Annotated in this window: 62 protein-coding genes and 2 pseudogenes (2 of these 64 running past the window's edge); 50 read left to right on the top strand and 14 right to left on the bottom strand. The window is 69.8% G+C overall.

Annotated elements, in window-relative coordinates; all coding sequences use genetic code 11:
- From DEU38_RS03125 to DEU38_RS03135, 3 genes are all read right to left on the bottom strand, one after another.
- Positions 1–1,142: the 5' portion of a lipase family protein gene (locus DEU38_RS03125; protein WP_114718682.1), read on the bottom strand. It extends 172 nt beyond the left edge of the window; only the first 1,142 of its 1,314 coding nucleotides appear in the window; the start codon lies at positions 1,140–1,142; its stop codon lies beyond the left edge, outside the window.
- Positions 1,143–1,174: 32 nt separating this feature from the next.
- Positions 1,175–2,182 (bottom strand): tocopherol cyclase family protein, encoded by a 1,008-nt coding sequence (locus tag DEU38_RS03130; RefSeq protein WP_114718683.1) that lies wholly within the window; start codon positions 2,180–2,182, stop codon positions 1,175–1,177.
- 67 nt (positions 2,183–2,249) lie between these two features.
- Positions 2,250–3,023 carry a PIG-L family deacetylase gene (locus DEU38_RS03135; protein ID WP_114718684.1) on the bottom strand — a complete coding sequence of 258 codons (774 nt, stop codon included), beginning with the start codon at positions 3,021–3,023 and terminating at the stop codon, positions 2,250–2,252.
- Positions 3,024–3,117: 94 nt separating this feature from the next.
- On the opposite strand from DEU38_RS03135, the gene DEU38_RS03140 reads away from it, so the two are divergent.
- The 9 genes and pseudogenes from DEU38_RS03140 to DEU38_RS03175 all read left to right on the top strand — a co-directional run bounded on the left by DEU38_RS03140 (position 3,118) and on the right by DEU38_RS03175 (position 11,762).
- Positions 3,118–4,296 (top strand): MFS transporter, encoded by a 1,179-nt coding sequence (locus tag DEU38_RS03140; protein ID WP_114718685.1) that lies wholly within the window; start codon positions 3,118–3,120, stop codon positions 4,294–4,296.
- A gap of 22 nt (positions 4,297–4,318) precedes the next feature.
- Positions 4,319–5,227, top strand: a complete 909-nt coding sequence (locus tag DEU38_RS03145; RefSeq protein ID WP_114718686.1) for an alpha/beta fold hydrolase — start codon at positions 4,319–4,321, stop codon at positions 5,225–5,227.
- A gap of 25 nt (positions 5,228–5,252) precedes the next feature.
- Complete coding sequence (mshA, locus tag DEU38_RS03150) at positions 5,253–6,590, top strand: D-inositol-3-phosphate glycosyltransferase (RefSeq protein WP_114718687.1); 1,338 nt, start codon at positions 5,253–5,255, stop codon at positions 6,588–6,590.
- Complete coding sequence (locus tag DEU38_RS03155; RefSeq protein ID WP_114718688.1) at positions 6,587–7,129, top strand: YbjN domain-containing protein; 543 nt, start codon at positions 6,587–6,589, stop codon at positions 7,127–7,129. The genes mshA and DEU38_RS03155 overlap by 4 nt, the downstream gene beginning before the upstream one ends.
- 424 nt (positions 7,130–7,553) lie before the next feature.
- Positions 7,554–7,883, top strand: a complete 330-nt coding sequence (locus DEU38_RS03160) for a transglycosylase family protein (protein WP_114718689.1) — start codon at positions 7,554–7,556, stop codon at positions 7,881–7,883.
- Between the two features lie 39 nt (positions 7,884–7,922).
- Positions 7,923–8,711 (top strand): annotated as a pseudogene (locus tag DEU38_RS28815) (AMP-binding protein); the annotation flags it as partial.
- Positions 8,712–8,906: 195 nt separating this feature from the next.
- Entirely contained in the window at positions 8,907–9,662 is a 756-nt protein-coding gene (locus DEU38_RS28820) for a phosphoglyceromutase (protein ID WP_174914940.1), read from the top strand.
- Positions 9,663–9,835: 173 nt separating this feature from the next.
- Positions 9,836–11,041, top strand: coding sequence for a cell wall metabolism sensor histidine kinase WalK (locus DEU38_RS03170; protein WP_114718691.1), 1,206 nt, complete (start codon positions 9,836–9,838; stop codon positions 11,039–11,041).
- A 31-nt stretch (positions 11,042–11,072) separates the two neighbouring features.
- Positions 11,073–11,762, top strand: coding sequence for a response regulator transcription factor (locus DEU38_RS03175; RefSeq protein WP_174912641.1), 690 nt, complete (start codon positions 11,073–11,075; stop codon positions 11,760–11,762).
- An 85-nt stretch (positions 11,763–11,847) separates the two neighbouring features.
- Here the strand turns inward: DEU38_RS03175 and DEU38_RS03180 are convergent, their stop codons facing one another.
- Positions 11,848–12,630, bottom strand: a complete 783-nt coding sequence (locus DEU38_RS03180) for a hypothetical protein (protein ID WP_114718963.1) — start codon at positions 12,628–12,630, stop codon at positions 11,848–11,850.
- Positions 12,631–12,696: 66 nt separating this feature from the next.
- Here DEU38_RS03180 and DEU38_RS03185 point away from each other — a divergent pair, with 66 nt between their 5' ends.
- From DEU38_RS03185 to DEU38_RS03195, 3 genes are read left to right on the top strand one after another with little or no spacing between them, the layout of a single operon-like run.
- Positions 12,697–13,650: a Ppx/GppA phosphatase family protein gene (locus DEU38_RS03185; RefSeq protein ID WP_114718693.1), complete on the top strand. Its 954-nt coding sequence runs from the start codon at positions 12,697–12,699 to the stop codon at positions 13,648–13,650.
- A complete protein-coding gene (locus tag DEU38_RS03190; RefSeq protein ID WP_114718694.1) occupies positions 13,647–14,780 on the top strand; it encodes a hypothetical protein in 1,134 nt (377 codons plus the stop codon). The genes DEU38_RS03185 and DEU38_RS03190 overlap by 4 nt, the downstream gene beginning before the upstream one ends.
- A 39-nt stretch (positions 14,781–14,819) precedes the next feature.
- Entirely contained in the window at positions 14,820–15,665 is an 846-nt protein-coding gene (locus tag DEU38_RS03195) for a sugar phosphate isomerase/epimerase (protein ID WP_114718695.1), read from the top strand.
- 13 nt (positions 15,666–15,678) lie between these two features.
- Here DEU38_RS03195 and DEU38_RS03200 read toward each other — a convergent pair whose 3' ends face one another.
- On the bottom strand, positions 15,679–16,095 hold the full coding sequence (locus tag DEU38_RS03200) for a hypothetical protein (protein ID WP_114718696.1): 417 nt from the start codon (positions 16,093–16,095) through the stop codon (positions 15,679–15,681).
- A gap of 122 nt (positions 16,096–16,217) precedes the next feature.
- Between DEU38_RS03200 and DEU38_RS03205 the strand changes: the two genes are divergently transcribed.
- From DEU38_RS03205 to DEU38_RS03235, 7 genes are all read left to right on the top strand, one after another.
- A complete protein-coding gene (locus DEU38_RS03205; protein ID WP_114718697.1) occupies positions 16,218–16,877 on the top strand; it encodes a MerR family transcriptional regulator in 660 nt (219 codons plus the stop codon).
- A 14-nt stretch (positions 16,878–16,891) separates the two neighbouring features.
- Positions 16,892–17,758, top strand: a complete 867-nt coding sequence (locus DEU38_RS03210; protein WP_114718964.1) for a thioesterase family protein — start codon at positions 16,892–16,894, stop codon at positions 17,756–17,758.
- An 81-nt stretch (positions 17,759–17,839) separates the two neighbouring features.
- On the top strand, positions 17,840–18,655 hold the full coding sequence (gene proC, locus DEU38_RS03215; protein ID WP_114718698.1) for a pyrroline-5-carboxylate reductase: 816 nt from the start codon (positions 17,840–17,842) through the stop codon (positions 18,653–18,655).
- Positions 18,656–18,792: 137 nt separating this feature from the next.
- Positions 18,793–19,053, top strand: a complete 261-nt coding sequence (locus DEU38_RS03220) for a helix-turn-helix domain-containing protein (RefSeq protein WP_114718699.1) — start codon at positions 18,793–18,795, stop codon at positions 19,051–19,053.
- A 210-nt stretch (positions 19,054–19,263) separates the two neighbouring features.
- Positions 19,264–19,365, top strand: a complete 102-nt coding sequence (locus DEU38_RS03225; protein ID WP_003402602.1) for a 30S ribosomal protein bS22 — start codon at positions 19,264–19,266, stop codon at positions 19,363–19,365.
- Between the two features lie 193 nt (positions 19,366–19,558).
- On the top strand, positions 19,559–20,620 hold the full coding sequence (locus DEU38_RS03230; protein ID WP_397484246.1) for an NAD-dependent epimerase/dehydratase family protein: 1,062 nt from the start codon (positions 19,559–19,561) through the stop codon (positions 20,618–20,620).
- A gap of 29 nt (positions 20,621–20,649) precedes the next feature.
- Complete coding sequence (locus DEU38_RS03235; protein WP_114718701.1) at positions 20,650–21,699, top strand: lysophospholipid acyltransferase family protein; 1,050 nt, start codon at positions 20,650–20,652, stop codon at positions 21,697–21,699.
- Here DEU38_RS03235 and DEU38_RS03240 read toward each other — a convergent pair.
- Positions 21,657–22,802 (bottom strand): HAD family phosphatase, encoded by a 1,146-nt coding sequence (locus DEU38_RS03240; RefSeq protein WP_114718965.1) that lies wholly within the window; start codon positions 22,800–22,802, stop codon positions 21,657–21,659. The genes DEU38_RS03235 and DEU38_RS03240 overlap by 43 nt on opposite strands.
- Before the next feature lie 180 nt (positions 22,803–22,982).
- On the opposite strand from DEU38_RS03240, the gene DEU38_RS03245 reads away from it, so the two are divergent.
- From DEU38_RS03245 to DEU38_RS03315, 15 genes are all read left to right on the top strand, one after another.
- The gene (locus tag DEU38_RS03245; protein ID WP_114718702.1) at positions 22,983–23,246 is read left to right on the top strand and encodes a glutaredoxin family protein; all 264 of its coding nucleotides are present in this window, start codon (positions 22,983–22,985) and stop codon (positions 23,244–23,246) included.
- 208 nt (positions 23,247–23,454) lie between these two features.
- Complete coding sequence (locus DEU38_RS03250) at positions 23,455–24,252, top strand: redox-sensing transcriptional repressor Rex (protein ID WP_114718703.1); 798 nt, start codon at positions 23,455–23,457, stop codon at positions 24,250–24,252.
- The gene (locus DEU38_RS03255) at positions 24,249–25,622 is read left to right on the top strand and encodes a glutamyl-tRNA reductase (protein ID WP_114718704.1); all 1,374 of its coding nucleotides are present in this window, start codon (positions 24,249–24,251) and stop codon (positions 25,620–25,622) included. Before DEU38_RS03250 ends, DEU38_RS03255 begins: the two co-directional genes overlap by 4 nt.
- On the top strand, positions 25,619–26,635 hold the full coding sequence (gene hemC, locus DEU38_RS03260; protein ID WP_254622626.1) for a hydroxymethylbilane synthase: 1,017 nt from the start codon (positions 25,619–25,621) through the stop codon (positions 26,633–26,635). Before DEU38_RS03255 ends, hemC begins: the two co-directional genes overlap by 4 nt.
- An 84-nt stretch (positions 26,636–26,719) precedes the next feature.
- Entirely contained in the window at positions 26,720–28,285 is a 1,566-nt protein-coding gene (locus DEU38_RS03265; RefSeq protein ID WP_114718705.1) for a bifunctional uroporphyrinogen-III C-methyltransferase/uroporphyrinogen-III synthase, read from the top strand.
- A 29-nt stretch (positions 28,286–28,314) separates the two neighbouring features.
- Positions 28,315–29,340, top strand: a complete 1,026-nt coding sequence (hemB, locus tag DEU38_RS03270; RefSeq protein WP_114718706.1) for a porphobilinogen synthase — start codon at positions 28,315–28,317, stop codon at positions 29,338–29,340.
- Positions 29,337–29,921, top strand: coding sequence for a hypothetical protein (locus DEU38_RS03275; protein ID WP_254622625.1), 585 nt, complete (start codon positions 29,337–29,339; stop codon positions 29,919–29,921). Before hemB ends, DEU38_RS03275 begins: the two co-directional genes overlap by 4 nt.
- Before the next feature lie 49 nt (positions 29,922–29,970).
- The gene (locus DEU38_RS03280; RefSeq protein WP_114718967.1) at positions 29,971–30,387 is read left to right on the top strand and encodes a hypothetical protein; all 417 of its coding nucleotides are present in this window, start codon (positions 29,971–29,973) and stop codon (positions 30,385–30,387) included.
- 4 nt (positions 30,388–30,391) lie between these two features.
- Positions 30,392–30,910: a hypothetical protein gene (locus DEU38_RS03285; protein ID WP_397484293.1), complete on the top strand. Its 519-nt coding sequence runs from the start codon at positions 30,392–30,394 to the stop codon at positions 30,908–30,910.
- Positions 30,907–31,164, top strand: coding sequence for a hypothetical protein (locus DEU38_RS03290; protein WP_181818658.1), 258 nt, complete (start codon positions 30,907–30,909; stop codon positions 31,162–31,164). The genes DEU38_RS03285 and DEU38_RS03290 overlap by 4 nt, the downstream gene beginning before the upstream one ends.
- A gap of 5 nt (positions 31,165–31,169) precedes the next feature.
- Positions 31,170–31,451, top strand: a complete 282-nt coding sequence (locus tag DEU38_RS03295) for a metal-sensitive transcriptional regulator (protein ID WP_031940195.1) — start codon at positions 31,170–31,172, stop codon at positions 31,449–31,451.
- Between the two features lie 37 nt (positions 31,452–31,488).
- Positions 31,489–31,692: a heavy-metal-associated domain-containing protein gene (locus tag DEU38_RS03300; protein ID WP_114718708.1), complete on the top strand. Its 204-nt coding sequence runs from the start codon at positions 31,489–31,491 to the stop codon at positions 31,690–31,692.
- Positions 31,689–33,851 (top strand): cation-translocating P-type ATPase, encoded by a 2,163-nt coding sequence (locus DEU38_RS03305; RefSeq protein WP_114718709.1) that lies wholly within the window; start codon positions 31,689–31,691, stop codon positions 33,849–33,851. The genes DEU38_RS03300 and DEU38_RS03305 overlap by 4 nt, the downstream gene beginning before the upstream one ends.
- A 133-nt stretch (positions 33,852–33,984) precedes the next feature.
- Positions 33,985–34,383 (top strand): nitroreductase family deazaflavin-dependent oxidoreductase, encoded by a 399-nt coding sequence (locus tag DEU38_RS03310; protein ID WP_114718710.1) that lies wholly within the window; start codon positions 33,985–33,987, stop codon positions 34,381–34,383.
- 9 nt (positions 34,384–34,392) lie between these two features.
- The gene (locus DEU38_RS03315; protein ID WP_114718711.1) at positions 34,393–35,541 is read left to right on the top strand and encodes a PQQ-dependent sugar dehydrogenase; all 1,149 of its coding nucleotides are present in this window, start codon (positions 34,393–34,395) and stop codon (positions 35,539–35,541) included.
- Positions 35,542–35,575: 34 nt separating this feature from the next.
- Here the strand turns inward: DEU38_RS03315 and DEU38_RS03320 are convergent, their stop codons facing one another.
- Complete coding sequence (locus tag DEU38_RS03320; protein WP_114718712.1) at positions 35,576–36,088, bottom strand: SRPBCC family protein; 513 nt, start codon at positions 36,086–36,088, stop codon at positions 35,576–35,578.
- A 189-nt stretch (positions 36,089–36,277) separates the two neighbouring features.
- On the opposite strand from DEU38_RS03320, the gene DEU38_RS03325 reads away from it, so the two are divergent.
- Entirely contained in the window at positions 36,278–37,084 is an 807-nt protein-coding gene (locus DEU38_RS03325; protein WP_114718713.1) for a putative protein N(5)-glutamine methyltransferase, read from the top strand.
- Here the strand turns inward: DEU38_RS03325 and DEU38_RS03330 are convergent.
- Positions 37,078–39,006: an acyl-CoA dehydrogenase gene (locus tag DEU38_RS03330; RefSeq protein ID WP_114718714.1), complete on the bottom strand. Its 1,929-nt coding sequence runs from the start codon at positions 39,004–39,006 to the stop codon at positions 37,078–37,080. The genes DEU38_RS03325 and DEU38_RS03330 overlap by 7 nt on opposite strands.
- Positions 39,007–39,165: 159 nt before the next feature.
- Here DEU38_RS03330 and hemL point away from each other — a divergent pair, with 159 nt between their 5' ends.
- The 6 genes from hemL to ccsB are packed head-to-tail and all read left to right on the top strand — an operon-like array spanning position 39,166 to position 45,367.
- Complete coding sequence (hemL, locus tag DEU38_RS03335) at positions 39,166–40,488, top strand: glutamate-1-semialdehyde 2,1-aminomutase (RefSeq protein WP_114718715.1); 1,323 nt, start codon at positions 39,166–39,168, stop codon at positions 40,486–40,488.
- Between the two features lie 56 nt (positions 40,489–40,544).
- Positions 40,545–41,225 carry a histidine phosphatase family protein gene (locus tag DEU38_RS03340; RefSeq protein ID WP_254622624.1) on the top strand — a complete coding sequence of 227 codons (681 nt, stop codon included), beginning with the start codon at positions 40,545–40,547 and terminating at the stop codon, positions 41,223–41,225.
- Positions 41,222–41,836 carry a TlpA disulfide reductase family protein gene (locus DEU38_RS03345; protein ID WP_114718716.1) on the top strand — a complete coding sequence of 205 codons (615 nt, stop codon included), beginning with the start codon at positions 41,222–41,224 and terminating at the stop codon, positions 41,834–41,836. Before DEU38_RS03340 ends, DEU38_RS03345 begins: the two co-directional genes overlap by 4 nt.
- Positions 41,833–42,660, top strand: coding sequence for a cytochrome c biogenesis CcdA family protein (locus DEU38_RS03350; RefSeq protein ID WP_114718717.1), 828 nt, complete (start codon positions 41,833–41,835; stop codon positions 42,658–42,660). Before DEU38_RS03345 ends, DEU38_RS03350 begins: the two co-directional genes overlap by 4 nt.
- Positions 42,657–44,402 (top strand): cytochrome c biogenesis protein ResB, encoded by a 1,746-nt coding sequence (locus tag DEU38_RS03355; RefSeq protein WP_114718718.1) that lies wholly within the window; start codon positions 42,657–42,659, stop codon positions 44,400–44,402. The genes DEU38_RS03350 and DEU38_RS03355 overlap by 4 nt, the downstream gene beginning before the upstream one ends.
- Positions 44,399–45,367 carry a c-type cytochrome biogenesis protein CcsB gene (gene ccsB / locus DEU38_RS03360; protein ID WP_114718719.1) on the top strand — a complete coding sequence of 323 codons (969 nt, stop codon included), beginning with the start codon at positions 44,399–44,401 and terminating at the stop codon, positions 45,365–45,367. The genes DEU38_RS03355 and ccsB overlap by 4 nt, the downstream gene beginning before the upstream one ends.
- Positions 45,368–45,575: 208 nt before the next feature.
- On the opposite strand, the gene DEU38_RS03365 is transcribed toward ccsB, so the two are convergent.
- Together DEU38_RS03365 and DEU38_RS03370 are read right to left on the bottom strand one after the other, a co-directional pair.
- A complete protein-coding gene (locus DEU38_RS03365) occupies positions 45,576–45,812 on the bottom strand; it encodes a hypothetical protein (protein ID WP_114718720.1) in 237 nt (78 codons plus the stop codon).
- Between the two features lie 69 nt (positions 45,813–45,881).
- Positions 45,882–46,094 (bottom strand): BldC family transcriptional regulator, encoded by a 213-nt coding sequence (locus DEU38_RS03370; protein WP_114718721.1) that lies wholly within the window; start codon positions 46,092–46,094, stop codon positions 45,882–45,884.
- A 556-nt stretch (positions 46,095–46,650) separates the two neighbouring features.
- Here DEU38_RS03370 and DEU38_RS03375 point away from each other — a divergent pair.
- The gene (locus DEU38_RS03375) at positions 46,651–47,007 is read left to right on the top strand and encodes a DUF4229 domain-containing protein (RefSeq protein WP_114718722.1); all 357 of its coding nucleotides are present in this window, start codon (positions 46,651–46,653) and stop codon (positions 47,005–47,007) included.
- Entirely contained in the window at positions 47,004–48,095 is a 1,092-nt protein-coding gene (locus DEU38_RS03380) for a PLP-dependent cysteine synthase family protein (RefSeq protein WP_114718723.1), read from the top strand. The genes DEU38_RS03375 and DEU38_RS03380 overlap by 4 nt, the downstream gene beginning before the upstream one ends.
- Here the strand turns inward: DEU38_RS03380 and DEU38_RS03385 are convergent.
- Entirely contained in the window at positions 48,064–48,612 is a 549-nt protein-coding gene (locus tag DEU38_RS03385; protein WP_114718724.1) for a GNAT family N-acetyltransferase, read from the bottom strand. The genes DEU38_RS03380 and DEU38_RS03385 overlap by 32 nt on opposite strands.
- Positions 48,613–48,615: 3 nt before the next feature.
- A complete protein-coding gene (locus tag DEU38_RS03390; protein WP_114718725.1) occupies positions 48,616–48,915 on the bottom strand; it encodes a hypothetical protein in 300 nt (99 codons plus the stop codon).
- A gap of 226 nt (positions 48,916–49,141) precedes the next feature.
- Here DEU38_RS03390 and DEU38_RS03395 point away from each other — a divergent pair, with 226 nt between their 5' ends.
- The 3 genes and pseudogenes from DEU38_RS03395 to DEU38_RS03405 all read left to right on the top strand — a co-directional run bounded on the left by DEU38_RS03395 (position 49,142) and on the right by DEU38_RS03405 (position 51,197).
- Positions 49,142–49,981 carry an SDR family NAD(P)-dependent oxidoreductase gene (locus DEU38_RS03395; protein ID WP_114718726.1) on the top strand — a complete coding sequence of 280 codons (840 nt, stop codon included), beginning with the start codon at positions 49,142–49,144 and terminating at the stop codon, positions 49,979–49,981.
- 106 nt (positions 49,982–50,087) lie between these two features.
- Positions 50,088–50,315, top strand: a pseudogene (locus DEU38_RS28260) (LLM class flavin-dependent oxidoreductase); the annotation flags it as partial.
- Between the two features lie 132 nt (positions 50,316–50,447).
- The gene (locus DEU38_RS03405; protein ID WP_114718970.1) at positions 50,448–51,197 is read left to right on the top strand and encodes a 1-acyl-sn-glycerol-3-phosphate acyltransferase; all 750 of its coding nucleotides are present in this window, start codon (positions 50,448–50,450) and stop codon (positions 51,195–51,197) included.
- Here DEU38_RS03405 and DEU38_RS03410 read toward each other — a convergent pair.
- Positions 51,176–51,505, bottom strand: coding sequence for a succinate dehydrogenase (locus tag DEU38_RS03410; protein WP_114718727.1), 330 nt, complete (start codon positions 51,503–51,505; stop codon positions 51,176–51,178). The two genes, DEU38_RS03405 and DEU38_RS03410, sit on opposite strands and share 22 nt — an antisense overlap.
- A 70-nt stretch (positions 51,506–51,575) precedes the next feature.
- Between DEU38_RS03410 and DEU38_RS03415 the strand changes: the two genes are divergently transcribed.
- Genes DEU38_RS03415 through DEU38_RS03425 form a run of 3 tightly spaced genes read left to right on the top strand, consistent with a single transcriptional unit; the run spans position 51,576 to position 52,723 of the window.
- Positions 51,576–51,929 (top strand): inorganic pyrophosphatase, encoded by a 354-nt coding sequence (locus tag DEU38_RS03415; RefSeq protein ID WP_114718728.1) that lies wholly within the window; start codon positions 51,576–51,578, stop codon positions 51,927–51,929.
- Between the two features lie 52 nt (positions 51,930–51,981).
- Positions 51,982–52,362, top strand: a complete 381-nt coding sequence (locus tag DEU38_RS03420; protein ID WP_114718971.1) for a phage holin family protein — start codon at positions 51,982–51,984, stop codon at positions 52,360–52,362.
- A gap of 1 nt (position 52,363) precedes the next feature.
- Entirely contained in the window at positions 52,364–52,723 is a 360-nt protein-coding gene (locus DEU38_RS03425) for a VOC family protein (protein WP_114718729.1), read from the top strand.
- A gap of 11 nt (positions 52,724–52,734) precedes the next feature.
- Here the strand turns inward: DEU38_RS03425 and DEU38_RS03430 are convergent, their stop codons facing one another.
- Entirely contained in the window at positions 52,735–53,604 is an 870-nt protein-coding gene (locus DEU38_RS03430; RefSeq protein ID WP_114718730.1) for a 1,4-dihydroxy-2-naphthoate polyprenyltransferase, read from the bottom strand.
- Positions 53,605–53,673: 69 nt separating this feature from the next.
- Here DEU38_RS03430 and DEU38_RS03435 point away from each other — a divergent pair, with 69 nt between their 5' ends.
- Positions 53,674–55,668, top strand: the 5' portion of a protein-coding gene (locus DEU38_RS03435) for an AfsR/SARP family transcriptional regulator (protein WP_397484253.1). The gene runs 1,356 nt beyond the window's last position; only the first 1,995 of its 3,351 coding nucleotides appear in the window; it begins with the start codon at positions 53,674–53,676; its stop codon lies off the right edge, out of view.

Consider the following 55,668-nt stretch of genomic DNA (forward strand, 5'->3'; position numbering starts at 1 on the left):
TCCGAATAGGGCACCAGGAAGTCGTCGCGGCACGACGTCATCAGCACCGGCGCCTTCGGGGCCTGAAGACCCAACCGGTTCTCGGCGTACGCCCGGGCGAACACCGGATTGTCGGCGGGCCGGCCGTGCGTGTACAGCGCGGACAGCGGCACGAACGGCATGAGCAGGTACGTCTGCTGGCACGTGCGGTTGAAGACGTCGGCGATCTGCCGGCCGAGCGGTGTCAGCTCCTGGTCGAGATCGATCTCGGGGTAGCGGGCCGCGTAGCCCAGCGAGTTCGCGAACACGAAGCCCGCGCCGATGCCGCCGTCGGCCTTGCGTTCGAACGTCGCGCTGTCGACCACCATCGCCTGCAGCACGGTGCCGACGACATTGAGTTCGGGTGCGTACGTCGCCTGCTTCTCGGCCGCGAACCCGGCCGCGACACCACCACCGGCGATGCCGTAGATGCCGACCGGGGTGTCGGGGGAGAAGCCGGCCGCGGGTAGCGCGAGTGCTGCCCGCAGTCCGTCGAGCGTGGCGGCGCCGGAGAACTGTCCGATCGAGAAGCCGTTGGGGGTGGGGTCGCCGTCGTTGGCGGTGTCGCTCATCATCACGGCCCAGCCGTTGCCGAACATCTGCGCGACGGGCCCGAGCGCGGAGAACAACGAGGGGTCGTCCTGGTCACCGCCGGTCCACTGGGTGCTGGGCATGCAGCCGGGGCCGAGGCTGTCGTTGGCCTCGGAGTAGCCGATGAGCTTGCGGTCCTGCGGAGCGGTGCCGTCCTCGGGGATCATCAGCATGCCCGTGCTCACGGCCGCCGACCCATCGAAATCTGTTGTGACGTACATCAGCTGGTAGCCGCGCACGTGTCCCGGCTGCACCCCGTACACCTGGACCGTCGCGGGACGCGCCTTCAGCAACGTGCCCGCGGGTGCGTCGCCGACCGGTGGCGCCTGGTACCAGGGATCGGATACGGGATGGCGGGCCTGCCACTTCTCGAACGGGGCGATCCGGCCGTCGGTGAACGTGCTGACCACGAACGGGCTGAAGACCTCGTCGAGGCCGACCGGGTTCGGTGCGGCCGCCACCGCCGGCGCACCGGCGAGCAGGGCCGCCGCGGCCACTGCAGTCGCGAGCAGCGATGTTCGAAGCTTCTTCAAGATCCCCCCAGGAGGTAATTCGGTTCGGTTTGCTACTGCTGCGTCGACCCCCGACGCCGCGATTCCGCCTGTGCCCGAGCGATCCCACCGTGCTCGAGGCCTGCCAGGCGTGACTCACCCGACCAGGCACATCGATTGTTGTGACGGACCGTTACGGATAGATTGCCGGCGAGGTGCTCCAACGCGCCCGGGATGTTCCGGCGTTGCGCCGGTAGCGGCACCGGCAGGACGTGCGCGGCGCCCAGCGGTGCGTGCCCCTCGATCTCGACGGACCAGCGACGGTTTCCGCCGCTCAGCCGCCAGGTTTCGTCACCCATCTGCGCCCGGATCGGGGAAGTGAGCGGATTGCCGAGCCACACGAGGGTCCCGTCCGGCAGCAACACGACGACGGCCGTGATCGCGGTGCCCAGCGGTCCCGCATCGACCTGGCCGCCGGCGAACGCGACGCACGCCCGCGGATCGTCGAACGCCTGGGCCTGCCCCCACCACCAGGCCGCCGGGAAACCGCCACGGCCCCAGTTCTTCTCGCAATAGACCTGGGCGCCGTCGAGGTCCCACCGCTCGTCGCCGACCACCGCCCAGCCCTCGGCGCGGCCGCCGAGCAGCCACGGATGCCAGTACTGGTTGAGCGCGGGCACGGTGTGGAACACGCTCGATCCACCCAGACGACGGCGCGGCCACGGGACGGGAGCGGTGATGCGCACGTCGAGTTGCGCGTCGGGTCCGAGGTCGACGCGGAGCCGGTCCGCGGTGCCACGGAACACGTCACCCGCGACGGCACCGAGTCGGTCGGGGTCGGCACGGCCTTCGGGATGGGCCGCGGTGCGCAGGAACCCGCCGGGGTGCGCACCGAATCCGAGCGTGGCCCAGTGCCCGTCGTCGGCGCGGTTGATCCCGGCGAGCGCAATCAGCACCCGTCCCGTCTCGCGTTGCGTGAACCGCCAGAAGTAGCCCTCCATCGCGACGTCGTGCGCGGCCAGAGGGTTTCCGAACGGCAGGTCGGCGCCGGTGCTGCGGTACCGCGCGAGGAGACCGGGCATCCCGCGATGCTAGGTCCGTGTGACCCGTCGGCGCAGGAAGTTGTCGGTATTCGACTGCAGCATCCGACTACAGCGGAAGAGCGGTCTCCGTCAGTCCGGCCGGCGCACCCCGCCTCCGGAACCACTCCTGCCCGAACGCGGCCTGTAGTTGCTCTGCCGGCATCTGCAGGAACGGGCCGAAGTCGCCGATCTGCGTCTGGTGGGCATGCATCGCGGCACGCTTGGCGTCCAGCGCCGCGGTGACGTCGACGACCGTGGTGATCTCGTCGTCGGACAGGCCGAAGGTGTCGAAGTCGGGCGGGGTCGCTTCCTCGCTCCACTCCGGGTTCGCCGCCATCATGCGCCGGATGTGATCGCGGCTGACCGCGGCCTCATAGACGTGCGGGACGTGCGCGAGCTCGGCCGCGCGCACCCCGACATGGTGGACCTGAACGTGATCGGGGTGCCCGTACCCGCCGTTGGGGTCGTAGATCGTCAACACGTCCGCGGACTCCTCAGCGAGGATCTCCGCGAGCCGCGCCGCTGCGGTGTCGACGTCGACGTTGCAGAAGGCGTCCGGATTCGCGTTCTCCGGCGTGCCCGCCATCCCCGAATCGGCGTAGTGCAGCATCACCACCCGGTGCGCGCCCAGCACACTCGTCGAGGCCTCGAGCTCCCGGCGGCGGCGCTGCGCGAGCGTCTCCCCGTCCGCGAGTAGCCCGTCGGGCACCTCGCCGAGCGCGCCGTCGGTGGCGGTGACCACGACGACTCGGTGGCCGGCGTCCGCCGCCTGCCGCATCACCCCGCCCGTCACGAACACCTCGTCGTCGGGGTGGGCATGGAAACAGACCAGAACGCTCATGCGGAGAATGCTTACACGCTGGTCGCGCTGCGGGGCAAGGGTGCGAAACTCTCCTCGGACAACTGCTTACCGGCCGTCAGGAGACACACCGGCAATGATCGGCACCTACCGGGAGATCTTCTCCGCCCGCGGTTCCGCCGCGTTCTCCGCCGCCGGGTTCGTCGCCCGCCTGCCGATCGCGATGGTGGGCATCGGCATCGTGACGATGCTGTCGCAGCTGCGCGGCGACTACGGGCTCGCCGGCGCGCTGTCCGCGGTGTTCGCGCTCGCGTACGCCGCGATCACCCCGCTCGTGTCCCGTGCCGTCGACCGCTACGGGCAGCGTCGCGTGCTGCCGGCCGCCTCGGCGATCAGCGCGTGCGCCCTGGGCGTGATGCTGCTGTGCGTGCGATTCGAGGCACCCGATTTCGTGCTGTTCCTGCTCGCGATCCCCGCCGGGTGCATGCCGACGATCGGTGCGATGGTCCGCGCCCGCTGGACCGCGCTGTACCGCGGACAGCCGCAGCTGCGCACGGCGTTCGCGTTCGAATCCGTCCTCGACGAGGTGTGTTTCGTCGCCGGCCCGGTGATCTCGGTCGGTCTGTCGGTGGCGCTGTTCCCCGAGGCCGGACCACTGCTGGCGCTGATCCTGCTGGTGATCGGCACCTTCGCCCTGGTCGCGCAGCGCGGCACCGAACCGGCGGTGCGTGACCGCAGCGAGCATGTCGACGGCTCGGTGGTCCGCAACCCGGCGATGTGGGCGCTCGTGGCGGTGATGCTCGGGATGGGCACCATCTTCGGCACCGTCGACGTCGTGAGCATCGCGTTCGCGACCGAGCGCGGCACCCCCGCCGCCGCGACCGTCGCCCTGGCGCTGTTCGCGGGCGCATCCGCAGTCGCCGGCGTGGTGTTCGGGGCGCTGCGTCCGGGTGCGGCGCTGCGCCGCCAACTGGTGTTCGCGACCGCCGCCGTCGCGGTCCTGCTGTGGCCGCTGTTGCTGGTCGATTCGATCCTCACCCTCACCGGGGCGCTCGCGCTCGCCGGCATCAGCGTCGCTCCCACCATGATCGTGGCGACGACACTCGTCGAATCGGTGGTCCCGCACGACAAGCTCACCGAGGGCATCACCTGGACCGTGACCGGACTGGGTGTCGGCGTGGCCGTCGGATCCGCGCTCGCCGGGCAGATGATCGACCATTTCGGCACCCGCGCGGGCTTCGCGGTGGCCGTCGCGTCGGGCGCCGTCGCGTTCGTCGTCGCGCTCGGTGCGTACCTCCTGCGCCGCGCGAAGTGAGCGGTCCCCTTAGGGTGACCGCATGGCCATTCGTGAAACCGTCGGCGTCGACGGCACCACCCTCGTCTATCGAACGCTCGGTAATCCGGATGCGCGCCCGCTGGTGCTGCTGCACGGCTGGGCGCAGTCGTCGCGCTGCTGGGGCGACGATGTCCTCGCCGCGCTGTCGGCGCAGTACCGGGTGATCGCCGTCGACCTGCGTGGCCACGGCTACTCCGATGCCCCGGCCGCCGGCTACGACGACTCCGCGAACTGGGCCGGCGACGTCGACGCGGTGCTGACGGCGGAGGGCGTCACCGCGGGCGCGGTCCTGCTGGGCTGGTCGTACGGCGGCCTGGTGATCTGCGACTACCTGGCCGCGCACGGCACCGCGGCCGTCGACGGCGTGGTGTTCGTCGGCGCGATCACAAGCATCGGCCGCGGCCAGGCGGGCGGCGCGGTCGGTTCTGCGATGAAGGCCGCGATCCCCGCGGCCATGGCCGAGGATCCGGGCACCGCGATCAAGGCGCTGGGCGGCTTCGGCACCGCGCTCACCGGCCCGATCGGCGATGACGACGGCGCCAAGGGGGCGTGGTCGCAGTCACTGTTCGGCGCGAGCCTGTCCACCCCGCCTCGGGTGCGGTCGGCGCTGTTCCGGCGGTCCGTGAGCCACGACGACGTGCTGCGCGGCCTCGACGTCCCCGCGCTGGTGTTGCACGGCACCGCGGACACCGTCGTCGACGTCTCCGCAGGTGAGCACGCCGTCGCGCTGATTCCGGACGCGACCGGGTCGTACTGGGAGGGCTGCGGGCACGGTCCGTTCGTGGAGGATCCGGCTCGGTTCGTCGGCGAGGTCCGGGCGTTCTGCGACGGGATCAGCGACGGGATCGGTGCCGGACAACCGGGAGAGGTCCCGTTCTCCGAGAGCGCATCCGGGGCAATTACCTCATGACAGAGCGACAGGGCAGTATGGACGCGTGACACCCAAGCACAGCAGCGCGGGACCCAAGCGGGTCGCCGTTCTCTCGGTACACACGTCGCCGCTGGCACAGCCTGGCACCGGCGACGCGGGCGGAATGAACGTGTACGTGCTGCAGACTGCGATCCAGCTCGCGCGTCGTGGCGTGGAGGTCGACATCTTCACACGGGCGACGTCGTCGGCCGCTCCGGTGGTGCAGGACGCCGCGCCCGGTGTCCGCGTCCGCAACGTCGCTGCCGGCCCGTACGAGGGGCTCGACAAGCACGAGCTGCCCACGCAGCTGTGCGCGTTCGCGGCGGGGGTGCTGCGCGAGGAGGTGCGGCACGAGCCCGGCTACTACGACCTGGTCCACTCGCACTACTGGCTGTCCGGGCAGGTCGGATGGCTGGCTCGCGACCGGTGGGGCGTGCCGCTGGTGCACACCGCGCACACTCTCGCGGCGGTGAAGAACGCCTCGCTCGCCGACGGCGACACCCCCGAGCCGGCGGCCCGGCAGATCGGTGAGCAGCAGGTGGTGGCGGAGGCCGACCGGCTGATCGCGAACACCGCCGACGAGGCCGCGCAGCTCGCCTCGATCTACCGGGCGTCCCCGGACAAGGTCGACGTGGTCGCCCCGGGCGCCGATTTGTCGCGCTACCGGCCCGGCGACCGCCTGGCGGCCCGCGCCGCACTCGGACTCGACCCCGCCGAGACGATCGTGACGTTCGTCGGACGCATCCAGCCGCTCAAGGCCCCCGACGTCCTGCTGCGCGCCGCCGCCGAGGTCATCGCCCGCGAGCCGGACCTGCCGCTGCGGGTACTGGTGGTGGGCGGGCCGTCCGGCACGGGCCTCGAACGCCCCGATTCGCTGATCGAACTGGCCGAGGCGCTGGGCGTCCGGGCACGCGTGACCTTCATGCCGCCGCAGCCGCCGGACCGGCTGGCCGACGTGTACCGGGCATCGAATCTGGTTGCGGTGCCTAGCTATTCGGAGTCGTTCGGTCTGGTCGCGATCGAGGCCCAGGCCTGCGGGACGCCGGTGATCGCCGCCGACGTCGGCGGTCTGGGTGTCGCGGTCCGCAACCGTGAGACCGGTCTGCTGGTCAACGGTCACCGGACCGACGACTGGGCGTCGGCGCTGCAGTCCTTGGTGACCGTGCCCGACCTGTTGGACGAGCTGGCGGCGCGCGCGCCCCGGCACGCCGAGAACTTCTCGTGGGAGCACACCGCCGATGGGCTGCTCGCGAGCTACCGCGCCGCGCGTGCGATGTACGACCGGATCGAGGGCGGCGAGTTCTCGCCGCGCAGGTCGCGCGGGCTGTGGAAACTGCGTCGGACGAGTGGGGTGCGGGCATGAGTGAACTGGAACGGACGGCGGAGATCATCGATGCCGCGCTGAAGGAGCGCGAACTCGACTACAGCCGCCAGGGCGAGAACCAGTTCATCGTGGAGTTGCCCGGCGAACACAAGCTCAAGACGACGACCCTGCTCACGGTCGGCAACCACGGCGTGCGCGTCGAGGCCTTCGTGTGCCGCAAGCCGGACGAGAACTTCGAGGGCGTCTACAAGTACCTGCTGCGCCGTAACCGCAGGCTGTACGGGGTGCACTACACGATCGACAAGATCGGCGACATCTATCTGGTGGGCCGCATCTCTTCCCATGCGGTCAACGGCGACGAGTTGGACCGCGTCCTCGGCCAGGTCCTCGAGGCCGCCGACGGCGACTTCAACGTCCTGCTCGAACTCGGGTTCGCGACCTCGATCAGGCGGGAGTGGGCCTGGCGCGTGTCGCGGGGCGAGTCGCTCGCGAACCTGCAGCCGTTCAAGCACCTCGTGGAGGAGCAGGACTCTGCCGCGAACGGTCCCGGCTGGGGCGTCGACCCCGGGTCTCGCTGACGTAGCGCGAGGCCTCCCAGCCGTTATCCGGTCGAGATTTCGTGACCCCGTTCACCGATTTCGTGTGATCTGGATCACATTACGGATATGCAACGATGCGGGTAGTCATTCCCGATTCATGGCGGTTGAACTGCCACTTTTGCCAGCTCATGGACCTTTTTGCGTACGGGCGTCTCACAAAATCGACCCGTGACCTTTCCGTGATCGGTGCCTACGGTTGTAACCAGCACGAGATGAACGAACTCGAGCAAGCAACACCGAGCAAGACACGTGAGACACCGACCCGCCGCCGCTGACTCTGCCCCGCGGGATCGGAACGAAAAGACCTTCGAGGGGCAGAGGCGAGGCCATCCAGAGCCCGGATCGATCAATCGGATCGTCCGACGGCCGCCTCGCCAGCAACATGGAGAGGATCCACCCCCCAATGGCAAAGTTCAACGTCAAGCGCACCCTCGGCACCGTCGCCGCCACCGCCGCCCTCGTCGCCGCCCCGTTCGCGATGAGCGCCGGTACCGCCAACGCCGCGTCCGGCAACTGGGACGCCGTCGCGCAGTGCGAGAGCAGCGGCAACTGGGCCGCGAACACCGGCAACGGCTTCTACGGCGGCCTGCAGTTCACGCAGAGCACCTGGAACTCCTTCGGTGGTTCGGGCATGGCTCATCAGAACTCCCGCGAGGAGCAGATCCGCGTCGCCGAGAAGGTTCTGGCCGGTCAGGGCCGCGGTGCATGGCCGGTGTGCGGTCAGTACCTCTGAGCCTGACGGCTCGCCGGGGTTGATCGCCCCCGAGAATCGCTGAAGGGACCCTTCGAGCGCCACGAGCGCACGAAGGGTTTCTTCGTCCGTTTTGTCGGTAGGGTCGGGGTCACTTGTGACTGGCGTCATAGTTTCTCCTCCGGGATCGACGACGAGCAGTTCCTGCGGATCGTCGCCGAACAGAAGTGCACCTACATCTTTGTCGCGCCGCCCGTGGCGGTCGCGCTCGCCAAGCATCCGCTGGTGGACCAGTACGACGTGTCGAGCGTCCACACCATCTTCTCGGGTGCCGCGCCGCTCGACGAGGAACTCGGCAACGCCGTCGCGAACCGGCTGTCGTGCCGGGTGCGGCAGGGCTACGGCATGTCGGAGATGAGCCCGGTGTCCCACGCCATCCCGTTCGACCGCGACGACATCGTCCTGAGCTCGGTGGGCCCGACCATCGCCAACATGGAGTGCAAGCTCGTCGACCCGGCCACCCGCGACACCCTCGACGCCGACGGCTACCTGCACACCGGCGACATCGCCACGGTCGACGCCGGCGGGATGGTCACGATCGTCGACCGGCTCAAGGAACTCATCAAGTACAAGGGCTACCAGGTGCCGCCGGCGGAACTCGAGGCCCTGCTGCTCATCCACCCGCTCATCGCGGACGCCGCGGTCATCGGGGTGCTCGACGACGAGGGCGAGGAGGTGCCCAAGGCGTTCGTCGTGCGGCAGCCCGACACGGACCTCGACGAGGACGGCGTCATCGCGTTCGTCGCCGAGCGGGTGTCCCCGCACAAGAAGGTCCGCAAGGTCGAGTTCATCGACGTGGTCCCGAAGTCCGCCGCGGGCAAGATCCGGCCGTCGGGGCGGACCACCACCGCTGCCGGTGTCCGGCCCGTCCCGTATGCCTCGGCGAAGCGGCCGTCGCCGTCGATCCGCACGTCGAACTCACCGTCGGCGCCGCGGACCATCGGTGGTGGCGGAATCGGGGCCGAGTCGACGGCTCGCGCGACGGCGAAAAGGCGTCATGCCAGGATTGACGGCATGAGTACCGGAACACTTGTGCTGCTCCGCCACGGCGAGAGCGAATGGAACGCGCTGAACCTGTTCACCGGCTGGGTGGACGTGCACCTCACCGACAAGGGCATGGCCGAGGGCAAGCGTGCCGGTGAATTGCTCGCCGAGCACAACCTGCTCCCGGACGTCCTCTACACGTCGCTGCTGCGCCGCGCGATCAGCACCGCGAACCTCGCGCTCGACGCGTGCGACCGCCACTGGATCCCCGTCGTGCGCGACTGGCGTCTCAACGAGCGCCACTACGGCGCCCTGCAGGGCAAGAACAAGGCCCAGACCAAGGCCGAGTTCGGCGAGGACCAGTTCATGCTGTGGCGTCGTAGCTACGACACCCCGCCGCCCGCGATCGAGGCCGGCAGCGAGTACAGCCAGGACCAGGACGCGCGCTACGCCGACCTGCCCGAGGTTCCGCTGACCGAGTGCCTGCTCGACGTCGTCAAGCGCCTCATCCCGTACTGGGACGAGACCATCGCGGCCGACCTGAAGGCGGGCAAGACCGTCCTGGTCACCGCGCACGGCAACTCGCTGCGCGCCCTCGTCAAGCACCTCGACGGTATCTCTGACGAGGACATCGCGGGCCTGAACATCCCCACCGGCATCCCGCTGCGCTACGACCTGGACGAGAACCTCGAGCCGCTGAACCCGGGTGGCACCTACCTCGACCCGGCCGCCGCCGCTGCCGGCGCCGCGGCCGTCGCGAACCAGGGCGCCAAGTAGCCCCTGCGTAGTCGTTTGACCGAGGCCCCCGCCACTTCCGGAACGGAAGCGGCGGGGGCCTTTAGCAAACTCCGGGTGAACGGGTCGGAAACTCCAGCTCACGGGCCTGTGACGTGCGAGAAAACCGTCACACCCGGCTTCGGCGGCCGGTCTGCCGAACGTACGATTCACGTGTGACTGTTGTTCAGGCCGTAATGCTGGCCGTCGCGACCGCCATCGCCGGTTGCATCGTAGGCGGCGTGGTGGTTCCCCGGCTCGGCTCCCGTCACGCCCGGCGACAGCAAGCCCAGGCCGGGCTGACCATGTCGCAGGTCCTCGACCTCATCGTTCTCACCTCCGAGAGCGGCATCGCCGTCGTCGACAAGTTCAACGACGTCGTGCTGTTCAACCCGCGTGCCGAGGAACTCGGGCTGGTCCGCAACCGGATGATCGACGACCGCGCGTGGGTCGCGGCCACCGAGGTGTTCGAGACCGGCGAGGCCGTCGACATGGACCTCACGACCCGCACCACCCAGCGCGGTCGCGCCAAGATGGCCGTGCGCGGCGTCGCGCGGTTGCTGAGCGAGGAGGACCGCCGCTTCGTCGTGGTGTTCGCCGACGACGACTCGGAACAGGTCCGCATGGAGGCCACCCGCCGCGACTTCGTCGCGAACGTCAGCCACGAACTCAAGACGCCGGTCGGCGCCATGGGGCTGCTCGCGGAGGCACTACTCGAGTCGGCCGACGACCCCGACTCGGTGCGCTACTTCGGGCAACGCGTCCTGAGCGAATCCGCGCGGCTCGGCAACATGGTCACCGAACTGATCGCGCTTTCGCGGCTGCAGGGCGCCGAGAAGCTGCCCGACCTCGACGTGGTCGACGTCGACGACGTCATCGCCGAGGCGCTGCGCCGGTCCACCGTCGCCGCCGAGGCCGCCGAGATCACGGTTCATACCGACGCCCCCAGCGGGCTCGAGGTGATGGGGGACCGCACCCTCCTCGTGACGGCGCTGTCCAACCTCGTCGAGAACGCCATCGCGTACTCGCCGAAGGGCACCGCGGTGTCGGTCAGCCGCTCGGTACGCGGCGACAACGTGGCTGTCTCCGTCACCGACCGCGGCATCGGCATCGCCAAGGAGGATCAGGAGCGTGTCTTCGAACGCTTCTTCCGCGTCGACAAGGCCCGCTCCCGGGCCACCGGCGGCACCGGGTTGGGGCTGGCGATCGTCAAGCACGTCGCCGCCAACCACAACGGTGCGATCGACCTGTGGAGCCGGCCCGGCACCGGATCGACCTTCACACTGCAGATTCCCGCACACTTCGAGTCCGTGCCCGCCGACGCCCTCGAGCCCGGCGACACCCGCAAACCCGCAATGATCGAGAAGAAAGCCGCGTCGTGAATCGACGCGGCACAAGTCTGGAGGCCAACCGTTGACGAGTGTGCTGATCGTGGAGGACGAGGAGTCGCTGGCCGACCCGCTGGCGTTCCTGCTGCGCAAGGAAGGCTTCGAAACCACCGTCGTCGGTGACGGGCCGTCCGCGCTGGCCGAGTTCGAGCGCTCCGGCGCCGACATCGTCCTGCTCGACGTCATGCTGCCCGGCATGAGCGGAACCGACGTGTGCAAGCAGTTGCGCGCCAAGTCGTCGGTCCCGGTCATCATGGTCACCGCCCGTGACAGCGAGATCGACAAGGTGGTCGGGCTCGAACTCGGCGCCGACGACTACGTCACCAAGCCGTACTCGGCCCGAGAGCTGATCGCCCGAATCCGGGCCGTGCTGCGCCGTGGTACCGACGCGGAGGCCGACGCCGGCCCCGACGACGGTGTGCTCGAGGCCGGTCCGGTGCGGATGGACGTCGAACGGCACCTGGTCCACGTGGCCGGTGAACCGGTGGCGTTGCCGCTCAAGGAGTTCGACCTGCTCGAATACCTGCTGCGCAATTCGGGCCGGGTCCTCACCCGCGGACAGCTGATCGACCGGGTGTGGGGCGCCGACTACGTGGGCGACACCAAGACCCTCGACGTCCACGTCAAGCGGCTGCGCGCCAAGATCGAGGCCGACCCCGGCAAGCCGCAGCACCTGGTGACGGTCCGCGGACTCGGCTACAAGCTCGAGGAGTGATCCTGCGGCCCGCATGACGGCCGAATGTCACATCCGTTCAGTGGGACTGAACCGATGTGACATTCGGCCGGAAGGCCGGTACGTGTCAGGCCTTCTTCTGCTGCGCCGCGGTGGTCGCGGGGTGCACCGCGATCAGGCCCAGGCCCTCGCGACGCCGGCACAGCGACGCCAGTTCGTCGTAAGCGGCCTTGCCGAGCAGTTCGGTGAGCTCCGGTGCGTACGACTGCCACACCGGCCTGGCGCCGACGTGGGCGTCGGGGGACCCCGAGCAGTACCACGCCAGGTCCTCGCCGCCCTCGCCCCAACCGCGTCGGTCGTACTCGGTGACGGTGGTCTCGAGGATCTGCTCGCCGTCCGGCCGGTCGACCCACTCCTGCGTCCGGCGGATCGGCAGCTGCCAGCACACGTCGGGCTTCACCTCGAGCGGCTCGATGCCCTTGCGCAGCGCCATCTTGTGCAGCGCGCACCCGATGCCGCCCTCGAAGCCCGGACGGTTGAGGAAAATGCAGGCGCCCTTGTAGCGGCGGGTCCGCAGCGCCGGCTCGTCCTCGAGGTCGTCCTCCTCGACGTAACCCTTCTTGCCGAGGCCCTTCTCCATGAACTGCCAGTCCTCCGGTGTGAGCATCCTCACGGAGGCGTCGAGCTTGTCCTTGTCCTCCTGGTCGGACAGGAAGGCGCCGTGCGAGCAGCACCCGTCGTCCGGGCGGCCCGCCACCGTGCCCTGGCACGCCGGGCTGCCGAAGACGCAGGTCCAGCGGGAAAGGAGCCACGTCAGGTCGGCTTTGATGGTGTGTTCGGAGTTTTCTGGGTCGACGAACTGCACCCATTCGCGGGGGAAGTCCAGATCCACTTCTGGTGCGGGCACCAGCTTGTCGGAGCCCGTGGTGCTGCCTGCTGTCACAGTGCCCGACGGTAGACCCAGTACCGTAACCGTGTGCGCCTTGGGGTACTCGATGTCGGAAGCAACACCGTCCACCTGCTCGTGGTGGACGCTCATCGTGGTGGGCACCCCACGCCGATGAGCTCCACGAAAGCGACTCTGCGGCTTGCCGAGAACACCGACGACCGTGGAGACATCACGGCCGTCGGTGCCGACCGGTTGGTCACGACAGTCAACGATTTCGCGGGTATCGCCAGGTCGTCGGGCTGCGGTGAGCTGATGGCCTTCGCGACGTCCGCGGTGCGCGACGCCAACAACTCGGAGGCGGTCCTGTCCCGGGTGCGTGCCGAGACCGGCGTGAGCCTCGAGGTTCTCTCGGGTGTCGACGAGGCCAGGCTGACGTTCCTGGCGGTGCGGCGCTGGTACGGGTGGAGCGCCGGGCGCATCCTCAACATCGACATCGGCGGCGGCTCGCTCGAGCTGACGTGCGGCGGTGACGAAGATCCCGATACCGCGTTCTCGCTCCAGTTGGGTGCCGGACGGCTGACCCGCGACTGGCTGCAGGAGGACCCGCCCGGCAAGCGCCGCGTCGCGGTGCTGCGCGACTGGCTCGACGCCGAACTGGTCGCCCCGGCCAAGCAGCTGCGCGCGGGCGGCGAGCCCGACCGCTGCGTCGGCACGTCCAAGACGTTCCGGTCACTGGCCCGACTCACCGGTGCCGCGCCGTCCGCCGCAGGTCCGCGCGTCACACGGACGCTCACATCGAGCGGCCTGCGCCAGCTGATCGCCTTCATATCGCGGATGACCGCGTCGGACCGTGCAGAATTGGAGGGCGTGAGTTCCGACCGCTCCCAGCAGATCGTGGCCGGAGCTCTCGTTGCGGAGGCCAGCATGCGCGCGCTCGGGGTCGACACGCTCGAAATTTGCCCGTGGGCACTGCGTGAGGGTCTGATTCTTCGCAAGCTCGATACGGACATGGGTGGAGAACTGGTGGTGAGCGCTCGATGACGGAGCCCGAAGGTGACAGCCAAGCAATCTCGGTTGCGGAGCTGTTGGCCCGTAACGGCCAGCGAGTCGGTGCCGGTGGTGGCGGCCGACGACGTCGCGGCGTCAAGGGCGGCATCTCCGTCGCCGAACTGACCGGCGAGTTCCCGGCGGTCCGCAATGGGCGCACGGCCGGCGAGTCCGACGACGATCCCGAGACCCCGGCTGCCGCGCAGATCCCGGCGCCGGAGGTGCCGGCGAAGGCGACCGCGGCCCCGGAGCCGGTGAAGGCGGCCGAGACTCCGGTCCCGGCGAGGCCCGAGGCTCCTGCAGCGCCCAAGGCGGCTCGGATTGCCCCGGCCCCCCCAACGCCTCGAGCCCCCAAGGCTCCCGAAGCACCCAAGGCTCCCGCGAGACCCGCTGCAACCGCCAAGGCACCGGCCCCCGCGCCGGAGTCGGATGCGACGGCCGTGTTCACCCTCGCCGACGCCGACGCGCAGGACAAGCGCGATGCCCGGGCCGATGCGAAGGCGTCCGCGAACAGCGCGGCGAAGGGAGCGGCGGCCAAGGCCGACGACGCGCCCACCGTCGTCGCGCCGGCCGTGAAGGACGACGGGCCGACCGGGAGGGGAACGAACGCCGGCTGGCGATCCGTGGCGTCGACGACGGTGGGCGCGTCGGGCCCGGCCCCCGCGCGCGGCGGGGCGCCCGAGCCCAGGCTGCTGTCGGGGCAGACCCTGGCCGGCGACCTGATGCGTCAGGGGAACGAGCGTGCCGCCGCCGAGACGGACGGCGACGTGGACTCGGACGCCGATCTCGACAACGACGAGAATCTCGGGGACTTCGGGGACTTCGGGGATCTCGAGGACCTCGACGACGAGCCCGAGGCCAGCGGAGCCAAGCAGTGGGCGGTGTTGCTCGGACAGGGCGCGGTCGCCTTGGTCGCCGGCGCGCTGATGTTCAAGGGCTTCGAGAAGCTGTGGGACATGCTGCCGATGGTGGCGCTGGTGCTCGCGGTCCTGGTGATCGTCGGCCTGGTCGCGATGGTGCGGATCCTGCGCCGGACGGACGACATCACGAGCCTGGTGATCGCGGTCGTCGCGGGTGTGTTCGTCACCCTGGGCCCACTCGCCTTCCTGCTCGGCACGAGCTGACCGGACGCCGGCGAAGGGTACGTCGTGGGGAGACCAGCAATGCCGGATCGGAAGATCCTCGTCGGGTTGTCCACGGCCTCGGTGTATCCCGAGAACACCGAGGCCGCGTTCCGGTATGCGGCCGAGGTCGGCTACGACGGCGTCGAGTTGATGGTGTGGGCCGAATCGGTCAGCCAGGACGTCTCGGCGGTCCAGCGGCTGGTCCGCAAGTACGCGGTGCCCGTTCAGGCGGTGCACGTGCCGTGCCTGCTGATCTCGCAGCGCGTGTGGGGCGCCGACCCCGTCGCGAAGTTGGACCGCTCGGTCGCGACCGCGGAGGCGCTGGGTGCGTCGAACGTGGTGGTGCACCCGCCGTTCCGGTGGCAGCGCCGCTACGCCGACGGTTTCGCAGACCAGGTGGCGGGTCTCGAGGAGAAGACCGGCGCCGTGGTGGCGGTGGAGAACATGTTCCCGATGCGCGCCGACAGCTTCTTCGGCGGCCGGGAGAAGTCGGCCCAGCGGCTGCGACGACGCGGGGGGCCGGGTGCGGCGCTGTCCGCGTTCAGCCCGTCGTACGACCCCACCGACTCCGATCACCGGCACTACACGCTGGACCTGTCCCACACCGCGACCGCGGGCATGGATGCGCTGGATCTCGCGAACCGGATGGGCAGCGGTCTGGCCCACCTGCACCTGGCCGACGGGCGCGGCGCGTCGATCGACGAGCACCTCATTCCCGGGCACGGCAGCCAGCCCTGCGTCGAGGTGTGCCGACATCTCGTCGACAGCGGGTTCGCCGGGCAGGCCGTCATCGAGATCAACACCCAGAACGCCCGCACCCGGTCCGAGCGTGCGTCGATGCTGGGGCAGGCGCTGAGCTTCGCGCGCGAACACCTGCGCCGCTGATCCCGCCCCCGGTCTACAGCGCAGAGACCCCCGCACTGATCACGGTGATCCCCGAGATCACCAGCCCGACCGCGAGACACGCGGCGCCGACCCAGATCGACGCGAGCATCGGGCCCGGTTTCGCGGGGTCGCGTCCGAGGACGGACAGGAAGAACCCGGCGGGAATGAAGATCGCCGACACCAGCACGGCGATCGCGCCGGTCGCGGCCCAGCCGGGACTCGCATCGACCACCGTGGTCAGGGTGGCGAGCACGAGACCGAGGGTGACGAGGACGCCGGCGTGGGCGTGCCCTGCCCGGAAGAAACTCTTCTGTAGGTCGTTGGCGCCCTGATGTCCGGTGAGGATGCGGAGCAGGAACGCGCCGCCGGACGCGATGCCGACCACCGTGAGCACGGTGACGCCGACGACGATCGTGAGAACGGGATCCATGGTGAGTTCCTCGTGTGCGGTAGGCTCGAACCCGAAATTGGATAGTTGAGCTATCCAGTACGAGTTCATCGTCGACCCGATGACGGTGGGTGTCAATAGTCGGCACGGGCAGGAGCGGTGGGATGCGGGTCTCCGAACTGGTCTCCGCCAGCGGCGTGCCCCTCGCGACCGTCAAGTACTACCTGCGCGAGGGCCTGCTCATGCCCGGGGAGGCGAGCAGCGCGACGCAGGCCGAGTACGGCGAGCAGCACGTGCGGCGGCTCGCGCTCATCAAGGCACTCGCCGGCGTCGGGTTGCCGCTGGGCAAGATCCGCACCGTCGTCCGCCTCGTCGACCAGCCCGCCGACACGGTCTTCGACACCGTCGGACGCGCGCTCGCCGCGCTGCCGCCGTATCCGGTCGAATCGGCCGAGCAGTCGAACGACTACCCTCGCGCGCGGGCCGTGCTCGAACGCCTCGGCCAGGTCTACGAACCCTCGTATCCCGCTGTCGCGCAACTGGACCGGGCCCTCGCGGCCGCCGAGGACGTCGGCATCCCGATGACCGACGAACGCCTCGACGCGTACGGCCGGCACATCCGCGGGATCGCCGAGGTCGACCTCGAACTGATGCCTACCGACTCCGTCGAATCCGCGGTGGAGTACGCGGTCCTCGGCACCGCGATCTACGAACCCGTCCTCGCCGCACTGCGCCGGCTCGCACATCAGGACATCGGTGCCGCGAGCTTCGCGGGCCGCACCTTCGACGACTTCACCGACCCCCACAGACAGGACGAGCAGTGACTTCCGACAACGCAGTGTCCGCCCACCCGTTCCGGGATCTGACCGCCGTCACCCCGCAGGGCGGTGGTCCCGATGGTGTCGCCGGCCGGTACGGCGCCCACATCGACCCGATCTGGACCATCGGACCCAAGGTGCACGGCGGCTGCATGATGGCGCTGTGCGCGGCCGCCGCACGGCGCGAGCTGATCCGCACGGCGCCAGGTGGGATGCCCGTCGACCCGGCCGTCCAGCCACTGGCCGTCAGCGCCAACTACCTCGCCGCCCCGGACCCGGGCGACGTCGATCTCGTCGCGACCGTGCGCAAGCGGGGACGGCAGGTCTCGCTGGTCGACGTCGAGCTGTCGCAGGCCGGTCGGCCCGCGGTGCACGCGGCGGTGACGCTGGGTGTGCCGGACGCGGGGGAGCCGCACTACGCCGAGGTGCAGTCGCTCGCGCAACTGCCGGCCGAGCCGACAACCGAGGCGCACGTGCTCTCGAAGGACCATCCGATGGCCCAGATCGTGCACGTCTCGCAGGGCTGCGATCTGCGCGTAGACGGGTCGTCGGCCCACTTCCTCAGCGGGAAGCAGGGCGAGCCGCAGGTTCGCATGTGGGCGCGGCCGTGGGCTGCCGACGAGGAGGACCCGGCCACCGCGGCGCTGTTCGCGATCATGACCGGTGACATCTGCGCGCCGGTGACGATGAACCGCGGGATGTTCGGGTGGGCGCCCACCGTCCAGCTGACGACGTACCTGCGCCGACAGCCGGCCCCCGGCTGGTTGCGGGTGATGGCGAGCTCGACGGTGCTGGGCGACACGTGGTTCGAGGAGGACCACACCGTGCTCGACTCCACCGGCGCCGTCGTGGTGCAGAGCCGTCAGCTGGCCATGATTCCCCGCTGACCGCTCACCCGGGGACTGCTTCGTCACACCGCCCGGTACCGGGGGATTGCCCCGATCTCGGGCCGTGGCAGGCTGGGCGGTATGACGAGAATTGCGGTGATCGGTGGCGGCAAGATCGGTGAGGCCCTGATCTCTGGACTATTGCAGGGTGGTCACGCCACCCGGGACCTGGTTGTCGCCGAGCAGTACGAGCCGCGTGCCCAGGAACTGGCCGCGACGTACTCGATCCGCGTCACCACGATCGAGGACGCGGCCGAGGGCGCTGACGTGATCGTCGTCGCGGTCAAGCCCACGGACGTGGACTCGGTTCTGACGGCGATGAGCAAGGTGGATCTCGACGGCGAGCAGGAGCAGCTCCTGGTCTCCCTGGCCGCGGGCATCCCCACGGCGCGGTACGAGGCGAAGCTGCCCGCCGGGTTCCCGGTCGTCCGGGTCATGCCGAACACTCCGATGCTCGTCGGGCAGGGCGCCAGCGTCATCGCGCCCGGACGCCACGTCAAGGCAGGGCATCTGGACCTGGTGCGCAGCATCCTCGCATCCGTCGGCACGGTCACGACCGTTCCGGAGTCGCAGATCGATGCAGTGACCGCGGTGTCCGGTTCCGGTCCCGCGTACTTCTTCCTGGCTGTCGAGGCGATGATCGACGCCGGTGTCGCGTTGGGCCTCACCCGCGCGACGGCGCGTGAGCTCGTGGTGCAGACGATGGTCGGCTCGGCCGCCATGCTCGACCAGTCGGGCGAGAACGCCACCGAACTGCGGGCGGCCGTCACGTCGCCGGGGGGCACCACCGCCGCGGCGGTGCGGGAACTCGAGCGGTGCGGCCTCCGGACGGCCTTCTACGAAGCCCTCGCGGCCGCTCGTGACCGCTCGGCTGAACTCGGGGTGTCGCCCGAGTAGATCGCAATTAGCGATCTTGTTTGCAACACCCGTCGCACCAATCCCTCTGGTCCCGCTAAGCTCGTGTCAGCACGTGCGTGTCTGTTCCGCCGGAGGGGAAGCCGGCGGCGCGACATGTGCCGGAGGTAAGTGGACAGATGGGATCCCCTGAAAACCCAGCAAAGCCGGCTAAGCCAGACAAGTCCGGTAAGCAAGACAGCCCCGGTAACGCAAGCCTCGCCGGGACGCAGTTCCTCACCGTCGCGGAGGTCGCGACGCTGATGAGGGTTTCGAAGATGACCGTGTATCGGCTGGTGCACAGCGGTGAACTGCCCGCAGTTCGTGTGGGGCGGTCCTTCCGCGTGCACGCCAAGGCCGTGCACGACTATCTGGAGACCTCGTATTTCGACGCCGGCTGACCTGCCGGAATCGATAGGGTGAGCCTCGGTTTTCGTCGAGCTCACCCGCCCCGGTACGATCGTGAGTCGTCGTACCAGCCAGCCGGTGTCGTCAGGCGCTGGGGTCGTGAAAGCGACCAGTGGCAACGAGGCCTCAGCGCCAGAGGAAGACACAGGCGTACGTGACCGGCGTGCGCTGAACGCTATAGAAGACTGTGAGGAACACCCACCATGGGTTCAGTGATCAAGAAGCGCCGCAAGCGCATGTCGAAGAAGAAGCACCGCAAGCTGCTCCGTCGCACGCGCGTCCAGCGTCGGAAGCTCGGCAAGTAAGAACTTGCACCCGGATGCCCGTCACCGTCAGGTGGCGGGCATCCGCGCATTTCGGGTATTCGTAATCTTCTCCGTCGATCGTGTTGCCAGGGCGTAAAGGCTCGCGCGGAACCCTTGCCACCCGCCGCGGATTCGTTAGGCTCCCCGCAGGGGCGAATGGACGGGGGTACGGGTGAGTCCTGACGAGCGGGGTGTGCAGCCACCGAAGGTGGTGCTGGTGACGGGCGCGAGCCGGTTCCCGGGCGGGTTCCTGGTGGCGCGGCTGGCACAGGAGCCGGGCATCGAGCGGGTGATCGCGGTCGACGCCGTCTCGCCCAGCAAGGACATGATGCGCCGAATGGGCCGCGCCGAGTTCGTCCGCGCGGACATTCGAAACCCGCTCATCGGCAAGGTGATCCGCGGGGCCGATGTCGACACCGTCGTGCATGCCGCGACCGTCGCCCAGGCGCCGAAATCCGGCAGCCGAGCGGCGATGAAGGACATGAACGTCATCGGCGCCATGCAGCTGTTCGCGGTGTGCCAGAAGGCCCCCACCGTGCGCAAGGTGGTGCTGCGGTCCGCCTCGGCGGTCTACGGCGGCAGTCCCAAGGATCCGGCCAAGTTCACCGAGGAGATGGGCGCGCGGCGTCCACCGCAGGGCGCGTGGGCCCGCGACTGCATCGAGATCGAGGGCTATGCCCGGGGACTGGGTCGGCGACGCCCCGACATCGCCGTGTCGATCCTGCGCCTCGGACCACTGATGGGACCGCGGTTGCACGGCTGGGTGGCGCGGTACCTGTCGTCGCCGATCGTCCCGAGCATCCTGGGCCGCGACGCCCGCATGCAGCTGCTCCACGAGGAGGACGCACTGGCAGCGCTCAGCCGGGCCACCCTCACCGGTCCGGCGGGAACGTTCAACGTCGCGGGAGACGGCGCAGTGATGATGTCGCAGGCGATCCGGCGGGCCGGCCGCGTCGAGGTCCCGATGCCGTTCTCGCTGTTCCGCAGCGCCGGGCGCGCGCTGATGGGCTCGCAGATGCGTTCGTTCACGCGGGAACAACTCGACTACTTCCACTTCGGGTGCGGGCTCGACACCACCCGGATGCGGGCCGAACTCGGATTCGAGCCGCGATGGACGACGATGGAGGCACTCGACGACTTCGTGCGCGGTACCGGGCTGACGCCGGTGATCCGGCCCGAATGGATCGACCGGGCAGAATCGACGGTGCTCGCGCTCGCAGGCGCACCAGGCGGGGCCGGACAGCAGAACAGGTGAACCGCGGATCGAATGGGCAGGGGGCTCTTGTGAACGAGGTGGCGAAGGTGATCCCGCTGCACGGCGGCTCGGGTACACGTCCGTCGCCGGCCCGCGCGGCGAATCGGCGTCCGCCCGTGGATGGCGCCGATCGCGTGTTCACGGCATCGGACGAGCCGGTCGGTGAGGCGGATACCGCTGAGGGTGGTGCAGGTGCCACCGAGCGCGACGGCGGGTCACTGCTCGACGGGCTGCGCGATCGCCTGGTGGGTCAGGTGGCGGGTGCCGCAGGCTTCGTGCGCCGGCGTCTCGCGGGGGACTACGAGGTGGACGAGTTCGGTTACGACCCGCACTTCGCCGACGGTGTCTTCCTGCCCGCGCTCCGGCCGCTGTTCGAGAAGTGGTTCCGGGTCGAGGTCCGCGGCGTCGAGAACATCCCGGCCACAGGCGGTGCACTGGTGGTGGCCAACCACGCCGGGGTGGTCCCCATCGATGCGCTCATGACGTCGGTCGCGGTGCACGATCACCATCCGCAGCATCGCGCGCTGCGGATGCTCGCCGCCGATCTGGCGTTCGAGATGCCCGTCGTCGGCAACATCGCCCGCAAGGCTGGGCACACCCTGGCCTGCCACCCCGATGCCGAGCGCCTACTGCGCGGCGGTGAGGTGGCCGCGGTGTTCCCCGAGGGCTACAAGGGCATCGGCAAGCCGTTCTCCGAGCGCTACAAGCTGCAACGGTTCGGCCGCGGCGGATTCGTCTCCGCCGCGATGCGCGCCGGCGCGCCGATCATCCCGTGCTCGATCGTGGGATCGGAGGAGATCTACCCGAAGATCGGCGACATCGCCCCGCTCGCGCGTCTGCTGGACATGCCCTACTTCCCGGTGACGCCGCTGTTCCCGCACCTGGGGCCGCTGGGGCTCGTTCCGCTGCCGTCCAAGTGGTACATCGAGTTCGGGACGCCGATCGTCACCGACACCTACGACGCCGCCGAGGCCGACGATCCGATGGTGCTGTTCGAGGTCACCGACCACGTCCGCGAGACGATCCAGCAGACGCTCTACCGCCTGCTGGCGCAGCGCCGCAACGTCTTCATGGGCTGAACCCGCCCCGCGTCCTGGCGGGCCGCGAGTTCGGCGATCAGGGCCCGGTCGCGTCGACGGCTGAGGATCGCGCCCACCGCACCGCCCACCGCACCCAGCAGCAGGGCGGTCGGCACGCCGATCTTCGCGGCCTTGCGTCCGGTGCGGAAGTCGCGCACCTCCCAGCCGCGGTTCCGCGCGAGCTCGCGCAGGTCGGCGTCGGGATTGACGGCGACGGCGGTGCCGACGAGCGAGAGCATCGGGACGTCGTTGTAGCTGTCGGAGTATGCGGTGCAGCGCTTGAGGTTGAGACCCTCCCGCACGGCGAGCGTGCGCACCGCGTGCGCCTTGCCGAGCCCGTGCAGGATGTCGCCGACGAGGCGGCCCGTGAACACGCCGTCCTTGCTCTCGGCGACCGTGCCCAGGGCGCCGGTGAGTCCGAGACGTTTGGCGATCACCTGCGCCAGCTCGACGGGGGTGGCCGTCACGAGCCACACCTGCTGACCGGCGTCGAGGTGCATCTGTGCGAGCGCGCGGGTGCCGTCCCAGATCTTGTCGGCGATCACCTCGTCGTAGATCTCCTCGCCGAGGCGGGCGAGCTCGGCGGTGGAGCGGCCCGCGACGAACGACAGCGCCTTCTCCCGGCCCTCCGCGACGTCGTCGCTGTTCTCCTTGCCGGTGACCCGGAACTTGACCTGCTTCCACGCGAAGTCGACCAGGTCGGAGGTCCTGAGGTACTTCCGGGCCGCGAGGCCGCGGGCGAAGTGGATGATCGACGCGCCCTGCACCATCGTGTTGTCGACGTCGAAGAACGCGGCAGCGGTGAGGTCGCGGGGCACGGCGATCTCCGCCGGCGGTTCCGGCGCCTCGGGAATCTCGAGTGCCTCGGGGATTTCGAGCGTGGCCGCTTCGAGTGTGGCCGCCTCGAGGGCTTCGGCCTCCTGGAGGGCTTCGGCCTCCTGGAGGGCGAGGGCGGCGTCAGCGCTGGCCTCGCCGGCCAGATTGGCGCGTAGTTCGGCCTCGCTCGGACCCAGCAGATTCCGGATCCGGCGGCGGCCGGGGCGCAGAATCCCGGACAGGCCCACACCGAATCTCGCGCCGATCGGCAGTGATCGCCCAGGCACTCGCACCTCCCGCGTCGCAGACACCTCTGGCTCACCCTAGCCCGCGTGCATGCGTCGATCCCGTCGGATCGAGGCCGGGTCCGCGGCGTGTGATGTTCGTCTCGAAACGGAACGGTCTGCGGAACGGCATCGCGCAGGCTGTCCGGCCGGTCTCCCGGGCGGTGGGGAACACTGGTGCGTATGGATCAGTCGCGAAACCGGATCACACTTCTCACTCGCGTCGGCTGCGGCGCGTGCGCGCCCGCCCGCGAGTTGCTGGACGAGATCTGCCGCGAGTACGAACTCGAACTGACCTGCGTCGACGTCGACGAGGCCGCCGCCGACAATCCCGATCTGCGGGCGGAATACGGGGACCGGCTGCCCGTCGTCCTGCTCGACGGCAAGGAGCACAGCTACTGGGAGGTTGACGAGGAACGGCTCCGCGCCGACCTCTCCGCGAGCTGAGTTCACCCCGGCGGGCGCCGGGCATGCGGGGGAGTGGGAAGGGTCACCCCGGATCGAGGATTCCGGTCGCTTTGCAGGTGAGAGCACGTCCGGGGCCCGTCGAGCAACTTTGTGCATGGCTTCACAAGCGGTTACCGTGGTGTGAACAAACGCCCCGGACCTGTGCGAAGGCCGGGGTACACGGCCGGCCGGACGAGGAGCCATCGACGTGACCGAACAGCACCAGGCGCAGGGGGCAGTTGCCCGCGGCGTCGCCGGGGCTGCTCCGTCCGCTCCGCGGCGTGAAACGCCTCCGGCTCCGCAGTACCGGGACATTCCCCAGGCTACGGTGACGCGTCTCGCGACATACCTGCGGGTCCTCGGAGTGCTCGCCGACGAGGGTGCGCTCATCGTCTCGAGCGAGGAACTCGCCACGGCCTCCGGTGTCGGATCGGCCAAGCTGCGCAAGGATCTGTCGTTCCTGGGTCCCAACGGAGTTCGCGGTGTCGGCTACGACGTCACCCGGCTGCGGGCCCGCATCGAATCCGCGCTGGGCCTCGATCGTGGCCACCGCGTGGTGCTGGTGGGCATCGGCAATCTCGGTCGTGCGCTCGCCGGATACGGCGGCTTCGACCGCCGCGGCTTCTCGATGGTGGGCCTGTTCGACAAGGACGCCGACGTCGTCGGTGCCCGCGTCGGCGGTCTGACGGTTCGTGACGTCGCCGAGCTGGCCGACGCGTGCCGTGATCTCGAGGCCACCATCGGTGTCATCGCCACCCCGGACAACGCGGCCCAGGACGTGTGCGACCTGCTCGTCGGCGCCGGCCTCCGCTGCATCCTCAGCTTCTCTCCGCTCGCGCTGGAGATCCCCGACCACGTCGAGATGCGTCGGGTCGATCTCGCCATGGAGATGCAGGTTCTGTCGTTCAATATGGCCCGCAACGAGGAGCAGTTTCCTCAGCAGGTTGCCGCCGCATCCGCGGCGGTCGGCGCTTCGACCAGAAACGGATCGGTGATCAGGCCGTGAGTGTGCTTCTCGTCGGGATTTCGCACCGTAGCGCTCCCGTCTCCGTCCTCGAGCGGATAGCGGTCACCGACACGGACCGCCCGAAGCTGACGGACAAGATGCTGGCCTCGGCCCACGTGTCGGAGGCGATGATCGTCTCGACGTGCAACCGCATCGAGATCTACGCGGTCGTGGACGCGTTCCACGGCGCGCTGACCGAGATCGCCGACCTGCTCAGCGAGCATTCCGGTCTCGATCTCGCCGAGCTGCACAAGCACGCGTACGTCCGCTACAGCGAGGCCGCCGCCGAGCACCTGTTCGCGGTCGCCAGCGGCCTCGACTCGATGGTCATCGGCGAGCAGCAGATCCTCGGACAGATCCGCGCCGCGTACGCCGCGTCCGACGCGCAGCAGGCCGCCGGGCGGGCGCTGCACGAACTGGCGCAGCAGGCGCTCCGGGTCGGCAAGCGGGTCCACTCCGAGACCGGGATCGATGCCGCCGGTGCCTCCGTGGTGTCCGTCGCCCTCGACCGTGCCGCCGGGATCCTCGGTGACGGTGGTCTGGTGGGCCGCACCGCCGTCGTCCTCGGCGCCGGCGCGATGGGCAGCCTGTCGGTCGCACACCTCACCCGTGCCGGGATCGGCCGCATCCTCGTCGTCAACCGCACCCGTGAGCGGGCCGAGCACCTCGCGGCCACCGCCGTCGGTAACGGCATCGACGCGATCGCCATGGGCTTCGACGAGCTGCCCGACGCGATGGCACAGTCCGACGTCCTGGTCACCTGTACCGGCGCGGTCGGCTCCGTCGTCACGCTCGCCGACACCCACCTCGCGCTCGCTCGGCAGGGTCGTGAGGCGGGCCGCCCGCTGGTCATCTGCGACCTGGGTCTGCCCCGCGACGTCGAGGCCGCCGTCGCCGGCCTGCCCGAGGTGGTCGTGCTCGACATGGCCGCGTTGCAGCGTGACCCGGCCGCCGGCGCCGCCGCGTCCGACGCCGACGCCGCCCGCGGAATCGTGGCCTCCGAACTTGCCCAGTACCTGGCCTCCCAGCGGTTGGCCGAGGTCACCCCGACCGTCACCGCGCTGCGTCAGCGCGCCGCGGAGGTGGTCGAGGCGGAACTGATGCGCCTGGATTCGCGCCTGCCGGGTCTGGAGGATCCGCAGCGTGACGAGGTCGCGCGCACCGTCCGCCGTGTCGTCGACAAACTCCTCCATGCACCGACCGTGCGGGTCAAGCAGTTGGCCTCGACGCCGGGCGGTGATTCGTACGCCGCCGCGCTGCGCGAACTGTTCGAGCTGCGCCCGGGTGCGGCGGAGGCCGTCGCCGCGCCGATCGATCTCGGTGAATTCACCAGCGGCCCCGATGTTTCAGGAAAGGATGCGCAGGCATGAGCACCGACGCTGTCCAGTCGCCGGCCGTCGACCCGAGCATCGGCTCGCAGACCGACGCCACCACCCGCACCCTGCGGATCGGCACCCGCGGCAGCCTGCTGGCCACGACGCAGGCCGGGACCGTCCGGGATGCGCTGATCGCCGCGGGTCACCCGGCCGAGCTGGTGATCATCAAGACCAAGGGTGACGTCACCGCCGGACCGGTGCAGCGCATCGGCGTCGGCGTGTTCGTCGCCGAACTTCGCGAGGCGCTCGCGGCCGGCGAGGTGGACGTCGCCGTGCACTCGTACAAGGACCTGCCCACCGCGCAGCCCGACGAGCTGGTGATCGCCGCCGTGCCGCCGCGTGAGGATCCGCGCGATGCGCTCGTCGCCCGCGACGGCCTGGTGCTCGGCGAGCTGCCGCCCGGTTCGAAGATCGGGACGTCCGCGCCGCGGCGCCGCGCCCAGCTGCGCGCCCTCGGCCTGGGACTCGAGATCGAGCCGCTGCGCGGCAACATCGACACCCGCCTCGGCAAGGTCGCCTCCGGCGAGCTGGACGCGATCGTCATCGCCCGCGCCGGCCTGTCCCGCATCGGCCGCACCGACGCGATCACCGAGTCGCTCGAGCCGGTGCAGATGCTGCCCGCGCCGTCGCAGGGTGCGCTCGCGGTCGAGTGCCGTGCCGACAACCCGGAGCTGATCGCGGTCCTCTCCGAGCTGGACGACGCGGCCACCCGCGCCGCCGTCGTCGCGGAACGGTCGCTGCTCGCCGAGCTGGAGGCGGGCTGCACCGCGCCGGTCGGCGCGATCGCCGAGGTCGTCGAGTCGATCGACGACGACGGCCACGTGTTCGAGGAACTGTCGGTGCGCGGCTGTGCCGCCGCGATCGACGGCTCCGACGTGATTCGGGCGTCCACGGTGGGATCGCCCGAGCGTGCCGACGAGTTGGGACGCGCGGTTGCGCGTGAACTCCTCGAGCTCGGTGCACGCGATTTGATGACGATTGCCGAGGACGGTGATGCGGATGCTTGACGTGGTTGTCCGTCCGGGGCCCGATTGCAGGCCCGATTTCGTACTTTTTTCCTATCGACATGAGACCGCACTGGAGAACTACCGATGAGCCGAGTCCGTAAGAACAGTCCCGGGCGAATCCTCTTTGTGGGATCGGGACCCGGTGATCCGGCGCTGCTCACCGTCCGGGCGCGCGACGTTCTCGCGTCGGCGGCGCTGGCGTTCACCGATCCCGACGTCGACAAGGGCGTGACCGCGCTGGTCGGTACCGCGCTCGGTCGCGACCCCGAGACCGACGAGCCGATCGCCGAGGTCCGGCCCGCACTCGGCGAGCCCGCCGAGGTGGCCAAGACGCTGGTCGCCGAGGCCAAGAACGGCCACGACGTGGTCCGTCTCGTCTCGGGTGATCCGCTGACCACCGATTCCGTGATCGCCGAGGTCTCGGCCGTCGCGCGCACCCAGGTGGTGTTCGAGGTGCTGCCCGGCCTGCCGTCGGGCTCCGCGGTTCCGAGCTACGCCGGCATGGCGCTGGGCTCCGCCCACACCGAGGCCGACGTGCGCGGTGAGGTCGACTGGGCGGCGCTGGCCGCGGCCCCCGGCCCGCTGGTGCTGCACGCGAGTGCCGCGCACCTCGCCGAGACCGCCAGCGCGCTCGTCGAGCACGGTCTGGCCCCGCAGACCCCGGCCGCGATCACCGTGCGCGGCACCACCCGCCAGCAGCGCACCGTCGAGGCCACGCTCGCGACCCTCAACGACGCCGGTTCCGAGCTGGTGGGCCCGCTGATCGTCACGGTCGGCAAGGTCGTCTCGCAGCGCAACAAGATGTCGTGGTGGGAGTCGCGCGCCCTGTACGGCTGGACCGTCCTGGTGCCGCGCACCAAGGAGCAGGCCGCCGACATGAGCGATCGCCTCGTCACGCACGGTGCGATCCCGATCGAGGTTCCGACCATCGCGGTCGAGCCGCCCCGCAGCCCCGCCCAGATGGAGCGTTCCGTCAAGGGTCTGGTCGACGGCCGCTACCAGTGGGTGGTGTTCACCTCCACCAACGCGGTGCGCGCGGTGTGGGAGAAGTTCGAGGCGTTCGGTCTGGACGCCCGCGCGTTCTCCGGCGTGAAGATCGCGTGCGTCGGTGAGGCCACCGCCGAGAAGGTGCGCTCGTTCGGCATCACCCCCGAGCTGGTGCCGTCGGGTGAGCAGTCCAGCGAGGGCCTGCTGGCCGACTTCCCGCCGTACGACGAGGTGTTCGACCCGGTCAACCGCGTCCTGCTGCCGCGTGCCGACATCGCCACCGAGACCCTCGCCGAGGGCCTGCGTGAGCGTGGCTGGGAGATCGACGACGTCACCGCGTACCGCACCGTGCGGGCGGCGCCGCCGCCGGCCGAGACCCGCGAGATGATCAAGACGGGTGGCTTCGACGCGGTGTGCTTCACGTCGTCGTCGACCGTGCGCAACCTCGTCGGCATCGCCGGCAAGCCGCACGCCCGCACGATCGTCGCGTGCATCGGACCCAAGACGGCCGAGACCGCGATCGAGTTCGGTCTGCGCGTCGACGTCCAGCCGGAGACGGCACAGATGGGTCCGCTGGTCGAGGCGCTCGCCGAGCACGCGGCCCGGCTGCGTGCCGAGGGTGCGCTGCCTCCGCCGCGCAAGAAGTCCCGCGCCCGCCGCTGACCCCTTCCGGTACAGGAGAAGCTGCACCCGTGTTTCCCACCCGCCGAGACGGTGACTTTCCCGCCCGCCGAGACGGCGACTTTCCCGCCCGCCGCCCGCGCCGACTGCGTGGTACCCCCGCGCTACGGCGTCTGGTCGCCGAGACATCGCTCGAGCCACGGCATCTCGTGCTTCCGATGTTCGTCGCCGACGGCATCGACGAGCCGCGACCGATCTCGTCGATGCCGGGCGTCGTCCAGCACACGCTGGACTCGCTGCGCGGTGCCGCCACCGACGCGGTGGCCGCCGGTGTGGGCGGGGTGATGCTCTTCGGCGTCCCGCGGGCGGAGGACAAGGACGCCGACGGATCGGGTGCCACCGACCCGGACGGCATCCTCAACCGGGGCCTGGCAGCTCTGAAGGCCGAACTCGGTGACTCGACCGTGCTCATGGCCGACACGTGCCTGGACGAGTTCACCGACCACGGCCACTGCGGTGTGCTGACGGCGGACGGCCACGTCGACAACGACGCGACGCTCGCGCGGTACGTCGACATGGCGGTCGCGCAGGCCGAGGCCGGCGCGCACCTGCTCGGCCCGAGCGGAATGATGGACGGCCAGGTCGCCGCGATCCGCGAGGGTCTCGACGCCGCCGGACACGTCGACGTCGGTCAGCTCGCGTACTCGGCGAAGTACGCGTCCGCGTTCTACGGACCGTTCCGGGAGGCCGTCGGCTCGTCGCTCGAGGGCGACCGCCGCACGTACCAGCAGGATCCGGCGAACCGCCGCGAGTCGCGGCTCGAGGTGGACCTCGACCTCGCCGAGGGCGCCGACCTGGTGATGGTCAAGCCGGCGATGTCGTACCTCGACGTGCTGCGCGAGGTCGCGGACCGCTCCACCGTGCCGGTTGCGGCCTACCAGATCTCGGGCGAGTACGCGATGATCACCGCCGCCGCCCAGAACGGCTGGATCGACCGCGACGCCGCGGTCCTCGAGTCCCTGCTGAGCATTCGCCGCGCGGGCGCCGACATCGTCCTCACCTACTGGGCCGCCGAGGCCGCGGGATGGCTCGGATGACCGGGCAGCCGGGGCCGCCGGACCCGTGGCCGGGCACCCCGCAGTACCCGGCGCCGATGCCTCCCGTGCAGCAGCAGGACGGAAAGAAGCCGGTTCCGGCGGACGTGATCACGGCGTTCCAGTTGTGGTTCGTGGTGGCGGCGCTCGGGATCGTGTATCTCGTGTCGGCGCTGGCCTTCGCGTACGGGGACCGGGACTCGTTCGTCGACCAGGTCGTCGACGAACTGGCCAAGCAGTCGGACACCGTGATGTCGCGTGCGGACGTCGAACAGCTCTTCGTCTTCGCGATCATCGGCACCGGTGTGTTCCTGAGCATCGTGCTCACCGGTCTGCTGGCACTGTTCGCCTTCAAGATGCGCAAGGGCAAGAACTGGGCGCGCATGCTGCTCACGATGATCGGCGTGTTCACGGTGTTCTCCGCCATTCCCACGATCTTCGGCATCACGGCCGGCACCGGGACCGCGGCGCTGATCATGGGCGGCGCCGGGATCCTCCAGGCGGTCGCGGCGATCGGTGCGATCGTGCTGATGCACCGCAAGGAATCCAACGAGTACTTCCTGAACCTGCCGCCTGCGCGCTGACGCGGGCCCTCCGCTCGTGTCGGGTCGATCCATGCCGCAGGATGAGGGTGTGAGTGAGTCGACCCCGCGCGTGGTCTCCGTTGCCTACTGGATCTGGGTGCTGTGCGCCGCGGCGATGGTGCTGTTCGGGCTGCTCGCCCTGACGACGTCCGCCGACGCGATCCGCGGGCAACTCGGGGCCGATGCCGATACGTTCGTGTGGCTGCTGCGCGGTGTCGGTGCGGCGTCGCTGATCTTCGGCCTCGTGATCGGGTTCCTGGCCGCGCCGGTGCGTGCCGGAAACCGGGGCCTGCGGACCGCCGTCGTGGCGCTCTCGTCGGTGTTCGCGCTGGCGACGATCGCCCTGTCGGCGGTCGGGGTGATCGCGCCGCTGCTGCTGGTCATTCCGCTGTTGCTGCTGCTGGCAAGCGTTCTGGTGTATCGGGAGGGTGCACGTGAGTGGTTCCGTGACGAACGGGCCGGCTGAGCCGGTGGCGGACGGGCCGGCTGAGCCGGAGGCGAACGGGCCGGACAGTCCCGAGGGTGCGCTGTTCTACGAGCCCGGCGCTCGCTGGCGCGCCGTCGCGTACGGTCCCGTCTTCTGCGTGATCGCGCTGGTGATCGAGTTGTTCACCGGTCCGGTGGTGCACTGGTTCGCGTTGACGCTGTTCGCGTTGATCCTCGCCGGCATCGTCTACGTGCAGGTCGCGGCCGCCCGTCGGCACGTGAGCGTGCTGTTGACCGAGACGGCGCTCCGGCAAGGGGCGGAGGAAGTGCCGCTCGACGAGATCGAGGAGGTCCTGCCCGAGGCCGATCCGTACGCCGACGAACCACAGCGCTGGGAGAGTGCGCGCAGCCTCGGTGAGCTGTCCGGGGTGCCGCGGCGCCGGCGGCCCATCGGGCTGCTCCTGCGTGACGGCTCCTTCGCGCAGGCGTGGGCGCGCGACGACGACGGTCTGCGGGAGGCTCTGACGGAGGCCGTCGCGCAGGTGCAGGGGAGGTCGGTGTGACGCGTCCGGTGGTACTGGTGAGCGAGGCGGCGGGGGTCGTCGCGGCGCTCCTGCTCACGGTGTGGTGCGCGGTTCGTGGGGTGAGCACTCACGTGTTCGAACCGGTCGCGCCCGGGGCACCGTCGTTCACGTCCGTCGACTATCACGGCGCGTGGATCACGGCGGCGTTCGCGTCGACGCTCGTCGCGGGCCTGCTGGTGCTCGACATCCGACGCCGACGCCGCTCCGCCGGGTACCCGCAGGGGGTATCATGACGAGTATGAACGGATACAGCCCGCAGCAGGAGGACCTGCTCAAGCGTCTGCGGCGCATCGAGGGCCAGGTGCAGGGCATCTCGCGCATGATCGCGGACGACCGCTACTGCATCGACGTGCTCACCCAGGTGTCCGCGGCCACGTCCGCGCTGCAGTCGGTCTCGCTCAAGTTGCTCGAGGCGCACCTCGCGGGCTGCGTCGTCGAGGCGGCCAAGAAGGGCGGACCGGAGGCTGATGCCAAGGTCAAGGAAGCGTCCGACGCGATCGCACGCCTGGTGAAGTCCTAGCGGGAGTGCGATCGACGAGAACAGGAGGTCTGTGAATATGGAGCACACCTACATCGTCAAGGGCATGACCTGCCAGCACTGCGCAGCCGCGGTCGCCGAGGAGATCAGCGAGCTGTCCGGGGTCACGGAGGTCGACGTCGACGTCGCGTCCGGCAGGGTCGTGGTCCGCAGTGATTCCCCCATGGACACCATTGCCGTCGCCGCCGCGGTATCCGAGGCAGGCTACGAGCTGGTCCAGTGACCACCACCGGGCTGCGCACCGTCGACCTCGACATCGGCGGAATGACCTGCGCGTCGTGCGCAGCCCGGATCGAACGCAAGCTCGGCAAGCTCGACGGCGTCAGCGCGACCGTCAACTACGCCACCGAACAGGCCCGCATCCGGTTCCCGGAGTCGGTGCCGACGCAGGATCTGATCGACGTCGTCAAGAAGACCGGATACACCGCCGCGGTGGCCCGTCCGGTGCCGTCCGCCGACGAGACGCGGGATCTGCTCGGTGCGCGGCTGATCGTCGCGATCATCGCGTCGGTGCCGGTCGTGCTGGTGTCGATGATCCCGACGCTGCAGTTCGACTACTGGCAGTGGGTGGCGCTGGTGCTCACCACGATCGTCGTCTTCTGGTGCGGATACCCGTTCCACCGCGCCGCGGTCGTCACGGCCCGGCACGGCATGTCGACGATGGACACCCTCGTCTCGCTGGGCACACTCGCCGCCTACGGGTGGTCGCTGTGGGCACTGGTGTTCGGCACCGCCGGACACATCGGGATGAGCCACGAGTTCACGCTGCGCCCCGGCGCGCACGACGCCTCGGGCCAGATCTATCTCGAGGTCGCGGCCGGGGTCACCACGTTCCTGCTCGCCGGCCGGTACGCCGAGTCCCGCGCCAAACGCCGCTCCGGGGCTGCGCTGCGGGCGCTGCTCGAGGTGGGCGCCAAGGACGTCTCGGTGCTCCGTGACGGTGTCGAACAGCGAATCCCCGTCGCCGCGTTGCACGTCGGTGACGAGTTCGTGGTGCGCCCGGGGGAGAAGATCGCCACCGACGGACGCGTCGTCGACGGCGCCTCCGCGGTGGACACGTCGATGCTCACGGGCGAGTCGGTTCCGGTGGAGGTGGGTGCGGGTGACGCCGTGGTCGGGGGCACCCTCAACACGGACCGGCTGCTGACGGTCCGAGCCGAACGAGTGGGCGCCGACACGCAATTGGCGCACATCGCCGAGCTCGTGACCGAGGCACAGAGCGGCAAGGCGCACGCGCAGCGGCTCGCGGATCGCGTCTCGGCGGTGTTCGTGCCCGTCGTGCTGGTGATCGCCGCCGTCACGCTCGCGGTGTGGCTGCTGCTGGGGCAGCCGGTCACCGAGGCCTTCACCGCGGCCGTGGCCGTGCTGATCGTCGCGTGCCCGTGCGCTCTCGGGCTGGCCACACCGACGGCGCTGCTCGTCGGGACGGGCCGGGGTGCGCAACTGGGGATCCTCATCAAGGGCCCCGAGGTGCTCGAACAGACCCGGCGCATCGAGACCGTCGTGCTGGACAAGACCGGCACCGTCACCACCGGGCAGATGGAACTCGACGACGTCGTCGCCGTGGACGGCGAGGGCCGTGACCGGGTCCTGGCGCTGGCCGCCGCGGTGGAGTCCGGGTCGGAACATCCCGTGGCGCGGGCGATCGTGCGCGCAGTACCGCGGCCGCTGCCGGTGACCGGATTCGTCAACCGCCCGGGCATCGGCGTCGAGGGTGTCGTGGACGGGCACGCGGTGCGCGTGGGCCGGGTGCAGGGGCCGATGCCCGTACAGCTGCGGGGACTGCTGCCGGAGGGCCGGACCTCGGTGATCGTCTCGTGGGACGACAAGGTGCGCGGCGCGGTGGCCGTGGCGGACGCCGTGAAGTCGACCAGCGCCGAGGCGATCGGGGAGATTCGGGCGCTCGGCATGACCCCGGTGCTGCTCACCGGCGACGCCCAGGCCGTCGCTACCGCCGTCGCCCGCGAGGTCGGTATCGACCGGGTGATCGCGGAGGTGCTCCCGGACCAGAAGGCCGACACCATCGCGCGCCTGCGGGAGGAGGGCGCCGTCGCGATGGTGGGCGACGGCGTCAACGACGCGGCCGCGCTCGCGACCGCCGACGTCGGCATCGCGATGGGCACCGGCACCGATGCCGCCATCGAGGCGAGCGACCTGACCCTGGTCCGCGGCGACCTGCGATCGGTGCCCGACGCGATCCGACTGTCCCGGCGCACCCTGGCGACCATCAAGGGAAACCTGTTCTGGGCGTTCGCGTACAACGTCGCGGCCATACCGCTGGCGGCGACGGGACTGCTCAACCCGATGATCGCGGGCGCCGCCATGGCGTTGTCGTCGCTGTTCGTGGTGGGGAACAGCCTGCGGCTGCGGCGCTTTCGCTGATCCGGGTGCGTCGGCAGCGGCAGCATCGATCCCCCTCGAAATGTCCCGTTCGTTCGAAGCTACCCGCGAGGTCGGCCCGCACCGTGGCATCTTTGTCGGTGACATGAGCGCCCGGGGCGCTCATACTTCGGTTATGGCATACCTGAAACCGCCGCTGCTGGTCCGCGAGGTGTTCAACCGTATCGCCCTCGCGACCGGCGTCAGCGGCACCGAGAAGATCACCGTCACCGGCCGGCGCAGTCACGAACCCCGCTCGGTTCCCGTCGTCCCCGTCGACGTCGACGGGGTGCGGTACCTGGTCTCCACCCGCGGCGAATCGGAGTGGGTGCGCAATCTCCGCGCCACCCCGGAGGTGGACGTGAGCCGACGCGGTCATACCGCGCACTTCACCGCCACCGAGGTCCCCGTCGGCGACCGGGAACCCATCATCGCGGCCTACCGCGTGAAGGCGGGCAAGACGGTGCAGGGCTACTGGGAGAAACTGCCCGATCCCGTCGACCATCCGGTGTTCGCGCTCACGACCGCGGGCTAGCGGGCACGCGTGCGTAAACCGCTCTCGGGATCGGGAGCCGTCCTGGTGGCGGCGGTCATCGGACTGGGCGCCGTGCCGACGGCATGCACGCGACCCGAAGAACCTGCCGCGCCGTTTCCTGATCTCGCCGTCACCACCGTGATGGAGGACCTCGCCAATCCGTGGGATGTGGTCGTTGCGCCCGACGGCGCGGTGCTCACCGGTGAGCGCGCCGGCCGATTCGTCGTGAAACGGTCCGACAACAGCGTCGGAGAGGTGACCGCGGATCTTTCCGATCTGTACGCCCGAGGCGAGACCGGGCTGATGGGCATCGCGCTCGACCGGGGCTTCGCGGCCAATCGCACGCTCTACACGTGCCAGGGACACCGCGGCGGCGAGAACAACGACATCCGCGTCGTGTCGTGGACGGTCGATCCGGGGTGGACCACGATGACCCGCACCGGCGACGTCGTGACCGGGATGCCGGTGGGCGACAACGGACGCCACGGCGGTTGCCGCATCCTCGCGCATCCCGACGGCACGCTGTACATCGGGACCGGTGACTCCGCGCGGCCGACAGTGCCGCAGGATCGGAATTCGTTGGGCGGCAAAGTGTTGCACGTCGATCGTGACGGCTCGCCCGCCGTCGGCAATCCGGATCCGAACAGCCCGGTGTTCACCCTCGGGCACCGCAATGTGCAGGGATTGGCGCTGCAGCCGGGCAGCGGCAGGATCTACGACATCGAGCAGGGCACGAGTCGGGACGACGAGGTGAACCTGCTCGCCGCCGGGAACAACTACGGTTACCGCCCCGACCGGCGACCGGACATCTACGACGAGAGCGTTCCGATGACCGATCCCGTCCGCGTACCGGGTGCCGTGGCGGCCGTGTGGAGTTCGGGCGCCCCCACCATCGCGACACCGGGAGGGACCTTCGTGTCGGGTGCCGGGTGGGGTGACTGGGACGGCGCGCTGGCTGTCACCAGCCAGCAATGCGAGAAGTTGGTGTTGCTGAAACTGTCCGCCGACGGCACCGGCGTCATCGATACGTCGACGGCGTTGGCCGGTCGGTACGGACGGCTGCGATCGGCGACGTCGATGCCCGACGGCAGCCTGCTGATCACCACCGACAACGGCTCCGGCGACACGGTCCTCCGCGTGACGCCGTCCGTGGAATGAGGTCTGTCGCACGAGCCGTGCCGGCGTTCGTCGGTCAGCCGGAGGCGATACGTCCGAGATGTGTCTCGGTCTCGGCCACGACGCGGCGCAGTCCGGCGGTGACCGCCGGCGCGCCGAGTCGCAGCGGCACACGCAGCGCGGGGCCCGGCTCGATCGCGAACGTCCAGGTGAGTCGCGACCCCGACGCGCGCGGTTCGACGAGCGTGTCCTCGGCGAAACGACGGAGGCCCGGCACGGTGAACCCGCTGACGTAGAAGGTGTTCCGGTACCGGAGGCCCGGGACTTCCTCCCAGCGGAAGTACTCCTCGGTGGCCTTCACCGCGGACGGACGCATCGACAGTTCGCGCCGGGTGCCCGCCCCGAAGGGGCGTGGGGTGAGAAAGCGAGACCCCGCGATGAACGTGCACCAGGAGAGGGTGTTGTCGCGGGTCAGTTCGGCCCACGCCGTTTCCGCGGAGACCGGCAGCGGGACCGAGAAGCGCCGTACGAACGGTGCCGTCTCCAGAAAGGTCTCGTCGCACGCAGACAACTCGAACCATTTCGGCATCGGATAATCCTAGGGACTACCGCGCCGATCCGCGGTAGTGTCGCGGTGTTCGTGATCGATTGGGAATGCAGACCGAGGAGGTGAGACCCATTACCGCTCTTGCAGGCAGGGTGCTCCCGCTTCGGGGTCGCGCGGACTAGTCCGCCCAGCCGGCCGCGAGAGCCCCTTCGGTATCCCGAAAGGCTCGTCGTGCGATCTCCCGAGAATTCCGGCTCACCCTTCGCATTTCCGTCGATCGTCACCACTCTGCGCGCCGCCGGCTGCGTCTTCGCGGAGGACGAGGCGCACCTGCTGATCGCCGCGGCCTCCACCCCCGACAGGCTGTCGGCGATGGTCGAGCGCCGGGTCGCGGGGCTACCCCTCGAACATGTCCTCGGCTGGGCCGAGTTCTGCGGTGTGCGAATAGAAGTCGGCGCCGGTGTGTTCGTGCCGCGACGGCGCAGCGAGCTGCTCGTCCGGCAGGCCGCCACCCTCCTGCGGCCGGACGATGTCGTGGTCGATCTGTGCTGCGGGTCCGGTGCGTTGGGTGTCGCCCTCGCCGGTGAAGCCCCGGGCATCGAACTGCATGCCGCCGACGTCGACCCTGCCGCGGTCCGGTGCGCGCGGCGCAACGTCGAACCGATCGGCGGGCACGTGTACGAGGGCGATCTGTTCGACGCCCTGCCCGACACCCTGCTCGGACTCGTCGACGTCGTGGTCGCGAACGTCCCGTACGTGCCGAGCGGAGCCATCGCGCTGATGCCGCCCGAGGCCCGCGACCACGAACCGCGCGCGGCCCTCGACGGCGGCCCCGACGGCCTCGACTTCCAGCGGGCGGTGGCCGCCGAGGCGCCGCGATGGCTGCGCCCCGGCAGTCGTCTGCTGGTCGAGACCAGTGTCCGCCAGGCGCCCACGACGGTCGACATCTTCACGCGCGCAGGACTACTCGCGCGGATCGTCCACTCCGACGAACTCGACGCCACCGCGGTGGTGGGCGCGTGGCCGGGGACTTACTGACGTCCGCCGTCCAGCATCGCAGCACCCGCGAGCGCGTCCGGCACACCGAGACCCTCGACGAGGGTCGCGGCGTGGGGGCGCAGCGCGCGGCAGCGCTCGTTGATGCCGCGCCGCACGGCCTTGGCACGCTCGACGGACAGGTGGCGGTGTTCCATGAACCACGCCTTGTCCTCGTCGATCACGGTGAGCGCGTACAGGTCGCAGAGGTCGCTGAGCAGGTCCCGGGCCGTCTCGTCCTCGCACGCGTCGATGCCCGCGATGAACGCCTCGAGTACCACCCGGTCGATGTGCGCGCGGGCGGCGTGCAGGACGTGGTCCTGCACGAAATTGAAGGCGTCGAACGGATCGTCCTCGCGCTTGCGTGCTCCCTGCAGGCGGCGGGCGGCGGTGGAGAGAAGGTACTCCTCGCGGTCCTGGAACATCGTCAGCTGGGTGCCGCGGTTGAACAGGCTGCCGTCCTCCTCGTTGTCCTGCCGGGTGTCGAGGATGGTTTGGATGATCTGCTGCGCCGCGGTGCGGGTGCGGACCGCGTCACCGAAGGCGTTGGCGGCGAACGCCATCCACTCGACAGGACTCATGCCGCGGACCTCGTCGGCGTACTTGGTGAGCAGCTCCTTCGCGACCAACTGAGTCAGCACGGTGTTGTCGCCCTCGAACGTGGTGAACACGTCGGTGTCGGCCTTGAGCGCCGTGAGCCGGTTCTCGGCGAGATAGCCGGCGCCGCCGCACGCCTCACGGCACTCCTGGATCGCGCGCGTCGCGTGCCACGTGTTGGCGGCCTTGAGCCCGGCGGCGCGGGACTCGAGTTCGCGTTGTCCGCTGGGATCGATCTCGTCGGAGGTCTGGATGTCGTGCATCGTGGTGACGAGTTCGTTCTGCGCGAAGCCCAGCGCGTACGCGCTGGCGATGTGGGGCAGCAGGCGCTGCTGGTGGACCAGGTAGTCCATGATCAGCACCTCGGGATCCGGGGTGCCCTCGTCCCCGCTGGGCGCGCTGAACTGTCTGCGCTGCAGCGCGTATCGGGTGGCGATCGTCAGCGCGACGCGGGCAGCGGCGGCCGCGGACCCGCCGACGGTGACGCGTCCGCGTACCAGCGTTCCGAGCATGGTGAAGAAGCGGCGGTTCTTGTTCTCGATCGGCGACGAGTACACGCCGTCGGCGTCCACCGAGCCGTACCGGTTCAACAGGTTCGTCCGCGGCACACGCACGTGGTCGAACACGATGCGGCCGTTGTCGACTCCGGGCAGTCCACCCTTGTAACCGCAGTCTGACGTCGTGACGCCGGGCAGATCGTTGCCGTCCGCGTCGCGGATCGGCACCAGCAGGCAGTGCACGCCGTGCGAGTCGTCGCCGACGACCAACTGCGCGAACACCGCGGCCATCCGGGCGTGCTGTGCGGCCCCGCCGATGTAGTCCTTGCGCGCCGACGGGGTGGGGGAGTGGACGACGAACTCGTCGGTCGCCGGGTCGTACGTCGCGGTGGTCTCGAGTTCCTGCACGTCGCTGCCGTGGCCGGTCTCCGTCATCGCGAAGCAGCCGAGGAGTTCGAGGTCGATCATCGGCCGCAGGTATTCGGCGTGGTGGCGGTCGGTGCCGAGGTTCTCGATCGCACCGCCGAACAGGCCCCACTGCACGCCCGCCTTCACCATCAGTGACAGGTCCGACATCGCGAGCATCTCGATCGCGGTCACCGCCGCGCCGGGATCGGAGCCGGCACCGACCTCGACGCCGAACCCGCGATCGACGAAGCCGCCCGACGCCAGCACCCGCAACTGCTCGAGCGTCTTAGCGCGGGCCCGGTCCAGGTCGGGGGTGTTGTGCGGCCGGAACTCGTCGGAGGAGAGGTCGACGCGGGCCTTCTCGCGCACCTCCGCCCACCGTCCGTCGAGGGTTGCCCGTAGAAACTCCGCCGTGGTCGCCATGATCCGACGGTAATGCGGTGCGCGGAGTCCTGCCGGGGAACTCCGGTGTGCCGGACCTGCTCCGGACCTGCACGGATGGACACGCCGAGGTGATGTGATTCCGGCCACCTCCTACACCCTGTCGTTGGCAAATTCGACAGAACTGGGACACTGGAATCCGTGACTGCTGCCTCCACAGGACCCGACCTTCGCGATACCCGTTCCGCTCAGCTCTTCGAGCGGGCGAGCCAGGTCATCCCCGGCGGGGTCAACTCCCCGGTCCGCGCGTTCGGTTCCGTCGGCGGCGCCCCCCGTTTCATCGCCGAGGCGAAGGGTTGCACGCTCACCGACGTGGACGGCAACAACTACGTCGACCTGGTGTGTTCGTGGGGCCCGATGATCCTCGGCCACGCGCACCCCGCCGTCGTCGAGGCCGTGCGGAAGGCCGCCACCACCGGGCTGTCGTTCGGTGCGCCCACCGAGGGCGAGATCGCCCTCGCGGAGGAGATCGTCTCCCGCGTCGCGCCCGTCGAGCGGGTGCGCCTGGTCAACTCCGGCACCGAGGCCACGATGAGCGCGGTGCGTCTGGCCCGCGGCTTCACCGGCCGTTCCAAGATCATCAAGTTCTCCGGCTGCTACCACGGTCACGTCGACGCGCTGCTCGCCGACGCCGGCTCGGGTCTGGCCACGTTCGGCCTGCCCACCTCGCCCGGTGTGACCGGCGCGCAGGCCGAGGACACCATCGTGGTGCCGTACAACGACCTCGAGGCCGTCCGGTCCGCGTTCGCCGCGAACCCCGGCGAGATCGCGTGCGTCATCACCGAGGCCGCCGCCGGCAACATGGGCGCCGTCGCGCCGCTGCCCGGCTTCAACGAGGGCCTGCGCGCGCTCACCACCGAGCACGGCGCGCTGCTGATCATGGACGAGGTCATGACGGGCTTTCGCGTCAGCCGCTCCGGTTGGTTCGGCCGCGAGGGGGTCGCCGGCGACCTCTACACGTTCGGCAAGGTCATGAGCGGTGGCCTGCCCGCCGCCGCGTTCGGCGGCCGCGCCGACGTCATGAGCAAGCTCGCGCCGACCGGCCCCGTCTACCAGGCCGGCACGCTCTCCGGTAACCCCGTTGCCGTCGCGGCGGGCCTGGCGAACCTGCAGGCCGCCGACGACGCCGTGTACGCCGCGCTCGAGCGCAACGCGCAGACGCTGGGCACGCTGCTGGGCGACGCGCTCACCGCGGAGGGTGTCGCGCACCGCGTCCAGTACGCGGGCACGCTCGTGAGCGTCTTCTTCAGCGAGAACCCCGTCACCAACTACGCCGAGGCCAAGGCCGCCGACACGTGGCGGTTCCCCGACTTCTTCCACGCCCTGCTCTCGCGCGGCATCTACGCGCCGCCGAGCGCGTTCGAGGCGTGGTTCGTGTCGTCTGCGCTCGACGACGACGCCTTCTCGAAGATCGCCGACGCCGCACCGCACGCGGCCAGGGCCGCCGCCGCAGCCCGACACTGACCGCAGAACAGAACCGCAGAAGCACCGCCTGACCACCGAACGCAGGGACCACCACCGTGACCGACGCCCCGACCGGCGCTGACAACTCCATCGCCGCCGACCACTCCGACACCCGGACCATCGTCCACGTGCTGCGACACGGTGAGGTGCACAACCCCAGCGGCATCCTCTACGGGCGCCTGCCGAACTTCCGGCTGTCGGAGAACGGTGAGTCGCAGGCCCGCGCCGTCGCGTCGGCGCTCGCCGACCACGACATCACGCACGTCGTCGCGTCGCCGCTGCAGCGCGCGCAGGAGACGGCCGGTCCGATCGCGGAGAAGCACGGCCTGCAGATCGCGACCGATGCCAATCTCATCGAGGCGGCCAACGACTTCGAGGGCCTCAAGGTGGCTGTCGGTGACGGCGCGCTGCGCCGCCCCCGGCACTGGTGGAAGCTGCGCGACCCGTTCACGCCGTCGTGGGGCGAGCCGTACCTGCAGATCGCGCACCGCATGCTCGCGGCCGTCAACACCGCCCGCGTCGCCGCGGTCGGTCACGAGGCCGTGTGCGTCAGCCACCAGTTGCCGGTGTGGACGCTGCGCCGCTTCCTGCAGGGCGAGCGGCTGTGGCACGACCCGCGGCACCGTCAGTGCGGTCTGGCGTCGTTGACGTCGCTGGTCTACGAGGGCGACACCCTCGTCGACATCGTCTACTCCGAGCCGGCCGGCGCGTCGGATCCGAGGGTGACAGGCGCATGAGGTTTCCGTCCCTGCGGTTGGCGGCCGCGGCATGTTCGCTGGTCGTCGTCGCCGCACTGTCCGGCTGCGCCACCGGTGACGACGCCGTCGCGCAGGGCGGCACGTTCGTGTTCGTCTCGCCGGGCGGCCAGACCGAGCTGTTCTACGACACCCCGTCCGAACGCGGCAAGGCCGGCAACGTCTCGGGTCCGGACCTGATGGTCGACGGCAAGACCACCTCGTTGTCCGACTACGAGGGGCAGGTCGTGGTGCTCAACGTGTGGGGCCAGTGGTGCGGTCCGTGCCGCGGTGAGGCCGACGACCTCGAGAAGGTCTACGAGAACACCAAGGACCAGGGCGTCCAGTTCCTCGGCATCAACGTGCGCGACTACACCAAGGACAAGGCGCAGGACTTCGTGGTCAACAACAACGTGGGCTACCCGTCCATCTACGACCCCGAGATGCGCACGCTGTTCACCCTCGGCAAGAACTACCCGACCAGCGTCGTCCCGACGACCATCGTGCTGGACCGTCAGCACCGGGTCGCCGCCGTCTTCCTCAAGGAACTGCTGGTCGAGGACCTGCAGCCGGTGGTCGAACAGGTCGCCCAGGAACCGCAGGACCAGGGATGACGGCCGACACGGTCGTCCTCGCGAGCGTCGGCGAGAGCTTCCAATCGGCGGCTGCGACCGGCCCCCTGCTGCTCGCGCTCGGCGCGTGCCTGCTCGCGGGTCTGGTGTCGTTCGCGTCGCCGTGTGTGGTCCCGCTCGTCCCCGGCTACCTGTCGTACCTGGCCGGTGTGGTCGGGGCCGACGCGCCCGCCGTCTCGGCCTCCGAGGCGAGCACCCGCACGAAGACGCTGCGGGACGGGCGTCTGCGGGTCGCGGGCGCTGCCGGGCTGTTCGTCGCCGGATTCACGGTCGTGTTCGTGCTGGCCACGGTGTCGGTGTTCGGCGCGATCGAGGCGCTCGCACTCAACCGCCAGGTGCTCCAGCGCGTCGGCGGCGTCGTGACCATCGCGATGGGCCTGGTGTTCATCGGCCTGGTCCCGGCGCTGCAGCGGGACACTCGGATGGCCCCGCGTCGCATCTCGAGCCTCGCAGGGGCTCCGCTGCTCGGTGCGGTCTTCGCGCTCGGCTGGACGCCGTGCCTCGGCCCGACGCTGGCCGGGGTCATCTCGGTCGCCTCCGGCACCGAGGGGGCGACCGCGGTCCGTGGTGTGGCGCTGATCGTCGCGTACTGCCTCGGCCTCGGACTACCGTTCGTGATCGTCGCGCTCGGCTCGGCCCGCGCACTGCGCGGCGTCGGCTGGCTGCGCGAGCACACCCGGACTATTCAGATCATCGGTGGAATCATGTTGGTGGCTGTCGGCCTCGCACTGGTCACCGGCGCGTGGGACCAGTTCGTCGGCTGGGTCCGTGACGCATTTATCTCGGAGGTGACCCTGCCGATATGACGGTTCGAGACACAGTGAACGCCGGCGGTACGCCCGCCGACGCTCCTACACCCCGCCCGCCGCGGCAGTCCGTGCCCGGCCGCATCGTCGCGCTGGGCCGCAACACGTGGCGCGGCCTGACGTCGATGCGGACCGCGCTGGTCCTGTTGTTCCTGCTCGCGCTCGCCGCGATCCCGGGAGCCTTGCTGCCGCAGCGCAGCCTCAACGAGGGCAAGGTCAACGAGTACATCGCGTCCCGGCCCACGCTCGGGCCCATCATGGACAAGCTCGAACTGTTCGACGTGTTCGGCAGTTTCTGGTTCACCGCGATCTACGCGTTGCTGTTCATCTCGCTGGTCGGCTGCATCGTGCCGCGTTGTGTCGAGTACGCGAAGGCGCTGCGTGCGCAGCCCGTCGCGGCGCCGCGCAACCTCGCGCGGCTGCCGCACCACCACATCGAGGCGGTCGACGAGGATCCCGAGGCCGTCGCCGAGCGGGTCCGCAAGCAGCTGCGTGGCTGGCGTGTCATCCAACGGGTCGGGGGTCCGCGTGCCAACCACCCCGACGAGATCACGTTGTCCGCGGAGAAGGGCTTCCTCCGAGAGGCCGGCAACCTCGTCTTCCACCTGTCGCTCGTCGCGCTGCTGATCTCGATCGCCGTCGGCAAGCTGTACTACTACGAGGGAAATCGGATCCTGGTGGCGACAGGGGGCGAGAGTTTCTGCACGATCTCGCCCGCGGCCTTCGACTCGTTCCGGGTAGGAGCACAGGTCGACGGCACGGGATTGACGCCCCTGTGTCTCAAGGTCAAGGACTTCACCGCCGACTATCTCGAGAACGGTCAGGCCGAGATGTTCACGTCGAACATCTCGTACCAGGCGGGCGACGATCTGACGTCGAACACGTGGCAGGACGGTCAGCTCAAGGTCAACCACCCGCTGCGTATCGCCGGCGACCGTGTGTACCTACAGGGCCACGGCTACGCGCCCACGTTCACCGTGACGTTCCCCAACGGGGAGACCCGCACCGAGACGCTGCAGTGGCGCCCGGACGACGCGACGACGTTCCTGTCGAGTGGTGCGATGCGCTTCGACCCGCCCGGCGGCATGTACCCGAACGAGGACGATCGGCGGAAGAACCAGATCGCGATCGAGGGCCTGTTCGCGCCGACCGCACTGTTCCACGGCAACCTGCTGTCGTCGAGTTACCCGGCGATGAACGACCCGGCCGTCGCGATCGACATCTACAAGGGCGACACCGGCCTCGACACCGGCCTCCCGCAGAGCCTGTTCTCGCTCAACAAGGAGTTGATCAACCAGGGCCGGCTCGTCAAGCAGGAACGGGTCAACCTGTTCCCCGGCGAGAGCAAGACCCTCGCCGACGGGACGCAGGTGCGCTTCGACGGCGCGGTCGACTTCGTGAACCTGCAGGTCTCGCACGACCCGGCGCAGCAGTGGGTGCTGGTGTCGGCGCTGGTCATGATGGGCGGCCTGCTGACCTCGCTGGTGATCAGGCGGCGCCGTATCTGGGTCCGGATCTACCCGGCGACCGGCCCGGGAGCGGTCCCCGCCAAGGATGCCGACATCGTGTCGGCTACATTGAGCGAGGGTGAACGACATACCGTAGTAGAGCTCGGCGGACTTGCCCGGACCGATCAGGCCGGATGGGGCGACGAGTTCGATCGGCTCACCACCCGACTGCTGGGTGACGCCACGTCATCGCGGACAACACGAGCGCGCGACGCGCAGGAGATGAATTCATGACGATCAACGAGACACTCGCTCGCTACAGCGACTGGTCGTTCGAGTCGGCGTTTGCGATCTACGTCCTGGCGACGGTGCTGCTGATCGCGCGCTACGCCTCGATGCGGGCCCGCGTGGTCCAGGAACGCGAACTCGTGGCGGCCGGCGGCGGCACCGTCGCGGCGGGCGAGCAGGTGCCCGGACGCGTCGTCGAACAGTCCGGCAAGACCTGGTCGGAGAAGCTCGGCGGCATGGGTTACGCCCTGCTGGTCGTCGGCGTCGTGCTGCACCTCGCGTCGATCGTGCTGCGCGGGTTCGCCACCGAGCGGTTCCCGCTCGGCAACATGTACGAGTTCGTCTCGATGGCGTGTGCCGCCGCGGTCATCGCGGGCATCGTGGCTTTGCGCAAGACCGCGGACCTGTGGGTGTTCCTGCTAGTGCCCGTGCTGATCCTGATGTTCCTCGCGGCGACCGTGCTCTACGCCGACGCGGCCCCGGTCGTTCCCGCGCTGCGCTCGTTCTGGCTGCCGATCCACGTGACGATCATCAGCGTCGGCAGCGGCATCTTCATGGTCTCCGGCATCGCCAGCATCCTGTTCCTGTACCGCATGAAGTTCCCCGGCGGTGAGGAGGGGAACGGCGTCTTCGGCAAGATCGCGCAGCGCCTGCCCGACGCCGAGACCCTCGACCGTCTCGCGTACAAGACCACGATCGTCGCCTTCCCGCTGTTCGGCGCCGGCATCATTCTGGGTGCGATCTGGGCCGAGGCGGCATGGGGCCGGTTCTGGGGCTGGGACCCCAAGGAGACGGTCTCGTTCATCGCCTGGGTCATCTACGCGGCGTACCTGCACGCGCGTGCGACGTCGGGCTGGCGGGACACCAAGGCGGCCTGGATCAACGTCGCCGGTTTCGTGGCGATGCTGTTCAACCTCTTCATCATCAACATGGTGGTGTCGGGCCTGCACTCGTACGCCGGCCTGACCTGACCTGGTCCGACCCGGAAGCGCGACCCAGCAACGCGAAACGGTCGCCGTGCACTGCACGGCGACCGTTTTCGGTTCTGCGTCCCACCAGGACGGACGTTCTGCGTTCCCGGGGAACCCAGGGACCGGGTCGCTGACTCTGAGGGCTCCGGAGGGGCCTTGGCGGGGCTCCGGAGCGACTCGAGCAGGTTTCAGTCGGGGCCCGGCCCGGTCAGTTGTCCGGGTCGGTGGGCGAGTCTGTGCCCGGACGGTGGTCCGACTGTCGGCGGTGGTTCTCACGCTCCACCCGCCACAGGAACTCGGGGTCGTCGTCAGGTCCCACTGCTCTGCCCGACCTGCCAACCGGTCTGCCGCCACCTCGAGCGGCGGTGGTGGCGGTCGGACCGAACGCCTTCCAGAACAGGACTGCGAGCGTTATCAGGCCGATGAACGCCAATAGGTAGATCACGGTGCACCTCCTGCTACGAGGGTAGCCGCGTCCGGGTCGTCCGGGTATCTACCTGCCGGACGATGCGTTCTACGAGTGATGGGCCTCGGTCGTCAGCGACGTCAGGAGCGCCAGCACCTCGGCCTCTCGGAACCTCCGGTGCCCGCCGGGGGTGCGCAGAGATCCGAGCCGGCCGGCGTGCGCCCAACGCGTGACGGTCTTGGGGTCGACGTGGAACAGTGCGGCGACCTGGCCCGGGGTCAGCAGGGCTTCCTTGGCGCCGTTGTAGGTGGGTGCGCTCATCGATCCTCCAACTGTCGGGGCCTACCCGTCGGGGTCGGCCGGGGGATTCGGGACCGGTTCGTTTGTCTACCGGCTCCGACATCGTGGCACCACACCCCCCAGGTACTCGAACGATCTAAAGTTGGTAAAGGGGAGGTAATGGACAAATCGGACTACTCGGGCTGGGGTGTTGTGGGGTGCGCACAGGAATCGGCAATCCCGGTACGAAGGGGGCGGACGGCCCCTAGGGTGGGGCCTGTCTGCTCAGACGCACCGAGGCCGACAGAAGCCGATTACGGGGGCGGAACGCCGAGGTGCCCGGGTGGTTGACCGCCAATCAGTCCCACACCCCGTCGGCCGTGGCCTGGTGTCGGACATCCGGGTCAGGAGGGGGCATGCATGCTCGCCGACGCCATCGGCCCCAACGTCGGAACGAACATCTTCGACGGCGTCTACTGGGCGTTCCAGTAGGGTGCCATCGACAACCTCGGTCCCGGTGTCGTCCCGCTGGTGCTCTGACAGGTTCCGAGGGCGTTCCCGGGGAATCGCGCCACCAGGCAATAGGTAGGCTGGCACCGTGAGTGATGCAGCGCAGAATCGTCCCGAGAAGGCCAGTGAACAGGGCGCCGACGCCGCCCCCACCGTGACGACGGGTCATCTTGTCCGCGACGTCGTCCTCTACTCGGTGGCCCGGCTCGGCCTGGTCGTGATCCTCCTGGCGGTCATCCTCCTCGGCGGGAAGCTGATCGGCGTCGAGGTTCCGTGGATCGTGGCCGCGCTGTTTGCCGTCCTGATCGCGCTGCCGTTGTCGCTGGTGTTGTTCTCGAAGCTGCGCAAGCGGGTCAACGAGGACATCGCCTCGGTCGACGCGCGCCGCCGGGCCGACAAGGCCGACCTGCATGCGAAGCTGCGGGGCGAGGACCGCAAGCAGTGACGACCGTCCTCGACCGTCGCGGTTCCCGCGCCTGGGTCGACAATGCGGTCCGCCTCATCGAGGCCGACGCCCAGCGCAGTGCCGACACCCACCTGCTGCGTTATCCGCTGCCGCCGTCGTGGAACGTGCAGCTGTATCTCAAGGACGAGTCCACGCACATCACCGGCAGCCTCAAGCATCGGCTGGCGCGCTCACTGTTCCTGTACTCGATCTGCAACGGCTGGGTCACCGAGAACACCACGGTGATCGAGGCGTCGTCCGGCTCGACGGCCGTCAGCGAGGCGTACTTCGCGAACCTGCTGGGCCTCGACTTCGTCGCCGTGATGCCCGCGAGCACCAGCCCCGCCAAGATCGCACTGATCGAGGCGCAGGGCGGCCGCTGCCATTTCGTCACCGATCCGTCGCGCATCTACGACGAGTCGCACCGTCTGGCCGCCGAGACCGGCGGGCACTACATGGACCAGTTCACGCACGCCGAGCGTGCGACCGACTGGCGGGGCAACAACAACATCGCCGAGTCGATCTTCACGCAGCTGCAGCAGGAGGATCATCCGATCCCCGAGTGGATCGTGGTGGGCGCCGGCACCGGCGGCACGGGGGCGACCATCGGCCGGTTCCTGCGGTACCGCAAGCTCGACACCGGCCTGTGTGTCGTCGACCCGGAACACTCGGTGTTCTTCGACGCGTGGCGGGCGGGCGATCCGACCGTCACGGGGGAGCGGGGCTCCCGGATCGAGGGCATCGGGCGGCCGCGTGTGGAACCGTCGTTCATCGGTCAGGTCGTCGACCGCATGGTCAAGGTGCCCGACGCCGGCTCCATCGCGGCGATGCGGCACGCGAGTGACACGCTGGGCCGCAAGGTGGGCGGTTCCACCGGAACCAACCTGTGGGGTGCGTTCGGCCTCGTGGGCGAGATGCTCGCGGCCGGCCGCAGCGGCAGCGTCGTGACGCTGCTGTGCGACGGCGGCGAACGCTACTCCGGCACGTACTTCGACGACGCCTGGGTCGCATCCGAGGGGATCGACCTCACCGGTCCCGCGGCGGTGCTCGACGAGTTCACGAAGACCGGGCGCTGGACGGCGTCGTAGGTCCCGGTTCGATCGGCACGTGCCGGGTCATGGCGATCCGGGGCCAACGGTCCAGGCCGCGTTCGGACTCCGCGTCGAGGACGGCACGCAGGCCCGGTCCCAGGTCGTCGTCCGCGATCGCCGTGAATCCGAGGCGCCGGTAGTACGGGCCGTTCCACGGCACGTCGACGAACGTGGTGAGCGTCAGCTCAGGAAGCCCGCGGTCGCGCGCCCACTCGTCGAGGTGATCGATCAGGGCCGCGCCGATGGCGCGCCGGGCGTGGCTCGGGTGCACCGAGATCTGCTCGATGTGCGCGTTGCCGTCGACGATGTCGACGAGGCAGAACGCCACCGGCCGCTGCGCGTGCTCCGCCCACACCCAGAGGCGACCCTCGGCGAAGTGCGTCTCGAACAGTGCGAGCGGGGGCGGATCGTCGTCGGCGATCGCGTCCATCCCCACGTCGCGGAACGCCGAGCCCGCCGCGACGTCGATCTCCGGGAGATGCGGCAGGTCGGCGGGCTCGGCGAGGCGGATCATCGCTCAGCCCTTGGAGACGACCTGCGACGCGATCGCGGTGCCGGCGGCGACGACACCGACGGACGGCCACGCGCCGATCTTCTTGGCGAGCGGGTGCGAGCCACCGAATGCGCCGACGTAGGTGCCCAGCAGCGCCGCGGCGCGGCCCGCACCGGAGCTCTTGGCCCAGTTGTAGGTGCACACGCCACCGACCGCGGCCAGCACGGCGCCGCCCAGCTGACGGTTCCCGGTCTGCCGCGCGACGGCGTATCCGCCGACCAGTCCGGCTGCGGCGAGAGCGGAGGTGGCGGTCTTGTTCAGCATCGTGGAGTTCTCCCGTTCCGAGTGTGTGTCAGTCGATTCGAGGCTACCGACAGGCTCGCGCGTGCGGACATGAGAACCCTCACGCGTGCCGTTTCTCGTTAACCGGGAAAACGTCTGCGCCTCCATCGACGAGCGACGGATCATGGCCGAATGTCACATGCGTTCAGTCCGACCGAACGCATGTGACATCGGGCCAGGGGTCCGATCCGCAGACCTAGGAGGAACCGTGTCGTCACAGCCTGCACCCACCCGCCCGGCGTTCAGCCCCGGAGCACTGCTTCCGGGTAAGCGCGCGATCGTCACGGGCGGCTCCCACGGGATCGGCGGCGCGATCGCGCGGTCCTTCGCGGCCCACGGCGCGCACGTCCTGGTGGTCGACATCGACGCCGATGCCGCTCGCGCGCTGGAGTTCGACACCGCGGCGGGCGGTGCGATCGACGTCCTCGAGTACGACGTCCTGGACGCCACGGTCCCCGGCGAGATCGTCGAGTTCGCGCCCGACGTCCTGGTGAACAATGCCGGCCACTTCCTGCGTCCGCCGCGTCCCTTCGCGGAGACCGAGCCGGCGTTCTGGTCGGAGATCGGCGGGATCAACCTCGACCACGTCCTGCGGCTCACCCATGCGGTGCTGCCGGGCATGGCCGAGCGCGGCCGGGGCGGCTCGATCATCAGCCTCACGACCGTCGAGGCGCATCGGGCCATCCCCGGGCATTCCGTGTACGCGGCGTACAAGGCGGCCGTCACGCAGTTCAGCCGCAGCCTGGCCGTCGAGGTCGGACGGTCCGGTGTCCGGGTCAACGTGATCGCACCCGACCTGATCGAGTCCGTGCAGGTGCCGTACACCGAGTGGCTGTCGGAGGAGGAGTGGGCGAAGTGGCCGACATGGGCGCCGCTGGGCGGCCCCGGTCAGCCGGACGACGTCGCCGGCGCCGCGTTGTTCCTGGCGTCCGATCTGGGGCGCTACACGACGGGCACCACCGTGCACGTCGACGGCGGCACGTTCGCGGCCGGCGGCTGGTTCCCGAAGCCCGAGGGCGGCTGGACCAACCGTCCGCGCAACCCGTGACCTGCCTTTCATTCTCCGGAAGGTTCATCGTGTCTGTCGACAAGCCCACCCTCGGTCTCGACGTCCCCAACGCAAGACCGAGCGGGTGCGTCTGGGCACCGGGATCGTGATCGCGGCCCTGCGCGGCGGCGCGGTCCTGGCGAGGACCGCCGCGACGCTCGACCTGATCTCGGGTGGTCGTCTCGATCTCGGGGTCGGGACCGGTTGGCAGGAAAGGGAGTACGAGGCGGCCGGACTGGACTTCGCCGACCGGGGACCGTTGCTCGACGACACGCTCGCCGCGTGCCGCGCGTTGTGGGCGGGCGGCCCGGCGTCGGTGTCCACGCCGGGCCTGTCGTTCGACGACGCCTACTGCTCGCCGCGTCCGGCGCCGGGGCGCAGCATCCCGATCATGGGCGCAAACCTACGGTCCCGTAGGTTGTGTACCGTGGGATCGGGTGGGGGCATCCGATCGAGAGGCTCGCACATGACCCGGCCCGACGTGACGCTCGAGAACTACGAGGACGTCTACCGCTTCTATCTGGATCATCAGCAGAATCGGCTCGTCGCGAATGCCGCCTACGCTGCGCTCAGCGCACGCTTCCGGCCGCGGACCCGCTACGCGGACGGTGCCTGTCGGCAGTTGCAGGAGTTGCTCGGCAGCGGCACGCGACTGATCGTCGCAGCCAATCACGTGACGGACCGGGACCAGTACACGCTCGCCGCGACCGCGTGGCAGTCGCCGCTGCGCCGCGCGATCGGGCGGACCCGCGTGCTCGCGAAGGACGAACTGTTCGTGGATCCGAAGCTGCGCCGGAAGATCGACATGATGGGGTCGATTCCGGTGTTCCGTGGCAAGGACCACGGGATGCGGGCGGTCGCGGATGCGGGCCGCCGGATGATGGAGATCTCGGCACAGCGACTGCACCGCGGCGACGTGCTCGCGATCTTCCCCGAGGGGACCTGCAACGACGTCGACCCCAGCCGCGTCCAGAAGATCAACAGCGGCATCGGGCACATCGCGGTGAAGGCGCGCAAGCTCGGCTCCGCTCCGGCGCTGCTGAGCCTCGGCATCCGCTACCGTCCCGGCGGCGTGGCCGATGTCTACATCTCGTCCCCGGTTCTCGACCTCCCGACGACACCCATGGACATCACCCGGGTGGTGGCCGCCGACATGCAGGCCGCGGTGGACGGGGCGTTCGACACCGTCGACGGTCAGCGGACTCCGTCGCGGTAGCTCTCGAAACAGCCTTCCGCGAAACGCGTCCGGTCGAGTTCGCCGACCTGGATGACGCCGCCGTCGTACCAGACCTGCATGCCCGCGGACAGTTCCGCGCCCTGCCTGCACCACTGGTGCAACTGCTCGTCCGTCGGGTCGACCGGATTGAACTGCATGTACATCACGGCCTGGTTGGCGCCGTATTGACGACCGGCCGCCACGGAGGCGTCGTCGGCGAGCGGGAACCGGCCGGCGGCGATGCCGACCACGGCGAGCAAGATCCCCGCGCCGAGGGCCGTCCACCAATTGACTCGGCACACGGGCATGCGCAGATGCTAGTGCGGCAATGCGCGGAATGCCGTCGTTCTCCGGGTTTTTGCGTGGCAGGCTGGCGTCATGGACACGAACATGGCCTCGTTCCTCGCGGCCCTCGACGAGCTGATCCGCCGGGCCACGCTGCGGATCGACCGTCCCCGAGGCAGTGCGCACCCGCGGTTCCCCGAGGTGGTCTATCCCGTCGACTACGGGTTCCTCGAGGACACCGGCGGTGGTGACGCCGAGGGCGTCGACGTGTTTCGCGGCTCGGCCGCCGGCGCCGGACTGGTGGGTGTCGCTCTCACCGCGGATCTGACGAAGCGGGACGTCGAGGTGAAACTGCTGTTGGACTGTTCGGACGACGAGATCGAACTCGTCGAGCACTTCCTGCAAGAGCGTCTGCGCCTCAACGCCGCCGTCATCCGTCGCGCATGAGCGCGCATTCGCCCGTTACGTCCGGCGGTCCGGTTCGTGCCAGCATGTGGACATGACATTTCTGATACGCCTGGTGATCAACGCGGTCGCCATCTGGCTGGCCTCGCAATGGGTCGACGGCATCACGATCGCCGACTCGGGCGAGGGCACCGGAAACGACGTGCTGATCATCCTCGGGATCGCGCTGCTGTTCACGGTCGTGAACGCGTTCGTCAAGCCGATCGTGCAGTTGCTGTCGCTGCCGCTGCTGATCCTCACCCTCGGCCTGTTCACTCTCGTGATCAACGCGCTGATGCTGATGCTCACGTCGTGGATCAGTTCGCAGACCGAGTGGGGCCTGAGCGTCGACGGCTTCTGGACGGCGGTGTGGGGTGCGCTGATCATCTCGCTCGTGAACTTCGTGCTCAGCGCACTGGTTCCGGACAAGAAGTGACATGACGATCCGCCGGGTCGTTCCCGACATCCACGCGAAATCGCTCGACGACAGCCGCGACTTCTATGCCGCGCTGGGCTTCGCCGAGGTGATGAATCAAGGGTGGGTGATGACGATGGCGTCACCGTCGAATCCCACCGCCCAGGTGACGCTGATGGGCGACGACGTGACGGCGCCGGTCCACCCCGACATGAGCGTCGAGGTGGACGATGTGGACGCGGTGTACGAGGCGATGGTCGCGCGCGGCGCGACCATCGTCCATCCGCTGCAGGACGAGGAGTGGGGTGTCCGACGGTTCTTCGTCCGTGATCCGGACGGGACGGTCGTCAACGTTCTCGGGCACCGTACCGCGACCGACTAGCTGCGTACGGCTCAGCCGAGACCGAGTGCGAGTCCGGTGGCCGTGGCCCACACCAGCATCGACATGCCGGTGACCGCGAGGGCCGGGATCAGTGCGGGCCCCCGGCCACCGGTCCGCACGGGCGCGTTGGCCTTGATCGCGAGCGGAAGCGCGATCAGACCGACGAGCGCCCACGGCGTGCGCGCGACGAGCGCGAGGGTCACCACGAACGGCACCACCAGCAGCACCAGGTGCAGGGTGCGGGTGCGGGCGTCCCCCAATTTCACTGCGAGGGTGATCTTCCCGGACTCGGTGTCGGTCGGGATGTCGCGCAGGTTGTTCGCCACCAACACCGCGCTCGAGTACGAGCCGACCGCGATCGCGGCCAGCAGGCCCGCCCAGTCGACACGCTCGGCCTGTACGAACTCGGTGCCGAGCACCGCGACCAGACCGAAGAACACGAACACCGCGATCTCGCCGAAACCGCTGTAGCCGTAGGGCTTCTTGCCGCCCGTGTAGAACCAGGCGCCCAGGATGCAGACTGCGCCGATCAGGATCAGCCACCACGCCGAGACCAGGGCGAGGGCGATGCCCGCGACCGCGGCCACCGCGAAACTGCCCATCGCGGCGCCCTTGACCGCACCGGGCGAGGCCAGCCCGGACCCGACGAGGCGCAGCGGGCCCACCCGCTCGTCGTCGGTGCCGCGGATGCCGTCCGAGTAGTCGTTCGCGAAGTTGACGCCGACGATCAACGCCAGCGAGACCACCAGCGCCAGCAGCGCCTTCCACCACACCGCGCCGTCGAGGGACGCCGCCGCGCCGGTACCGGCGAACACCGGAGCGATCGCATTGGGCAGGGTGCGCGGTCGGGCGCCCTCGATCCACTGGGACACAGAAGCCATGCGCCGATCCTTTCACCCTCGTCGAATCGGGTGGCCGCACGGTCGGGTACTCCCATAGGCTTGTCGCCGGTGCAAACCGTGACGAGCGATCCCCAGTCCCCGGCACCCACGGAGCCGCCGGTCGAGGTGGCGCTGTTGGGTGGCGTTGCCACACGCCGAGACGGTGTCCTGATTCCGTTGCCCGGGCCGCGCGCCCGCGCTCTGTTGGTGGCGCTCGCGCGGCGGCCCGGACACAGCCGCAGCGCCGCGGCGCTGGTCGAGGACGTCTGGGGTGACGCCCCGCCGAAGTCCCCGGCCAACGCCCTGCACACACAGATCTCCCGGCTGCGCTCGGCGCTGCCGGACGGGGCGATCGAGGCCGGTCCGGCCGGCTACCGGCTTGCCCTTGCACCGGAACAGGTCGATCTGACGCGCGCCCGTCTGCTCGCGCGGGAAGCGGGACAGCGTCACGCCGACGGGGACCAGCGGGGCGCGCTGGACGCGGTGCGCCGGGCCCGGGCGCTGTGGCGCGGCGAGCCGGGGGCGGACCTGCCCGGCGGCGACCTCGCCGACGACCTGGCGACCGAGGCCGCGTCGCATCGCGGCGCGCTCGACGCGGTGGAACTCGCTGCGCTGCTGGCGTCCGGCGAGTTCGCCGTCGCGCTGCCGATCGCGCGTGCCGCGGCGGGTGCGTCGCCGCTCGACGAGGGCGCGCACGCGCTGCTCATGGAGTGCCTGCACGGCTCGGGTCGATCCAACGAGGCGCTCGAGGTGTTCGCAGGGTTGCGCGGCCGGTTGGCCGATCGCCTGGGCGTGGACCCGTCCGCCCGGCTCGTCGACCTCAATGCCGCCATCCTGCGCGGCGATCGGACCGATCGCGCGGCGCGGAAGGAGTCGGGCGGTGCGGTGGAGACAACGGAGGCAGCGGAGGCAGCGGGGTTTTCGGAGGCGGCAACCCGGATGCTGCCCAACGTGATCGGGCTCCGCGCCGCGCCCAACCCGCTGCTCGGACGGAAGACCGATCTGGCGGCGCTCGAACTGCTGCTGGCGTCGTCGCGGGTGGTGACCGTCCTGGGGCCCGGTGGCACCGGCAAGACGCGGGTCGCGCACGCGGTGGGGGCCGAGGTCTCGGGCCGGATGCCGGTTGCGCTCGTCGAACTCGCGCCGCTGCGCAGCGGCGAGGACCTGATCGCCGCGATCAGCGGCACCCTCGGTCTGAGCGAGGCCGACCTCACGCCGGGCGCGCTCACCCGCACCCGGATCCACGACGCGCGCCAGCGGTTGCGCGACGCGCTGTCGGCCCGACCGTCGCTGCTGATTCTCGACAACTGCGAGCACCTGATCGACGACGCCGCCGACGCGGTGTCCGACCTGATCGCCGCGAGCCCGCACCTGACGGTCCTCGCGACCAGCCGGTCGCCGATGTCGATCACCGCGGAGGCGGTGTATCCGCTGGCGCCGTTGGCGATCGACGACGACGGATCGCCCGCCACCGAACTGTTCCGGGCACGGGCGCTCGCGGTGCGCCCCTCGGTGCGTCTGGACGACGGTGAGGTCGAGCGCCTGTGCCGGACGCTGGACGGGCTGCCGCTCGCGATCGAGCTCGCCGCGGCACGGGTCCGCACACTCAGCGTCGAGGAGATCAACGCCCGACTGGTGGACCGGTTCGCGCTGCTGCGTTCGGGGGACCGGACGTCGCCGGAACGGCACCGCACGCTCCGTGCCGTGATCGACTGGAGTTGGAACCTGCTCGAGGAGCCGGAGCGGGCGGCGTTGCGTCGAATATGCCGATTCCCGGCAGGATTCACGGCCGACGCCGCAGTCGCCGTGGCGCAGTGGGGCGAGGTCGTCGACGTCGCCGATGCACTCGAGGGCCTGGTGAACCAGTCGATGCTGTCGGTGGTCGAACCGCCCGACGGCGCCGATGCCGTGGGGCTTCGGTACCACATGCTCGAGACCGTGCGGGAGTTCGGCGAGGAGCAGTCGGACGGTGACGAGGACGCCGAGGTGCGTCGTCGGACGGTCGAGTGGGCAGAGTGCTTCTCGCGGGAGGTGTTCCACGACTTCATGTCCGGCCGTCAGATC

Origin of the sequence: Rhodococcus sp. AG1013 (genome assembly GCF_003350365.1) — a bacterium.
In the GTDB taxonomy this organism is placed as follows: domain Bacteria; phylum Actinomycetota; class Actinomycetes; order Mycobacteriales; family Mycobacteriaceae; genus Prescottella.

Bases quoted from the DNA above. Each gene is read 5' to 3' on its own strand.
- ccsB (WP_114718719.1), top strand. From the start codon at position 44,399: ATGACGATCAACGAGACACTCGCTCGCTACAGCGACTGGTCGTTCGAG.
- DEU38_RS03135 (WP_114718684.1), bottom strand. From the start codon at position 3,023: ATGAGCGTTCTGGTCTGTTTCCATGCCCACCCCGACGACGAGGTGTTC.
- DEU38_RS03145 (WP_114718686.1), top strand. From the start codon at position 4,319: ATGGCCATTCGTGAAACCGTCGGCGTCGACGGCACCACCCTCGTCTAT.
- DEU38_RS03265 (WP_114718705.1), top strand. From the start codon at position 26,720: ATGAGCCGAGTCCGTAAGAACAGTCCCGGGCGAATCCTCTTTGTGGGA.
- DEU38_RS03220 (WP_114718699.1), top strand. From the start codon at position 18,793: ATGGGATCCCCTGAAAACCCAGCAAAGCCGGCTAAGCCAGACAAGTCC.
- DEU38_RS03415 (WP_114718728.1), top strand. From the start codon at position 51,576: ATGGACACGAACATGGCCTCGTTCCTCGCGGCCCTCGACGAGCTGATC.
- DEU38_RS03345 (WP_114718716.1), top strand. From the start codon at position 41,222: ATGAGGTTTCCGTCCCTGCGGTTGGCGGCCGCGGCATGTTCGCTGGTC.
- DEU38_RS03205 (WP_114718697.1), top strand. From the start codon at position 16,218: ATGCGGGTCTCCGAACTGGTCTCCGCCAGCGGCGTGCCCCTCGCGACC.
- DEU38_RS03405 (WP_114718970.1), top strand. From the start codon at position 50,448: ATGACCCGGCCCGACGTGACGCTCGAGAACTACGAGGACGTCTACCGC.
- DEU38_RS03275 (WP_254622625.1), top strand. From the start codon at position 29,337: ATGACCGGGCAGCCGGGGCCGCCGGACCCGTGGCCGGGCACCCCGCAG.
- DEU38_RS03355 (WP_114718718.1), top strand. From the start codon at position 42,657: ATGACGGTTCGAGACACAGTGAACGCCGGCGGTACGCCCGCCGACGCT.
- DEU38_RS03420 (WP_114718971.1), top strand. From the start codon at position 51,982: ATGACATTTCTGATACGCCTGGTGATCAACGCGGTCGCCATCTGGCTG.
- DEU38_RS03160 (WP_114718689.1), top strand. From the start codon at position 7,554: ATGGCAAAGTTCAACGTCAAGCGCACCCTCGGCACCGTCGCCGCCACC.
- DEU38_RS03130 (WP_114718683.1), bottom strand. From the start codon at position 2,182: ATGCCCGGTCTCCTCGCGCGGTACCGCAGCACCGGCGCCGACCTGCCG.
- DEU38_RS03310 (WP_114718710.1), top strand. From the start codon at position 33,985: ATGGCATACCTGAAACCGCCGCTGCTGGTCCGCGAGGTGTTCAACCGT.
- DEU38_RS03430 (WP_114718730.1), bottom strand. From the start codon at position 53,604: ATGGCTTCTGTGTCCCAGTGGATCGAGGGCGCCCGACCGCGCACCCTG.
- hemC (WP_254622626.1), top strand. From the start codon at position 25,619: ATGAGCACCGACGCTGTCCAGTCGCCGGCCGTCGACCCGAGCATCGGC.
- DEU38_RS03300 (WP_114718708.1), top strand. From the start codon at position 31,489: ATGGAGCACACCTACATCGTCAAGGGCATGACCTGCCAGCACTGCGCA.
- DEU38_RS03140 (WP_114718685.1), top strand. From the start codon at position 3,118: ATGATCGGCACCTACCGGGAGATCTTCTCCGCCCGCGGTTCCGCCGCG.
- DEU38_RS03410 (WP_114718727.1), bottom strand. From the start codon at position 51,505: ATGCCCGTGTGCCGAGTCAATTGGTGGACGGCCCTCGGCGCGGGGATC.
- DEU38_RS03350 (WP_114718717.1), top strand. From the start codon at position 41,833: ATGACGGCCGACACGGTCGTCCTCGCGAGCGTCGGCGAGAGCTTCCAA.
- DEU38_RS03295 (WP_031940195.1), top strand. From the start codon at position 31,170: ATGAACGGATACAGCCCGCAGCAGGAGGACCTGCTCAAGCGTCTGCGG.
- DEU38_RS03155 (WP_114718688.1), top strand. From the start codon at position 6,587: ATGAGTGAACTGGAACGGACGGCGGAGATCATCGATGCCGCGCTGAAG.
- DEU38_RS03225 (WP_003402602.1), top strand. From the start codon at position 19,264: ATGGGTTCAGTGATCAAGAAGCGCCGCAAGCGCATGTCGAAGAAGAAG.
- proC (WP_114718698.1), top strand. From the start codon at position 17,840: ATGACGAGAATTGCGGTGATCGGTGGCGGCAAGATCGGTGAGGCCCTG.
- DEU38_RS03320 (WP_114718712.1), bottom strand. From the start codon at position 36,088: ATGCCGAAATGGTTCGAGTTGTCTGCGTGCGACGAGACCTTTCTGGAG.
- DEU38_RS03195 (WP_114718695.1), top strand. From the start codon at position 14,820: ATGCCGGATCGGAAGATCCTCGTCGGGTTGTCCACGGCCTCGGTGTAT.
- DEU38_RS03390 (WP_114718725.1), bottom strand. From the start codon at position 48,915: ATGCTGAACAAGACCGCCACCTCCGCTCTCGCCGCAGCCGGACTGGTC.
- DEU38_RS03190 (WP_114718694.1), top strand. From the start codon at position 13,647: ATGACGGAGCCCGAAGGTGACAGCCAAGCAATCTCGGTTGCGGAGCTG.
- DEU38_RS03370 (WP_114718721.1), bottom strand. From the start codon at position 46,094: ATGAGCGCACCCACCTACAACGGCGCCAAGGAAGCCCTGCTGACCCCG.
- DEU38_RS03385 (WP_114718724.1), bottom strand. From the start codon at position 48,612: ATGATCCGCCTCGCCGAGCCCGCCGACCTGCCGCATCTCCCGGAGATC.
- DEU38_RS03200 (WP_114718696.1), bottom strand. From the start codon at position 16,095: ATGGATCCCGTTCTCACGATCGTCGTCGGCGTCACCGTGCTCACGGTG.
- DEU38_RS03425 (WP_114718729.1), top strand. From the start codon at position 52,364: ATGACGATCCGCCGGGTCGTTCCCGACATCCACGCGAAATCGCTCGAC.
- DEU38_RS03245 (WP_114718702.1), top strand. From the start codon at position 22,983: ATGGATCAGTCGCGAAACCGGATCACACTTCTCACTCGCGTCGGCTGC.
- DEU38_RS03330 (WP_114718714.1), bottom strand. From the start codon at position 39,006: ATGGCGACCACGGCGGAGTTTCTACGGGCAACCCTCGACGGACGGTGG.